This window comes from Rhodococcus sp. BL-253-APC-6A1W, from assembly GCF_012843405.1.
Classification (GTDB): domain Bacteria; phylum Actinomycetota; class Actinomycetes; order Mycobacteriales; family Mycobacteriaceae; genus Rhodococcus.
This window is the reverse complement of sequence record NZ_JABAFB010000009.1, coordinates 55,795-113,465: the sequence shown is the minus strand read 5'-3', so window position 1 is coordinate 113,465 and position 57,671 is coordinate 55,795. Positions and strand designations below refer to the sequence as shown.

Here is a 57,671-nt window from a genome sequence, read left to right as displayed (position 1 = left end):
GAGATGAAGCAACGCGCACTGACCCTGGGTCCGAACCACCAGACCCCACAGTGAAATTCACGAACGCGACGCAGCAGTCAACGGAGAGCGCAGGCGACCGAAAGTGAGCACCTTGCAGACCGTCGGTGTCGGGTACGAACTGTCCGTGACCGATGTCATCGAAGAGACCCCGGATGCGAAGTCGATCGTACTGCGCAAGCCGGAGAACTCTCGTGACCTCTTCGCGTACCGCCCCGGTCAATTCCTGACCGTCCGGATACCGAGCGACCGCACCGGGCATGTCGCCCGGTCGTATTCGCTGTCGAGCACACCCCACGTCGACGACCAGTTGAAGGTCACCGTCAAACGCACTGCGGACGGGTACGGATCGAATTGGTTGTGCGACAACGTGGAACCAGGGAACTCTCTCATCGTCCTGCCACCCTCGGGCCGCTTCACGCCGACGGACTTCACGAACGACTTCCTACTGTTCGCGGCGGGGAGCGGCATCACGCCGATCATCTCGATCCTGAAGACCACCCTGCTCGGGTCCGACCGTTCGGTCATGCTGTTCTACGCCAATCGCGACCGCAACTCGGTGATATTCCACAGCGAACTCGACGAGTACGCCGCGAAGTTCCCCGACCGGCTGACGATCCGATACTGGTTCGACGACGTGCACGGCCTCCCTTCCCAGGAAGGGCTCGCGGCACTGGCGTCCGACCACTTGTCTCGAGAAGTATTTGTCTGCGGCCCTGTACCTTTCATGGACAGCGTGGCGGAAAGCATGCGGTCGGCCGGCGTACCGCCGGAGCGTCATCATCAGGAAGTGTTCGTCTCGATCTCGGGCGATCCCTTCGAAGCTCCCCGGCCGATCGTCGACGACAATCCTGCCTCGGCGGTCGAAACAGTCGTACATCTGGACGGCGAGTCACATCGTTTCGAGTGGGCGAGCAGCAACACGCTCGTCGATGTGTTGCTGGACCGTGGTGTCGACGTCCCGTTCTCCTGCCGATCGGGTGAGTGCGGTTCCTGTGCGTGCACAGTGATTTCGGGCAAGGTGGTGATGGAAAATTCGGACATCCTCGACCCGTCCGATGTCGCCGAAGGCTACGTCCTCGGGTGCCAAGCGCGACCCGTCTCGGGCCCCATCGAGATCGAGTTCTGATCCTCGCTCCCACAGATGTTGACGCTACTGCAGCCGACGGCTACGGTGATCCTCATCGCCGCCCGAAGCGAGTGAATACAACCCCTCTCCAACACTTTTCATTGACGCTTCCGCAGCCTGGATGAAGTCCGGGGCGGTCGCTCGCGCTCTGCGCGGCGGCCCGTGCACAGAGAGTCGCAGACCTTCCCAGAAAAGAGACAGCGATTGATTCGGTTGTTCGATACCCATCGGCTCGGTGAACTCGTCCTCGACAATCGCCTCGTGATGGCGCCCATGACACGGGCTCGGTGCGTCGACACCACCCCGACCGCGGACACGGCGGAGTACTACCGCCAGCGAGCGACCGCCGGATTGATCGTTACCGAGGGCACACCCATTTCTCCGGAAGCGCAAGGCTACGTGCATGTTCCGGGTATCTGGTCTCGAGCGCAGGTCGCCGGGTGGCGCATCGTCACGGATAACGTCCACAGCGTGGGTGGGCGTATCTTCGCGCAGCTCTGGCACGTCGGCCGGTTGTCACACACATCCATTCAACCCGGAGGGCAGCAGCCGGTCGGCGCCGGCGCCCACCCGGCCCCGGAGAGCAAGGTTTTCGCCTTCGCCGACGACGGGAACGTAGGCTTCGTCGACGTAAGCGATCCCCGACCGCTGAGCACTCGCGAAGTCGGCCGTGTCGTCGACGACTTCGCGAGGGCGGCAACCAATGCCCGAGTCGCCGGCTTCGACGGAGTCGAGTTGCACGGTGCCAACGGCTACCTGTTCGAGCAGTTCCTCAACCCCGCGACGAACACCCGCTCCGACCGGTACGGCGGCTCACTCACCGAGCGCGCCCGGGTCCTGCTGGAGACGGTCGACGCCGTGACCGACGCAGTCGGCTCCACCCGAGTCGGGATCCGGCTCTCGCCGTTCAGCGAGCTTTTCGACATGCCTCCATACTCCGAGGCGGCAGACACGTACCTGTACCTGGCCTCGGAACTGTCGCGCCGCGAGGTCGCCTACATCCACCTCGTCGACCAGCGCCCCGCAGGCCGTCGCCTTCTCGACACCGACTTCCTCACGACGTTTCGCGCCCGGTTCCGAGGAACCGTCATCCTCGCAGGCGGGATGACCCGGGAATACGCCGAGGACCTGATCGCGCAGGATCTGATCGACCTCGCCGCCTTCGGACAACCGTTCATCGCCAACCCCGACCTCGTCGCACGTCTGCAGAGCGGGTGGCCCCTGACGGCGCCGGACCCGAACACCTACTACGGCGGGGGCGCCGAGGGATACCTCGACTATCCGCGATTCACCCCGGCGCCGGCATGACTCGACAGACCGACCGCACACGCGCCGGCAACGCCAGAAGGGATCTCCATCGATGACCGAAACGCAGACCCCCACCCGTTGGCGTGGCCACGACCTGGGCGCCCGGGTGGTCGGTTACGACGAGCGCGACGCCATCCTGTACGCGCTGGCGGTCGGTGCCCACGCCACCGACCTCGATCTGGTCTTCGAGAATCGGCTCCGCGTTCTGCCCACCTTCGCCTTGACCCTGGCACAGTGGGCACCCGATGCGCTGGGCGCGCTCGGGGCGTTCGATACGAAGACCGCACTTCACGGTTCGCAGACCCTCGACGTGCTCTCTCCCCTGCCCCGCTCCGGCGAGATCACGCTGTCGGCGCGGGTCGGTGAGGTTTGGGACAAGGGGCGTGCTGCGGTCTTCGAGGTGGTGGTCGAAAGCGATTACTTCGTGGCCGTCTGGTCACTGTTCGCGCCGGGCGCGGGCGGATTCGGCGGCGACCGCGGCCCCTCGGCGGCGACCGCGCCCGAGGGGGACCCCACCGCGGTGGGCACGATGACAACCGACACCGATCAAGCCGCCCTCTACCGGCTCACCGGCGACCGGCATCACATCCACATCGATCCGGACGCCGCTGCGCGCATCGGTCAGCCGCGCCCGATCCTGCACGGGATGTGCACGCTCGCGGCGACCACCTTGCCTCTCGCAGACATGCTCGGCGCCCACCCGGCCGACCTGAAGACCCTGTCCGGCCGCTTTGCGGCACCCGGCTTCCCCGGCGACACCGCGCAGATACGTGCCTGGGGCGGCTCCACCGATGCACGCTTCGACGTCACCACCGACGGCGGTGCCGTCCTGACCGGCGGACACGCAACCTTCGCCTGATCACGAGCACAACCACTAGCACCCACGGTGTCGCCAGGCTGTGCAAGACCCTCGCCAACTCATCCGCTGACCACAAAGGGGCCTCGATGTCCGAACTATCCATCCCGACGTACGACCCGGCTACGACCGTCCGATCCCTCGAGGTCGAGATCGACGCGCCCGCGAGTGTCGTCTGGGAGGTCCTCACCGACCTCGACAGCTACCCGCACTGGAATCCGTTCTGCGTCGCGGCGAAATCGACACTGGAACTCGGTGCGGCCGTGGAGATGACGCTGGCCGACTACTCGGGGGCGACGGAAACGTTCCCGTACACCGAATACGTCTGTGCGGTCGTTCCCGAACGCCTGCTGTCGTGGGAACTGCGTCCCACCGAGGTCTCCGTTCAGGCCGCACGACGCGATCAGGTCATCGAACCGATCACCGACAACCGCTGCCGTTACTACTCCACCGACGCCTTCCTCGGCGAGGAAGCGCTTCAGATCATGGCCGACAGCGGTGAGTGGGTGAAGCGCGCGTTCGACGACACCGCTGTCGCGCTGAAGGAGCGCAGCGAGGCGCTCTTCACCGAGCGCCGTCCCGACCCTCGGTCCGCGTGACGCAGACACAGAGCACGCCACAGCACGACCACCCGAGAGGCCGACAGATGGCACACCGCATGCAGGACAAGATCGTCATCATCACCGGGGCCTCTTCCGGCCTCGGCCGAGCAACCGCCGAACTGATGGTCGCGGAAGGCGCTCGTGTGGTTATGGCGGACGTCAACAGAGAGGCGGGCGAGGCGGCAGCGAACGCAATCGGTGCCGACTTCGTCCGGACCGATGTCGCCGACCCTGCCGAGGTCGAGACTCTGGTCACCGAGACCGCCTCCCGGTACGGACGGCTCGACGTGATGTGCAACAACGCCGGCGTCCACGCCGCCGCCTCGCTTCTCGAGACGACGAACGAAGATTTCGAACGCTTGGTGGCCGTGAACTTCGGAGGGGTTTTCTACGGCACGCGAGCGGCAGGCCGCGTGATGGCGGAACAAGGATCCGGCGTCATCGTCAACACCGCCTCGAACGGCGGTTACCTGCCCACCGAAGGCATGGCCGTCTACTGTGGCACGAAGGCGGCAGTGGTCGCGATGTCCAAAGCATGCGCCCTCGAACTCGCACCCAAAGGCGTTCGAGTAAACACGATTTCACCAGGAACGATGCTGAGCGGCATGGTTCCGGACGTGGCGGGCGTCGTCGAGGTCCTCGACAGACTCCAACCCATCGGATACGCCGCGAATCCGTCCCAGATGGCCACGGGAATCGTGTACCTCGCCTCGGACGACGCCAACTATGTCACCGGGCACGATCTGATCGTGGACGGAGGGGCCACCGCAGGCCGAGTCACTGTCGGAATCTGACATAGCCCAGAAGAAATCTCCGAGAAGAACGCGAGTCGACGAGTCGGATCGAGAACAAGGTGGCATCGGTGACGGCCACCGCTGTCGCGGTCGATCGTGGCCGAAGGCGGTCGCGCCGTAAGTCGGCGCCCGGATTTCTCGTCCGGTGGAATGGGACAGGCGGTCGCCGAGACGGCCGGCACCTTCGCTTCCTCGGAATCCTGGTAGACAATGCGGGAATCGCCAATCCGGATCTGATCCAGGGGCACCGGTGCGGAACTCTTCCTATGGCATCGTCCGGTTCGAGGCCGCCAAGAAAGGGTCCCTCCAGGGTCCTTCAGCGCCACCCCCGTCGCTGCGAATGCACGAAGGACGCCGGGGCCGACTCCGCCCCCGAGTTCTTCGGCCGACTCTTCGGTCGCTGACCGACGTAAAGAAGATGGGGCGGCGGCCCTCGCCTCAACGATGCGGGGCCGCCTCACCCACACCCCGAACACACAACACCACCGATGACAGTCCGTGAACCTTCCGGGCGGTCCGGGGCCCGCGAGCTCTCGCCCGAGGCCCATCCCCTTCGCGCTGCTGACCTCGCGCTGCCGACCCCCACGCCCGCCGGGTACCCCCCGGGGCATCATAATTACCCCTGGGGGTATACCCTCGTACCGGCGCCCCCAGTCGATCACCCGAGGACGTCCGCGTCGACCCCCCTGCGAATTTCCCGGGGTGTAGTGCGCTCGGATAAATACCCCCACCCGTATTAGGAGCTCCACAAGATATGAGTAGCAAGCACGTTGCCGACGGCGATCGGTCGCCGGGGACGACGACGCAGAAGCCGGAAACCGCCCCACCGAAGGGGTCGGGCGGTGTGCTGGCACGCATGGGCGCCGTCATGGCCACGCACGCAAAATGGGTTTTCGGCGCGTGGCTGATCGCTCTGATCGCACTCGGGGCCGCCGCCCCCACCGTGTTCAGTTCACTTGCCGGGGCCGGCTGGCAGGCGAACGGTTCGGAATCCGTGCAGGTGCGCGAGCTCGCCGAAGAGCACTTCGGCGGAAACTCCTCCGCCGCGGTCCAGGTGGTCGTGCACTCGGACACCGAGCAGGTATCCGATCCCGCTGTCCAGCACGTCCTCGACGAGGCCACCGCGGTGTTCGCCGACGACCCCCGGTTCGGCGAGGTCATTCCACCCCGACCCGGGATGTCGATCAGCCCCGACGGGCACACCGGCATCCTGATCGCGGGCGCGAACGCGAGCACCGACGAGATGGTCAAGGCCGTCGACGAATTGAAAGCCGAACTCACCGCCCTGTCCGGGGACGGCATCGAGGTCTACCCGACCGGGGCGTCCGCGCTCTGGAGTGACTTCAACGAGGCCAACCACGACGCGATGATCAAGGCGGAGCTGTTCTCCTGGCCCGTGACGCTCGCGATCATGGTGCTCGCGTTCGGTTCCCTCGTCGCCGCCGGACTGCCGCTACTGCTGACCCTGGCCGGGCTCGTCGCCTCGGCGGGTGGACTGGTCCTGCTCAACACGGTCACTCCGATCTCGGTGTGGGCCATGAACTTCGCGATGATGTTCGCCCTCGCGCTCGGCATCGATTACGCCCTGTTCATCGTCGCGCGGTTCCGGGATGCACTGAGCAAGAGCGGAGACCCGCGCGCAGCGGTGGCCGAGACGATGGACACCGCAGGCAAGGCTGTCGTGTTGTCGGGCCTGACGGTACTGGTGAGCCTGTCCGCAGTGCTCCTCGTACCGGCTCCCGCGGTCCGGACGATGGCCGTAGGGATCATGCTTGCGGTGACGTTCGTCCTTGCCGCGACCCTGACGCTGCTCCCTGCGGTGTTGGGAAAGATCGGTGCGAAGGTCAATGCCGGATCGCTCCCGTACGCCAAGCGCCAGCAGCACCGGTCTCCGAAATTCGAGGCATGGGGAAACCTGCTGCACACGCATCCGTGGCCGTTCGCGATCGGGTCGCTTCTTGTGCTGATCGCACTCTCGATTCCGGTACTGGGACTGAAGGTTGCGATGCCCTCGATCCAGGTCGTTCCCACCGACGCGCCCGTCCGCCAGGGCTACGAACTCGTCCAGGCCCAGATGGGCGACGGCGCACCGGGAATGCTCCAGATCATCAGCCCGGCGGCCGACGCCGACTCGGCAGCGGCCACGGCGCGGGCGACCGAAGGCGTCACGATGGTCACCCCACCGATGCCGGCGTTGGACGGTTCCGACTACGTGATGCTGCAGGCCGTCCCGAACGTCGACCCGTCGGACGACGCAATGGGCTCGATCGTGGATCGATTGCGTTCCGACCTGCCGTCGCAGGCCCTGGTCGGCGGCGCGCCCGCGGAGAACCTCGACTTGCAACAGGCGCTCAACGATTACCTCCCCGTGATCGTCGGGGTCATCCTCGCCCTCGGATTCCTGTTGCTGCTGGTCGCACTCCAGGCCCCGCTGATCGCCATCCTGGGCACGATGGTCAGCCTGCTCTCGACCGCGGCCGCGTTCGGCGTTGCCAAGTTGATCTTCCAGGACGGACACGGATCCGGACTCCTCGGCTTCACCCCGCAAGGCTTCCTCGACGGCTGGGGGCCCGTGTTCTTCTTCGCGATGATCTTCGCCATCGCGATGGACTACACGGTGTTCCTGCTCTCGACCGCCAAGGAGCACTACGAAGAGTCGGGTGACCCGAAGGTCGCCCAGGTCATGGGACTGGCGCATTCTGGCAGGGTCATCGCTGCCGCGGCGGCGGTCATGGTGGCGGTGTTCTTCACGTTCGCCTTCGCCGAACCGCTGCCGCCGAAGGAGATGGGCATCATCCTCGGCGTCGCCGTCCTGCTCGACGCGGTCCTCATCCGCCTCGTGCTGCTCCCGGTGCTGCTGCGCCTGACCGGCCACGCAGCCTGGTGGTCGCCGGCCTGGCTGCGCCGGATCCTGCCTTCCATCAGTTTCTCGCACAGCTGACCCGAGGTATGGGTGGCGGGACCCTGCCACCCATACCCCGTGGGGTATACCGAGTACAATCGAAAGGGTTGCCATGACAGGAAACGACGAGAACACGAAATGGAACTTCCGGTGAAAACGCTTCCACATCACGACGGTTGGACCGTAGAACGCGTCGTTCCGCTCATGGCCGGCGTCATGGTGCTGCTGAGCGTGGCACTGACACTTGCCCTCTCCCCCTGGTGGCTGATTCTCACCGGATTCGTGGGCGTCAACCTTGTCTTCTACTCCGCCGCCGGGTGGTGCCCCGCCAGCCTGATCATGGAGAAGGCCGGACTGGAGCGGGCGAGCTGCCGCCTCTCGCCGACCGCCACCGGAACCCGCTGATACCGCCCTTCGGGGCGAACGCAGACCGATCATGAATCTCGCACTGTCCACCACACTGCAGACCACGTTCGCGGACGCGGTCGAGAAGACCCGAACCGCGTTGCAGGAACAAGGGTTCGGAGTGCTCACCGAAATCGATATGCAGGCCACCCTGAGGGCCGGGCGACCGCGTCACATCAGCCGACGATCCCCGCGTCGCGCAGCCCCCTGATCTGTTCGTCCGTCAGCCCGAGTCCGGCGAGAACCGTGTCGGTGTGCTGCCCGAGTGCGGGGACAGGGCGCATCGGCAGCTCGACATCCCGGAAGTTCATCGGCGGCAGGAGCCCGCGCACCACGCCCGCTTCGGTTTCCACCTCACGCCATCGATCCCGGGCGGTGACCTGCGGGTGTTCGATGAGTCCGCGCAGGTCCCGCAGCTGTGCCGCGGGAATGCCGGCCGCCGCGAGCTTCTCGTCCAGGTCGGCGCTCGCGAAACAGCTCGTCGCGTCGCCGACCAGTTTGTCGACCTCGTTGCGGCGGCGTACACGTTCGACGTTCGTGGAATACCGCGGATCGTGTGCCAGTTCGGGCATTCCCAGCACCTCGGTCACCAACGTCCGCCACCCGCGGTCGTTCTGCACACCGATGAGGATCTCGCCGTCCGACGTGGGGTACTTGTCGTAAGGGGCGATCGACGTGTGCGCCAGACCCATGCGGGGAACCTGCCGGTCCTGGTACATCTGCAGGTACATCGGGTAGCCCAGCCACTCCGCCGTCGCATCGAACATCGACACGTCGATCGTCGCGCCGACCCCGGTGCGATGCCTGCGCAGCAGAGCCGCCTGGATCGCGGTCAACGCGTACATTCCGGCGGCGATGTCCGAGGTCGGGATTCCCGTCTTCACAGCCGTCTCGGGCGTCCCCGTGATCGAGCACAGGCCGGTCTCCGATTGGACCAGCAGGTCATAGGCCTTGCGGTCGCGCATCGGCCCCTCGGCGCCGTACCCGGACATGTTCACCACGACCAGTTCCGGGTGGCCGGCCCGGAGCATGTCGGCGCCGAGTCCGAGACGTTCGGCGGCGCCGGGCGCGAGATTCTGGAGGAACACGTCCGCACCGGCGATCAGTGACGTGACGGCGTCGATACCGGCCGGGGACTTCAGATCCACCGCGAACGACTCCTTGCCGCGGTTGAGCCAGACGAAATGCGCGGCGAGGCCTAGCACCGCACTGTCGTAGTCGCGCGCGAAATCGCCGTCGCCCACCCGTTCGACCTTCACCACCCGGGCGCCCAGATCCGCCAGGTGCCGGGTAGCGAGAGGTGCCGCGACGGCCTGCTCGAGGCTCACCACCGTCAGCCCTTCGAGCGGCAGTTCGGCCGCTGCCCCCGCGTGTGACGGGTCCGGTCGATTCTTCGTCACGGGGACGTCCTTTCGTGGGGCCACGCGTCAGCCGGTGGGACCGTCGGTGACGAGCGGCCAGAGTTCGTCCGAGCCGACCGCAGTGCACAGGATCTCCGCGTCCCAGGACGCCACCGTTCCGAACTCACTGCGCCAGGAGAGGATTCGGTTTGCGTGGCGGTGCAGTTCGTGCTCCATCGTGAAGCCGATCGCGCCCAGAGCCTGATGCGCGTTCCGCACGATCACCGCTGCCGCGTGTCCGCTGCACGACGCCGCGGCAGCAATGGCGAACCGGGTCCGGGCGCTGTCGAATCCGTGGTCGACCACAGCGTCGACAGCGGCATCGGTGGCGGCACGGGCGAGCGCTGATTCCGCGGCGAGGTCGGCGACCAGCGCCTGGACCGCCTGGAACTTTCCGATGGCGCGGCCGAATTGCACGCGCGCGCTGGTGTGCTCGACGACAAGTTCGAGGATTCTGTCCATCGCACCGACCGACGCGAGGACCCGGATGAGTGCGCCTCGATACCGGAACTCCTCGACGAGTGTCCCGGGTACCTCGATACCGGACAACTCGGAGGTCTCCACCTGGATGTGGTCGCGTGGTTCGCTCGCCAGGTTCACCGATTCGGTCAGTTCGAGGTCAGCGCGGGCAACCTCCGCGACCCGCCAGGACGCGTCGGCGTCCGGCCACAGTACGACGACCGTGTCGGCGAACCGTGCCCACGGCACGTGCCGGGCGCTCCCGTTCTCGTCGAGTACGGCTGCCGTGCGGACCGCCGGACCGACACCGAGACCGGCCTGTTCGAGCAACCACCCTGCGAGCAAGTCGTTCTCTCCCACCGGTACCGCGGCCGCGGAAGCACCCGCGGCACCGAGAAGCAGCGCCGCCTCGGCCCAGCCCGCGCCGCTGCCACCGTCGGTTTCGCTCCCGGTCAATCGGTCGAGACCGAGTTCGCCGAGGGTCTGCCACAGCGGGCGGTCGAATTCGACGACCTCTCCGATGCGGTGGTCGTCCCCGGCGGTGAACACCTCGGAGAGCATCTGCGCGAAATCGCGCAATTCGGGGGACTCCGTCATCGCATTCCCAATCCTCGTGCGATGACCCCGCGCAGGATCTCGCTGGTTCCGCCGCGCAGCGTGAAGCCCGGCCGTTGCATGACGCCGGCCCGGACGAGCCGGCGGAGCTGGTCGTCGGATGCGGTGTAGCCCGCGATCTCGTCGGCGAGGTCGGCGAGATCTCCCTCCGTCTTGGTACCCAGCACCTTGACCACCGACGCCGCGAGTTCCGCATTCTCACCACGCTCGAGTGATTCCGACACCGCGGTGGACATGTGGTGCAGGCCCACCATGCGCGCGATCGTGGCACCGATCCTGGTGTCGGGCTCGAGAACACAGTCGGCAACGGACCGTACGAGACCGTCCAGCACACCGAAGGTGGACAGGAACCGTTCCGGCCCGCTCCGTTCGTACCCGAGTTCGCTCGTCACCTGTTCCCAGCCTGCGCCGACCGTCCCGAGCACGAGATCGTCGGGGACGAAGACGTCGTCGAGGAGCACCTCGTTGAAGTGGTGGTCGCCGGACATCGACATGATCGGCCGGATCGTCACGCCGGGGGAGTCGAGCAGGACGATGAACTGGCTCAGACCGTCGTGGCGGTGGGCAGGGTCGAGCGGGGCGGAGCGCGCCAGCGCGAAGAACGCATCGGCGTGGTGGGCGCCCGAGGTCCACAGTTTGGTTCCGCTGAGCTTCCAGCCGCCGTCGACCTGCGTCGCTTTCGTCTTGACACCGGCGAGGTCGGAACCCGAGTCGGGCTCGGACATGCCGATGGCCCAGCAGATCTCACCCGCTGCGATCCCGGGGAGAAACCGCTGCTTCTGTTCCTCCGTGCCGTATTTCAGCAACGACGGCGCCGCCTGGCGGTCGGCCACCCAGTGCGCCGCCACCGGAGCACCGACCGCAAGAAGTTCCTCCGTGACGACGAACCGCTCCATGAACGTCCGGCCGTGGCCCCCGTACTCGCCCGGAATCGTCATGCCGACCCATCCCAGCGCGGCAAGGCTGCGGGAGAACTCGGTGTTCCACCGCGTCAGCCACGTGTCGACACCGGGCGTGATCGTCCCCGCGTCGACCTGTTCCTTCAGGAAGGCCCGGACGCGTGCGCGCAGTTCGGACAGTGCGGCATCCTCGGGTCCGGCTTTCGGCACCAATCGTGTGCTCATCGTCCATCTCTTCCATTGCTCACCGGCACCGGAACACCGCCCGGGCACAGCAGATTCAAGGACAGTTCTGCGTATCGTTCCGCGATCACCTGCGGCGTATCCGGACCTGTGGGGTCGTACCAGTTCGCGATCGCGGACGTCATCGCCAGGATCGACCGGCGGCAGTCGTCGGGGTAGCGGGTCGTGAACACACCCTCCTCGATTCCGGCGTCGATGATGTCCCGGATCCGGCGTCGCCCGGCCCGTCGTCGTTCCTCGTACAGTCGCGCGCCTTCCGGTTCGAGGTTACGCACCTCGGTGGCGATCATCCGGGCATGATCGGGAAACTGCGTACGGAACGCGACGTTACCCCGCACGAAAGCGCGCAGTTGCTCTGTCGCATCGTCACCGGACTCGGCGAGTTCGGCATCGCACACGGCGTCGTACGTGTCCACACCGTCCATCAGCGTGGCGAGAAGCAACTCCTGTTTGTTCTTGTAGTGGTAGTACAGCGCCGACAGGCTGACACCGGCCTCGTGCGCGATCGTGCGAATCGACGACGAGCCGTACCCGTTCCGAACGAACTCCCTCCGGCCGGCTTCGATGAATATCCGTTGCTTCGCCGACGGTGCTCTCACGACGGGACCCCGGAGTCGCCGTACCTCGCGATGAGGTCGCGGAGTTCACCTTTGACCATCTTTCCGGTCGGTGTGCGCGGAAGCCCGCCCACGACGCGAACCTGCCTCGGGCACTTGAAGCGAGACAATCGTTCCCGGCAGAACTCGAGGATCTCGCGCTCCGGATCGTCACTGTCCACCACGTCCGAAAGCTGCACGAACGCCTCGACGCGCTCGCCGAGATCGGCATCGGGCACGCCTACGACCGCGACGTCGTGAACGAGGGGGTGCAGCGCCAGAACGCTCTCGACTTCCTGCGGATAGATATTGACGCCGCCCGAGATGATCGTGAAGTTCTCCCGACCGGTGAGGAACAGGACATCGTCGTCGTCCAGGTATCCGAGATCACCTGTTGTAAACCAGGATTCCCGGAACGGGTGTCGGGCGGACGCGGTCTTGACCGGGTCTTTGTGGTATTCGAAGGAGAAGTCCCGGCGCTCGAAGTACACCGTCCCGATCTCTCCTGCCGGGAGCACCCGACCGGCTTCGTCGCAGATCCGGGCGAGGCCCAGAGTGCCCGGTCCCCCGGTCCGGCCGACACATCCGGGTTTACGGAGCCACTCCTGCGGGGTGACCACCGTACTGCCGATCGCCTCGGTCGCGGAATAGTACTCGTACACGATCTCACCCCACCACCGCATGAGTTCCTGTTTGACCTCGACCGGGCACGGCGCCGCGGAGTGGAGCGCATACCGCATCGACGACAGGTCGTACCGGTCACGCACCTCGCGTGGGAGTTTCAGCAGCCGCACGAAATGAGTGGGAACCCATTGACTGTGGGTGACTCGATAGCGCTCGATGCAGTCGAGTGCGAGTTCCGGTTCGAACCGTTCCATGAGCACTACGGTCCCCCCGAGCGCCTGGGTCGACACGCTGTAGCGCAAGGGTGCCGAGTGGTAGATCGGCGCAGGCGAGAGGTACACCGAGTCTTCGCCGAAGCCGAAGCCGCGCACCGTCTTCAGGAGCGGCGGACCGGGCTCGTCCTCGATCCGGGCGCCGGTGAGCGGAGGCTTGATTCCCTTCGGCCTCCCGGTGGTACCCGAGGAATACAGCATGTCGCTGCCACGCGGCTGATCCGCCGGTGGTTCGGTGGGCAATCCCGCAATTTCGTCCTCGTACACGAGGTGCCCCGTGATCGGACCGGAGAAGGCGAGCCGGTGCGCCACTTTGGGCGTGAGCGCGACGATCTCTTCGGCGAGTGGTGCGAGTGGCGCCGAGACCGCCAGTACCGTTGCGTCACAGTCGTCGACGATGTACCCGGCCTCCGCGGCGGACAGATGCGAGTTGACGAACGTGATGTATGCCCCGGATCGCAATGCTCCCCAGTACAGTTCGAATACCGAGGCGTCGTTGACCGACAACACGGCGATATGATCGCCGGCTCCGACACCGTGGGCGCGGAGCCAATGCGCGAACCGGACCGATGAGTCCTCGAGCTGACGGTAGGTGATCGTCCGGCCCGTCGCGACCTCGTGCACGGCGGGCCGATCCGGTTCCGCGGCTGCGTATCGGCCCGGATACATCCCTAGAGCCCCAGATCCTTCGAGATGATCGTCTTCATCACTTCGCTGGTGCCGCCGTAGATTCGGGTGACGCGGGTGTCCGCGTACAGGCGGGCGATGGGGTACTCGGTGATGTACCCGTAGCCGCCGTGCAATTGGAGACACTTGTCGATCACGCGCCCGGCGACCTCGGTGCAGAACAGTTTTGCACGAGCGGCATCGGCGACGCTCAGTTCCTTGCGGTCGAGAAGTTCGAGACAGTGGTCGACGTAGACGCGGGCGGCCTGGGTCTCCGCGGAGCACTCGGCGAGGACGAATTTGGTGTTCTGGAACGCGGCGACCGGCTTCCCGAAAACTTTGCGGTCCCTGGTGTACGCGAGTGCGTGCGCAATCGCGGCTTCGGCGAATCCGACCTGGTTGAGCGCGATACTCAATCGCTCCTGCGGCAGGTTGTGGGTGAGGTATCCGAAGCCGGCACCCTCCTCGCCGAGAAGGTTTTCGACGGGAACGCGAACGTCGTTGTACGACAGTTCGGCCGTGTCCTGCTGGTGCAGGCCGATCTTGTCGAGTTTGCGCCCGACGGAGAATCCTTCGGTGTCGGTGGGCACGGCGATGATCGACAGTCCCCCTCGACGGTTCTCCGGGTCGAACGGCGAAGTCCGGCACACCGTGAGGATCAGGTCGGCCGTCACCCCGCCCGTGATGAAGGTCTTCGCTCCGTTGACGATGTAGTGCGAGCCGTCGTCCGACAACTTTGCGGTGGTCGCGATGTTGGCGAGGTCGGAACCGGTACCCGGTTCGGTCATTGCGATGGCCGTCATGATCGAGCCGTCCGCGAAGCCCGGAAGCCAGCGCTTCTTCTGCTTTTCGGTGGCGTATTCGAGCAGGTACGGCAGGATCAGGCACGCATGAACGGTGTACGAGCCGAACGAGACTCCGGCGCGGGCCACCTCTTCGAACACGATGGTGTTGTAGACGAAGCTCGATTCTCCGCCCCCACCGAACTCCTCGGGTACCTGGATGCCCAGAACGCCGAGTTCACCGAGCCGGGTGAAGAATTCGCGCGGGGGACGTCCGAGTTCGTCCCACTCCTCGCGGTGCGGAACGACTTCCTTTTCGATGAAGTCCCGCAACATCTTCCGGAATTGCTCGTGCTCTTCGGTCATGATCGTGCGTTGCATGGTGCGTCCTTCGAACGGCGCTGAGGCGGGTCAGTTACCCGTGAAGTTGCCCGGGCGGCGTTCGAGGAACGCGGAGAGGGCCTCACGGTGGTCTTGGGTGTGGTGTGACAGTGCTTGCAGGGAGGCAGAGAGTTCGAGCAGGGTATCGAGGTCCACGCGCTGGCCCTCGCGGAGAAGCTTTTTCGTCATGCGCAGCGCGTTCGGCGGATTGACCGCGACCCGAGCGGCCAGTGCGTTCGCCGCCCCGAGCAGTTCTTCGGGTTCGACGACCTGCGACACCATGCCCCATTCGAGTGCGGTCGCGGCGTCCACGCGATCTCCGGTGAACGCCATTTCGGCGGCGCGGGCAGCACCGACCGCGCGGGGCAGCAGCCACGCGCCGCCGTCACCGGGGATGATGCCGAGCTTGACGAAACTTTCGGCGAAGAACGCCTTCGTGGAGGCAATTCGCATGTCGCACATCATCGCCAGGTCGCACCCCGCGCCGACGGCCGGGCCGTTGACGGCAGCGATGATCGGTACCTCGCAGTGGTAGATCGCTTTGGGCAGCCGCTGGATGCCGCGGCGGTAGCCCTCCCGGAGCGCGTGCGGCGCGCCCGCGAACATTCCGGCGCGCTCGTCCATGTCCTTGACGTTGCCGCCGGCGGAGAAGGCGCTTCCGGCACCGGTGAGGACCACCACGCGGGTCTCGATGTCGTTGTTCGCTTCGTCGACCAGATTCACGAGGCGCTCGACGACGTCGTCGCCCGAGATCGGGTTGCGGGCATCGGGAAGGTTGATCGTCCACGTGACGACGTTTCCGTTGCGCTCACTGAGTACGACGTCCTGCGCTGTCGTCATAAGGGTCGTGGTCCTTCCGTCGCCGAGGTGGCCCGAACCGTGATTTGGTCGAACGATCGTTAAACTACGGACACGGCACGCGACTGTAAAGACCCCGAGCGGTGTCCGGTCAGTCGGGCAGGCTCATGCCCGATTCGGCAATTCGTATGCGAACTTCGTCGGGGAAGACGTTGCGGAACACGAACGGATCCCGGCCCAGGACCCAACCGGGCGCGAGCGCCGTGGCGTACCGCTCGAAGTACCCGAGTTGTTTTCCGAAGAGGACGAGTTCCTCGGGGCTCGAGGTGTTCCATTTGCGGCCCAGCGACACAAGAGCGCCGATCAACTCGCTCAGACGCAACTCCCCCATGTCCCGGCCGAGCAGCGGCCCGAAGGTGTCGGCCACTTGCCGGCCCACCTCCACATCGTCGAGGTCGAGATCCGCCGCCACACCCAGCGCCCGCACACTGCGGGCCACCTCGGTGAAATCTCCCTCGAGCAGTGCGGCCCGGAACAGCGAGCGGAGCAACTCGCGCCATTTCTCGGGCAACTCGCCGACGATCCCGAAGTCGAGCAGTGCGACCCGGCCGTCGTCGAGGAGCCAGAGATTTCCCGCGTGCACGTCCCCGTGGAACGGCCCGTGGCACAGCACCGCCTCGATCCACACCTTCACTCCCCGTCGCACGAGCAGCGCGGTGTCGATACCGTCCTGCCCCGGGACGACACGGTCGAGCGGTCGGCCGCTGAGCCGTTCCATGCAGATCACACGCGGGCCGCACCAGTCCCAGTACACCTCGGGGACCGTCACGAATCTGTTGTCGCCGAAGGCCGCGATGTTGCGCCGGAACCGGTCCTGCCGGTCCGCCTCGACCGTGGCGTTGAGTTCGGTCATGGTCGCGTTGTAGAGGTCGCGGATGATCGCGGGCGTGTTCGCGATGCGAAAGAACTCGAATACCTGCAACATTCGTGCGCCGACATACGCGGCACGGAGGTCGACGAGCATACGATGCGCGATCCCCGGTCGCTGCACCTTCACCACAGCACGTCGTCCGTCGCGCAGCACGCAGCCGTGTACCTGCGCGACGGAAGCCGCGGCGAGCGGCACGTCCTCGAACGACAGGAACATCTCGTCGATCGGGTGGCCGAGATCCGCTTCGATGACCGCGCGCGCTTCGGCGGACGGAAAGGTGGGGACGTCGTCCAGCATCCGCAGGCAGGCATCCGCGAGAGCGACCGGGAACAGCCCCGGCGACGAGGCGACCAGCTGGCCGAGCTTCACGAAGGTGGGCCCGAGGTGCTCGAACGCGTCGACCGTTCCGTGCGCGGCAGCACCGACAACGCCGCGGCCACGCGGACGAACGACCCAGCGCAGTACCGCCCACAGCACGAACGTCACGAGAACGACGCCCACCACCACGGCGCGGCCGAGTTCGGCGAGCCCGAATCGGTCGAGCGGTGGCCGGTCCACCCGCAGGGCCTCGGGTGACGGGCCGCCCGAACACGGCCCCACGGGTCCGCGAGGCGAGGGGTGCGCCTCCCCCACGGTCACCTCCGATGCCTGGTCGCGCAGTGTGTGATCCTGCACCGCGTGCCCCCACTCCTTCACCGACGCGCGCACCCGACGGCGCGGCTGTGAGCACGGTACCCGGAGAGGTGCCCAGGATCGAGAGGCACGAACGCTCGAACGTGAGTTCTCGGGGTATTTCTCAGGGTATTTCTCAGGGTGTTCTGTGTCGGTACCCACGACTACCCTTTGACGGGTAGTCGTTCGGGCCGACGAATCGGAGTGGGTGCGGTATGGCAGAACAACTTCTCCCCGGTCCCCCCGGCGCTGTCGCCGACGAGACCGATTTCATGGGGCTGGCCGAGCCGTTCCGGCGCGAGCTTCTCGCCCATTGTTACCGCATGAGCGGGTCGCTCCACGATGCCGAAGACCTCGTGCAGGAAACGTATCTCCGAGCATGGCGCGGGTACGACAATTTCGGCGGTCGCTCGTCGCTGCGCACATGGTTGCACCGCATCGCGACCAACGTCTGTCTCACTGCGCTCGAGGGTCGGAAACGCCGTCCGCTGCCCACCGGTCTCGGTGCGCCCAGTTCCGACCCCGCAGACGATCTCGTGGTCCGCCAAGAGGTTCCCTGGCTCGAACCCATCCCCGGCACCTACACCGACGACGGGCGGACCGACGATCCGTCCGATCCGGCAACGATCGTCGCGTCGCGCGATTCGATCCGGCTCGCCTTCGTCGCGGCGCTGCAGCATCTGTCCGCACGGCAACGCGCGGTGCTCCTGCTGCGCGATGTCCTGCAGTGGCGCGCGGCCGAGGTTGCCACGGCGCTCGACACGTCGACAGCCGCGGTCAACAGTCTGCTCCAGCGTGCCCGCGCGCAGTTGAAAGATGCTCAGGTCACGTCCGATCGGCCGACCGAACCCGAGAGCGCGGAGGCCAAGGCCCTCGTGGAGCGGTGGGTCGAAGGGTTCGAGAAGTACGACATCGACTCGCTCGTCGACATGCTCACGAAGGACGCGATCTGGGAGATGCCGCCGTTCGACGGCTGGTACCAGGGCGCCGACGCCATCGTCACCCTCATCAAGCTCAATTGTCCGGCGAAGGGCCCCGGCGACCAGGTCATGCTGCCCACAACCGCAAACGGTCAGCCTGCGCTCGGGCTCTACATGCGCGGGGAGGACGGCGTGCACCGCCCTTTTCAGCTCCAGGTTCTCGACATTGTCGGCGGGAAAGTCGCGCATGCCACGGCCTTCTTCGCCGATGACACCACCGCCCTGTTTGCCCGGTTCGGCCTGCCGGCGTTCCCGACGACCCGAAGCTGAGACACATTTCCGCACCGTGCCCCGACCGCGCGCAGCGGCTACCCGAGACACCCGGTGATCGGTGCCCCTGATAGAGAAGGGGACATGATCACCGACGCGGCGCCGTTCCCGCTCGACCGACCCACCACGTTCACAGGCATCGGCCTGTCGATCACAGGCGACAACGAGATAGCGGTATCGCAGCCCGTCGGTCCCCGCTACCTCGACCACCGTGGACAGACGACCATCGGCTCGGTCGGTGTGCTCACCGACGTGTCCGTGGGTGCGGCTGTCGCAGTCGCGCGGTTGCACGCCACCGGTGAACGACCACAGTCCGTGATGTCCCAGATCACCGCGTCGACGGCCCACCCGTTCCCCGTCACGGGGGCAGTCTCGGGACGTGGCCGCAGCGTCTACTTCGACGACACCACCGGACTGGCAGAAGCGACCCTGTTCGACGACGACGGCAACCCCGTGATGCACCTGACCGGACGGTCGATCGTGGTGGGACGCGCACCGTCCGACGCACTTCGCGCGCCGGATGTCACTCACGCCGCTGCCACCGGCACCGAGCCCGGGCCGTGCGCGGACCCCGGCGTACTCGCCGAACTGGGTGGTCTCGAGATCGTCGCCGGTATCGCCGCGGAGACCGTGCCCCGTGGCCCGTTGGCGGAACTACTGGGACTGACCCTCACCGCCGTCGAGCACGGCACGGTGCAGGGCGAGATCGTCCCGCTCGCATGGATGGCCAATCCGATCGCCTCCGTCCACGGCGGCGTGCTCATGTCGATGGCGGAGATCGTGTCCGGTCTGGCCGCACAGACCCTCACCGGCGTCGGCGGCCGATACCGGCTTCTCCAGATCAGTGCCGACTATCTGCGTTCCCCTGCCGCACCGGGCCCTGCCGTGCAGATCAAGTCGGAGGTAACCCGCGCCGGGCGCCGCCTCGCCTCGATCGAGACGGTGATCTGCGGTGCGGACGGCACCGTGTATGTGCGTGCCCGCGCGAACGCTCAGCTCTTCCCCGGCGTCTAGGCGGTACGGCGTCGCCAGGACCGGGACCGTGTGATCACCCGGCTCGGCGTGCCGCCGCCACGGCTGTCGCGCCGAGGCGGGGGAAACGCCCGTCGGAGATTGTCGTGAACGTGTTACCCAGCCGATTCGTGACGAACGCGACCGACAGTCCCGTCTCGGGATCGGCGAAGGCCCCGGACCCGCCGAAGCCGTAGTGACCCACGGATCGGAGCGGCTGATGCCTCGAGGCAACCCAGCCCGGGTGATACCCGAGACGCCAGTTGGCCCGGATTCCGAGTACGTAATCGCGGCCTCGGGTCTGAACCTCGGTCAACTGCCGGACGGTGTCTTCCTCCAGGAAGCGGACATCGTCGATCGCCCCGCCGCAGGCGATGGCCGCGTACATCCGGGCCAGCGCCCGGGCGGTGAAAACGCCGTTCCAGCCCGGCATCACGGAATCGTGCGCCCGGGGGCTTCGCATCAACTCGTCGAATCCCTCGGCCATGCCGGCCTCGGCGATTCCACGCAGACCGGGTGTCCTGGCGAGTACCGCGCCTGCGGTGGCCCACGGGGCGGGCAGAAAATTGATCTTGGGGAAGACTCGCGCGATGCGATGACGCTGGTCCTGCGGCACCCGGTACCAGAACTCATCCATTCCGAGCGGCTCGGCAATTTCGGTGCGGACGAGTTCCTCGAACGATTTCCCGGACGCGCGCGCCGCTACCTCCGCAACGAGGTTTCCGTAGGTGACGGCGTGATAGCCGGGTCCGGCCAATCGACGCGCGTCCGGCGGCGCGGCGGCGAGCGCGGCAGCGACGGCCTCGGAGTCGAGCAACCCGAAGCGCCCCGGAACGAGTCCCCGCGCCTTGTGCAGCCCGGCGCGGTGGGACATCAGCTCACGAACGGTGATGGCGTCCTTGCCTGCGGCGGCGAACTCCGGCCAATACTGCGCCACGGGGCTGTCGTACTTGACGAGCCCTCGCTCGGCGAGGCGGTGGAGAACCGTGCTGGCGACTCCCTTCCCCGTCGAGAAGGACAGCACCACCGTGTCCCGTTTCCACCGCTTGTCGCGGGCGGCCCACCCGGCCCAGATGTCGAGAACGCATTCGCCGTGCAGGTAACACGTCAGTGCACCGCCACCTTGACCGGGCGAAAAGAACATCCGGAAGAACTGATCCGCGACCGGCATGAAGCGCGGGTCGACCACCATCTGCGTGGCCGGTATGTCGTTCTCGGTCATGCCACCCGTGCTCCTAGCGCTACCGTCGCGAACCGCTGTCCCCCGCACGATCGTAGGAGCCGCGCACCACGGGCGTGGAGGTTCTCCGCGTTCGGGTGGGCGTCTGCACCTCCCGGGGAATCGGTGTAAGGATGGAGCCCATGACCATCGCGCCACATTCGGAGATCCGCTCCGGCATCGATCTCGAACATGTCGACGAGCACGTCCGGCCCCAGGACGACCTGTTCGAGCACGTCAGCGGGCGATGGCTCGCCGAACACGAGATTCCGGCCGATCGCGCTCTCGACGGCGCGTTCCGCACGCTCGCCGACAAAGCCGAGGTCGACGTCCGGTCGATCATCGAGGAGGCTGCGGCGTCGAGCGCCGAACCCGGCACCGATGCGCAGAAGATCGGTGACCTGTTTGCGAGTTTCATGGATATCGATTCGATCGAGGCCGCGGGCATGGCTCCGATCTCCGCGGAACTGGCTGCGATCGCGGGCGCGCCCGATCGCGCTGCACTCGCGTCGGTCCTCGGCGAACTTCAGCGAGTCGGTGTCAGCGGGGCGCTCGCGCACTACGTGGACACCGACTCGAAGAACTCGCAGCGTTATCTGATCCACGTCGCGCAGGGCGGACTCGGCCTTCCCGACGAGTCGTACTACCGGGAGGAGCGGTACGCCGCCATCCGCGACTCGTACACCGGGCACATCGGCCGTATGTTCACCCTCGCCGGCCTCGACCACGACCCTGCGCGGGTGGTCGCTCTGGAGACCGCGCTTGCTGCCGGGCACTGGGATGTCGTCACACGCCGCGACGCCGACCTGACCTACAACCTGGTCACGCTCGAATCGTTGATCGCCGATCTGCCCGGGTTCGAGTGGACGGACTGGATCACGGCCACCGGTGCGACCGCCGGGCAATGGTCCGAGATCGTCGTGCGGCAGCCCAGTTTCCTCGAGGTGTTCACACAGTTGTGGACCGACCAGTCGCTCGACGACTGGAAGGCGTGGGCTGCATGGCGGGTGCTGCGGGCACGTGCCCCGTACCTTTTCTCGGCAATCGTCGACGAGAACTTCGCGTTCTACGGACGCGAACTCACCGGCGCTCAGGAGATCCGCGCTCGGTGGAAGCGCGGCGTGTCGCTGGTGCAGGACCTGCTCGGTGAGGCCGTCGGCAAGATCTACGTCGAGCGGCATTTCCCTGCCGAGGCGAAGACCCGGATGCAGGTGCTCGTCGACAACCTCACAGAGGCGTACCGGCAGAGCATCACCGACCTCGAGTGGATGAGCCCGGAGACCCGTGGGGCGGCACTGCGCAAGCTCGACAAGTTCACCCCCAAGGTCGGGTATCCGGACAGGTGGCGGGACTATTCGGCGGTGTCCATCGCTGCCGACGACCTCGTCGGCAACTACCGCAGCGGGTATGCCGCGGAGTACGACCGCGATCTCGCCAAGCTCGGCGGTCCGGTCGATCGTGACGAGTGGTTCATGACCCCGCAGACGGTCAATGCCTACTACAACCCGGGAATGAACGAGATCGTCTTCCCGGCAGCGATTCTGCAGCCCCCGTTCTTCGATCTCCACGCCGACGACGCCGCGAACTACGGCGGGATCGGTGCGGTGATCGGGCACGAGATCGGACACGGATTCGACGACCAGGGTGCCAAGTACGACGGGGACGGAAACCTCGAGAATTGGTGGACCGACTCGGATCGTGAGGAATTCGGTAAGCGCACCGCACAACTGATCGCGCAGTACGACACGTTCGAGCCGAAGGCATTGCCCGGACATCACGTCAACGGGAAGTTCACGATCGGCGAGAACATCGGCGATCTCGGCGGCCTCTCGATCGCCCTGAAGGCGTACGCGATCGCACTCGACGGCCGCCCTGCGCCCGTCATCGACGGGCTGACCGGACTGCAGCGCGTGTTCTTCGGCTGGGCTCAGGTGTGGCGCACCAAGGTCCGCGACGAAGAGGCGCTCCGCCGACTCGCCGTCGATCCGCATTCGCCGCCCGAGTTCCGGTGCAACGGGGTCGTCCGGAACATCGACGAGTTCTACCGGGCGTTCGACGTGCGGGAAGGCGACGGCCTCTACCTCGACCCGTCGGAGCGCGTGAAAATCTGGTGATCGATACGCGAAAGCCCCCATGTTCTTTCCGAACATGGGGGCTTTCGTGGTGTCGTCAGCCGAGGTGCGAGCTGGGCACCGGGACGCCGCGCGCGTGGAACCACGGGATGGGGTCGGTCTTGACGCCGTTGGGCAGCCACACTTCGTAGTGGAGGTGCGGTCCGGTGGACTGGCCGCGGTTACCCATCGTCGCGATCACGTCGCCGGCACGCACGTGCTGACCGACCGAGACCAGGGACTGGTCGATGTGCCCGAACACTCCGATCGTTCCGTCGTCCTGAGCGATGCGAACCCACAGTCCGAATCCCGTGGCCGGGCCGGTCTCGATCACGACACCGTCGGTCACCGACACGATGGGGGTACCGATCGAGTTGGCGATGTCGATGCCGTTGTGGTTGGTGCCCCACCGCGCGCCGAAGCCGGAGGTGAGAGTGCCCGCGGCGGGGAACGCCAGTGCGGGGCGACGCGCGGCCTCTTCGCGTGCGGCCTGTTCGGCTGCCTCGCGGGCGAGCCGATCGGCTTCCTCGTGCGCGATACGATCGGCCTCGGCCTGGAGGGCGGCGGCTTCGTCGGCGATCCGCTGTGCGTCACGCTCCGACGCACGCCGCAACTTCTCGGCGTAGTCGGTGGACTCGAACCCGGGGACAGTGAGGACCTGGGGTGCGGTGGACAGTGCGGTCGTCGCGATGCCCGTCCATGCCGGGCCGGTCTCCAGGCGGGACGGTCCGCCCGCGGCGTTCGCCGCTGTGGTTCCGCCGGCGGTGACGGCACCGGTCACGAGGACCACGGCTGCCCAACGGCCGACACGTGCGGCCGTGGTGAGGCCGTGGGATGCACGGGTGGCGTGGTCGAGGTGTTCCGAAGTGTGTGACAAAGCTGCGATCCCTCTTGGTCGTCCCCTGATAACGAACTGATTACGAGATCATCACGATAGCGCCGATTTTACGGATTTCCGGCGCGGCGTCTTGACACGATCGTTGTAAAAAGTGGCCCAGGTTACGAAAAAGAGATCTCTCCAGTCACACAAACCTCAGTCGGTTCGCGAGGTCTCGGAGGTTTCGGCCGAAAAGTGACCGAGGTCACGCGTCCAAGAGGTTTCAGCGCGCCCGATTCATCACTTTTTCGGCTGCTTCCCAGTGCGCGTCGGCTACCCACAGGCGAGCGAAGGCGTCGACGGCTTCGGCCGGAGTCGCCCCGTTCATCACTCGTTTGATCGACGCGGACGAGTCGTTGGCGAGCGCGCGGCCGAGCGCGCGCCACCCTTCGTCGAACGTCTCGCGCGGGAGGACACGATCGACGAGTCCCACTCGCTCGGCTTCTTCGGCACGGAGGATGGTGCCGGAACCCGCCAGCATCAGAGCTCTGCCCCTGCCCACGAGCGACGCGAGCCGTTCTGCCCCACCCCACGCGGGCATGATCGCGAGCGTGGACTGATTGAACCCGATCCTGATGTCGTCGGCGGCGACCCGGATATCCGCGGCCACCGCGACCTCGGCACCCCCGCCGAGCGCATGCCCGTTCAGTGCCGCAACGACGGGCGCGGGGAACTCCGCGATCCGATCACAGATCGCCCGCATCTGGCGCGCCATCTCGGCGGCCTCCTCATGGGTGCGCAGTTTTGCCAGTTCCTTGAGATCACCGCCCGATACGAAAGCCTTGTCGCCCGCACCTCGAATGACCAGCGCACGCGCGCCGGCAGCGGCGTCGAGAACCTTCTCGAGCTGGTCCATGGTCTCGGGCGCAATCGCGTTGCGGGCGTGGGGGCGATCGATCGTGACAATCGCCAGTCCGTCTTCGAGTTCGAGATCGACCATAGCTCTGTTCTCCAAATTGATATTGGAATTCTGGAAATCGGAGAATAACATGCTCGCATATGACCGAAGCCGACTCCGAGCGCTGCGACGCACGGCAGAGCGGTCTCACCCCTTGACCTTGGAGCTCCCACGATGCGGCAGTTGCCCCCCGAATTGGTCGAACGCTACGAGCACGAAGGGTGGTGGACACGCGAGACCATCGGCGACATGCTGGCTCGTGGCCTGAAGGCCGCCCCGGACATCGAGTTCCGGGTCCACTCCGACGTGCGGCCCTGGTCGGGAACAGTCGGTGAGGTCGAAATCGTCGCGCGTCGTCTCGCTGCAGGCCTGCGCCGGCGCGGCGTCGGCCCCGGTGACGTGGTGGCGTTCCAGTTGCCGAACTGGATGGAAGCGGCCGCCGTCTTCTGGGCGACGTCCTTCCTCGGCGCGACCGTGGTGCCGATCGTGCACTTCTACGGCCGCAAGGAACTCGGGTTCATCCTGCGCGAGTCCTCGCCCAAGGTCTTCGTGTGCGCCGAGCGGTTCGGGTACACCGAGTACCAGCCCGACCTCTGCGCCGACATCCCGATCGTCGGCGTGGTCGGGCGCGATTTCGACGACCTGCTCGACGCCGAACCCTTCGAAGGCGTTCTCCCCACCGACCCCGCGGCGCCGGCACTGCTCGCCTTCACCTCCGGCACCACGAGTGATCCCAAAGGCGTGGTCCACAGCCACCGCACCCTCGGATTCGAGACGCGGCAACTCGCCGCCCGCTATCCCGCCGACCGGGGCACGCAGCTCACAGGCGCACCGGTGGGGCACTTCATCGGCATGGTCAATGCCTTCCTGATCCCTCTGCTCGACAACTCCCCCATCAACCTGCTCGACGTGTGGAACCCCGCTCGCGCAATCGAACTCATGGAGAGCGACGGCCTGGTCATCGGCGGCGGCGCGACCTATTTCGTCACCAGCCTCCTCGATCACCCGGACTTCGATCCCGGCCGGCACCTGAAGTACATGAAGTACGCCGGTCTCGGCGGCTCGACAGTTCCGGCCGCGGTGACCCGCCGGCTCGACTCGCTCGGGATCACCGTGTTCCGGGCGTACGGGAGCACCGAGCATCCGTCGATCACGAGTTCGCTGGTGACCCATCCCGTCGACAAGCGGCTCTTCACCGACGGCTGCGTCTCACCGGGAGTCGAGATCCGCCTCACCGAGGACGGCGAGATCCTGAGCCGCGGACCGGATCTCTGCATGGGCTACACCGACCCCGAACTCACTGCCCGCATGTTCGACGAGGACGGGTGGTACCACACGGGCGACATCGGGGTGCTGGACGACGACGGCTTCCTGACGATCACCGACCGTAAGGCCGACTTCATCATCCGGGGCGGCGAGAACATCAGCGCCCTCGAGGTGGAAGAAGTACTGCTCACGCTTCCGTCGGTTGCGGAGGCCGCGGTCGTCTCCGCCCCCGACGAGCGCCTGGGTGAACATGCTGCGGCCGTACTGAGGCTTCATCCGGGGCACGCGATGCCCACGCTCGACGAGTTGCGCGAACACTTCCGGGCCTCGGGTATCGCGAAGCAGAAGTGGCCCGAGGAACTGCACGAAGTGACGGAGTTCCCCCGCACCGCGAGCGGCAAGATCCAGAAGTTCCGGGTGCGCGGGGATATTGCGGCCTCCCGCGGAAGAGAATAGTATTCTCACAACAGGAGAAGGAGGATCTATGTCACCGAAAGAATTGCCGTATCCGCTGTTCGATGCGGACAACCACCTGTACGAGACCGAGGAAGCCCTCACCAAGTTCCTCCCGGAGAAGTACAAGGGCGCCATCAAGTACGTGCAGGTCGACGGCCGCACGAAGATCGCGATCCGCAATCAGATCAGCGAGTACATCCCCAACCCCACCTTCGAGGTGGTCGCTCGTCCCGGAGCGATGGAGGACTACTTCAAGAACGGCAATCCCGAGGGCAAGAGCAAGCGGGAGATCTTCGGCAAGCCGATGAAGTCGATCGACGCCTTCCGTGAACCCGCTGCGCGTCTCGAGCTCATGGACGAACTCCAGATCGACCGCACTCTGATGTTCCCGACGCTGGCCAGCCTCGTCGAAGAGCGCATGCGCGACAACCCCGAGCTGATCCACGCGGTCGTCCACTCACTCAACCAGTGGCTGTACGAGACCTGGGGATTCAACTACAAGGACCGCATCTTCACCGTCCCGGTCATCAGCCTGCCGATCGTCGACAAGGCGATCGAAGAGCTCGAGTGGTGTGTCGAGCGCGGCGCGAAGGCGATCCTCGTCCGGCCCGCACCGGTTCCCGGCTACAAGGGTCCGCGCTCGTTCGCGCTCCCGGAGTTCGATCCGTTCTGGAAGCGCGTCGTCGAACTCGACGTCCTGGTCACCCAGCACTCGTCCGACAGTGGCTACGCACGGTACAACCAGGAATGGGACGGCACGGGCGAAGAAATGCTCCCGTTCGTCACGAACGCGTTCCGCATGGTCAGCGAATGGCGTCCGATTCAGGATGCCGTGGCGTCGTGGGTCTGCCACGGTGCACTGTTCCGATTCCCCGAGCTGCGGATCGCAGTCATCGAGAACGGCGCGTCCTGGCTGCCGCACGTGCTGCAGACCCTCGCCGACGTCTACAAGAAGGCCCCCGAGGGCTTCGGCATGCAGGACCCGGTCGCAGCGATCAAGAAGAGCATCCACGTCAGCCCGTTCTGGGAAGAGGACTTCAGCAAGCTGACGGCCCTCATCGGTGCCGAGCGCGTGCTCTTCGGGTCCGACTACCCCCACCCCGAGGGACTGGCCGAGCCGACCAGCTACATCGACCACATCCAGCATCTTCCCCTCGAGGATCAGAAGCTGGTCATGGGTGGCAATCTCGCGAGGCTGCTGAAGGTATGACCTGGCGGACCATCCCCGAGATGGTCCTCAGCACGGACGACCGCTTCGGCGATGCCGAAGCGGTCGTCGACGGGGACCTCCGGCTCACCTTCACCGAGCTCACCGCCCGCATCCGCCGGGCCGCAGGAGCATTCGCCGCGGCCGGCATCGACAAGGGTGACCGGGTAGCGATCTGGGCCCCCAACTCCGCAGAATGGATCGTCGCGGCCTTCGGGCTGCTCGCGGCGGGCGGAATCCTCGTCCCCGTCAACACGCGCTACAAAGAGGATGAGGCCGGCGACATCATCCGCCGCAGCGGAGCGAAGGCCGTGCTCGTCCAGAACGGCTTCCTCGGTACCGAATTCCGGACGCCGGCAGGAGTGCCTACGTTCGATATGAGGTCGGGATTCCTGGAGAGCGGAAATCCCTTCGCCCGCAGGCTGAGCGGCAACGATATCGCCGACATCATGTACACCTCGGGAACCACCGGACGTTCCAAGGGCGTCATGATGAACCACACCCAGACTCTCCGGATGTTCTCGGAGTGGTGCGACCTCGCCGATCTCCGCAAGGGCGACAAATATATGGTCGTCAACCCCTTCTTCCACATGTTCGGCTACAAAGCCGGCCTGATCGCGTCGATGATCCGGGGCGCCACCGTACTCCCGGTGCCCGTTCTCGATGTCGACAGAGTTCTCGAACTGGTCGAACGCGAACGGGTCACCGTACTTCCGGGCCCACCGACGCTCTACCAGTCCCTTCTGGCCGCACAGGGCACACGGGACCTCTCGTCGTTGCGTGCAGCGGTGACCGGGTCGGCAGACATCCCCGTCGATCTGATCCGGCGTATCAGCAACGAACTGCCGTTTCGAACCATCATGACCGGGTACGGGCTGAGCGAAGCCGGTACGGCCACGGCGTCCCGGCCCGGCGACACTTTCGAACAAATCGCCACCACGGTCGGGATTCCTTGTGAGGGAATAGAAGTCCGCATTGCGGACGACGGAGAAGTGCTCATCCGTGGCTACAATGTCATGCAGGGCTATTTCGACGATCCGGAGGCAACCTCGGAAGCTGTCGACCTCGAAGGCTGGTTGCATACCGGAGATCTCGGGACGCTGGACGACGACGGCCGCCTGCGGATCGTCGGCCGAAAGAAAGACATGTTCATAGTCGGTGGCTTCAATGCATATCCCGCGGAAATCGAGGGGTTCCTGCTCGAACACCCGGCCGTCGACCAGGTCGCCGTGATCGGTATCCCGGATGAGCGCCTCGGACAGGTCGCAAAGGCATTCGTCGTGTCGGCGAATCCGGTACCGCCGGAGGAGTTGCTCGCCTGGAGCCGGGAGCGAATGGCCGGGTTCAAGGCCCCTCGGGCCATCGAGTATCTCGAAGCCCTGCCACTGAACGCGACGGGCAAAGTCATGAAGGACCAATTGCGTTGATGCGCAGTGCATCCACACCCCTACAATAGAAGGAGACGGCGCGATGACCGATGAAGCTGCACTACTCGCCTTCGCCGTAAAGTGGCGCCACTGGAACGGCGGGCCCGACGAAGACATCTTCGTCACCTTCGGGATATCCCCCGAGGACTATTTCCATCGGCTACGCAGGCTCCTGACCAAACACCGCTGGAACCGGCTCGACCCGCAGGTCCTCACGGACCTCGTCCGGATCTGCGACGACCGCCTCAGCACGATCGATATCCGGTCCGGCGACCGGGCGCGACCGCGTCGCGTGTCGTCGGAGCATCCCCTCAGTAAGCTCTCTGCCTGACACATTCTCTGCCTGACACATTCTCTGCTCGACGCACTCACCGTGCGGACGCTGCCCCCGGGCCGGTGACCGCGGAGCGCGACGAGGCATCAGCCGGCGACTGTGCCGCGATGCCGGGAACCGGGGTCTCCGTACCGCCGGGTTGCGCTCCGCGGATCGCCACGGTGGCGAGCGCCGCGACAAGTGCCGCGGCGCCACCGATCAGCATGCCCACGAGAAATCCGTTCTCTGTGGGAATCGTGTTGCCCGCGAACATGATGCTCATCTGTGCCAGGACGACTCCCGCGACCGCTGCGGACACCGTACTGCCCAGCGAACGCAGCAACGTGTTGACGCTGTTCGCGGACGAGACCTCCGTCAGCGGCACCGCTCCCATGAGCAGAGTCGGAATTGCACCGTAGGCCAGCCCGATTCCCGCAGCGATGCAACAGGTGATCACCAGCAGTCCCCAGGTCGATCCCATCATGAACAGCGACGAACCGTATGCCGCGGCCATCATCAGGCAACCGGTGCAGAGCGTCGTCCGGGGACCACGCGCGGTCGTGAGGCGTGCGCCCAGTGGTGAGATCACCATCATCAGCAGGCCGGCGGGCGCACACCAGAGTCCCATGACGATCATCGATTGCCCCAGGCCGTATCCCGTGGACTCGGGCAGCACCCGGATCTGAGGGACGAGCAAGGCCTGGAAGTACATCGAGAAGCCGATCAGGATGGTGACGATATTGGTCACGAGCACCCGGTTGCCCATCGCCACCCGGAGGTCCACCAGAGGACTGTCGGCTCGAAGCTCCCAACGGCCCCAGCCGAGAAGCACCACGATGGACACCGCGAGCAGCGTCAAGGTCAGTCCCGCGGTCCATCCCCAGTCACCGCCTTTGGACACCGCGAGCAACAGGCATACCAGTGCCACCGACAGACCGAACGCGCCGAATCCGTCGAACTTGCCCCTGTGCTCGTTCGCCGGTGTGTCCCGTACGACCCATGCGATGAGGATCGCCATCACCACGCTGAGGATTCCGACTCCCCAGAACAACATTCGCCAGCTCGTGGTCTGCGCGACGATTGCGGCGACCGGAAGTCCGAGTGCTCCGCCGATGCCCAGCGACGAACTCATCAGTGCGATCGCCGATCCCAGGCGCTCGGGAGGGACCAGCGAGCGCAGTGCGCTGATACCGAGCGGAACGATGCCGAATCCTGCGCCCTGCAGTGCGCGTCCGACGAGCATGGGTGCCAGGCTCGACGACATCGCACACAGGAACGACCCGAGGATCAGCGGCACCGTGCACAGCAGCAGGATCCGTCGTGCGCCGTACATGTCGCCCAGCCGGCCGGTCACGGGGGTGGCGACCGCTCCGGACAACAAGGTCACCGTGACGACCCAGGACGCATTCGCGGGACTTGTTCCGAGTAGTTCCGGCAAGTCGACGAGGAGCGGAATCACCAACGTGGACATCAGCGTGGTGACGATTCCGGCAAAGACCAGCACCCAGATGGTCGGACCGGTCCGGACGGCCGGCACTACGGCATTCACAGGCGCCCGGTGCTCCGGGAACCACCGTCACCCATCGGCGTTCACCAGTTCGGTGTCGCCCGTTTCAGTGTCGCCCCTTTCGGTGTCCCCCGTTTCGATCTCCACGGCTTCCGTCTCGGCCGGTTCGGACTCCACCGTCTCGAAAAGGTTCTTCCGTCCCGTGACCGACGGCAACGGGAAGTGGCACGCCGCAAACTGTCCCGGCCGTACCTCCCGCATCTCGGGTTCTTCCTCGGCGCAACGATCCTGGGCCTTCGGGCAGCGGGTCCTGAACCGGCATCCCGTCGGAGGCGCAAGGGGCGACGGTACGTCGCCCGCCAGAGCCGGCCCTGCAAACGCTTTCTCGGGATCGGTCAGGGGAACCGAATCGAGTAGGGCACGCGTGTACGGATGAGCGGGATCATCGTAGATCTCGATCGAATCACCGAATTCACACACCTTGCCGAGGTACATGACCATCACGTTGTCGCTGACGGTGCGTACCACCCCGAGATCGTGGGCGATGAACACCACCGTCAGAGCGAACTTCGTCTTCAGTTCCTCGATGAGGTTGAGGATCTGCGCTTGCACCGAAACGTCCAGGGCCGACACAGGTTCATCGCAAATGAGGAGCCTCGGCTCGAGCGCGAGCGCCCGCGCGATCGCCACGCGCTGCGCCTGTCCCCCGGACAACTGCCGTGGGAGCACGTTCGCGAATCGGTCGCCCGGGAGACCGACCTGCTCGAGAACCGACGCCGAGGCCTTCTCGCGTGACTCGGACGACGCGCCCGCAATGGTCATCCCCTCGACCACGATGTCCTTGACGGCGCGGCGGGGATTGAGCGAGGACACCGGGTCCTGGAAGATCATCTGCATATCCCGGCGGAGCGAACGCATGTGCTTTTCGCTCGCACCCTCGATCCACTCTTCTCCGAAGCGGATTCGCCCCGACGTCACCCTGTCGAGCCGGAGGACGGCGCGGCCGGTCGTCGACTTGCCGCATCCCGATTCGCCGACGATTCCCAGCGTCTCGCCGGCCAGTACGTCGAAGCTGATCTTCGACACCGCCTGTACGGTGCCGGCATCCGTCGGGTACTCCACCACGAGATCCTGAACACTGAGCAGGGCCTCTTCGCCCCGCAGATGAGCGGTACCACTACCCGCCATGCGATTCACCTCCGGATACAGCGCCGACCGCCGGAACGACGGGACGCAGACATGCGACCTCATGGTCGATACCGACCGATTCGAGATCGATCGGCGCGACGGTGCACTCGTCCGCAACATGGGTGCAGCGCGGCGCGAATCGGCACCCCTGAGGCGGATCGGTGGGATCGGGTAGCGACCCCTCGATCAGGCGCAGCGGTGCGTGCCGCTCGTGATCGATCGTCGGTGTCGCCCCCAGGAGCGCGTGGGTGTAGCGATGCATCGGCGCATCGAACACCTCTCGGGTGGATCCCACCTCCGCGAGCCGTCCCGCGTACATCACCGCCACGCGGTCCGTGCGACCGGCGACGACGGCGAGGTCGTGGCTGATGAGCATCATCGACATGTCCCGGTCGCGTTGGACGCGGCGGAGCAGGTCCAGGATCTGCCGTTGCACGGTGACGTCGAGGGCGGTGGTCGGCTCGTCCGCGATGAGCAGATCCGGTTCACATGCCAGCGCGATCGCGAGCATCACGCGCTGGCGCATACCGCCGGACATCTCGTGGGGATAGTTGCCCAGCCGTCGTTCGGGGTCCGGAACGCCTACTTCTTCGAGAAGCTTCAACGCTCGGGTCCGCGCTTCGGACCGGCTCACCCCGAGATGCCGCCGCATCCCCTCGGTGAGCTGACGCTCGACCTTGACCACCGGGTTGAGCGAACGCCCCGGGTCCTGGAAAACCATGGCGATCTGGTTTCCCCAGATCTCCAGCTTCTCCTTCTTCGTCAGGGACAGCAGGTCACGGCCCCTGAACGTCACGTGGCCGGATCGACCCGAACGCGGAGGCATGAGCCCCATGATCGCGCGGGCCATCACCGATTTGCCGGAGCCGGACTCGCCGACGATACCCAGCGCCTGTCCGGAATCCAGGTCGAGCGACACGTCGTCCACTGCACGGACGGTGCCACGCGGCGTACCGATGTAGGCACGTAGATTTCTCACTTCGAGAAGCGGCTGAGCATTCACGGCGAGCCGGCCCTTTCCTCGTGTCGGCTAGTTACTGATCCAGAACTCTTCGGGAAGAGGAGACCCGAGTGTGTAAATCTGTGCGCCGTGCAGGTTCTTGCCGAAGGTCACCGACGGCAACGCCCGGACGTACCAGAGACCCACCACGGTGTCGGCGATGATCTGCTGTGCCTCGTCGTACGCCGCTTTGCGCTCCTCGGCGGTCTGGCCGAACCGGCCCCGCTCGAGCGCGGCGTCGAGTTCCGGATTGTTCACGCCCATGAAGTTGCCGCTCGACTGCGAGTCGAACGCCATGGTCAGCGCGTAATCCGGATCCTGGGTGATCGTGGACGAGACGAGCATGTCGAAGTCGCGGGCACCCGCACGTGCTGTCACCGCGGGGAAATCGGCCACCTCGACCTTCATCTCCACATTCTGGAATGCACTGAGCTGAGCCTGGATTGCCTCACCCAGCACGCGACTCTCGCTTGTCGGGTAGGACAGGAAGGTGAACGACACCGGCTTGCCCTCCGCGGCGAGCTCATCGAAGAGACGCTGTGCCTCGGCGGCATCCGTCGTGCTCAAGGGGATATCGGCGTAGTACGGGGAATCCTCGGGGAACAAGGTCTTCGGCACTTCGCCCTCACCGTTGTAGACCACGGTGTTCACGGCGTCGAGATCGACAGCGAGCGACACGGCACGTCGTGCCCGGGCGTCGTCGAACGGTGCGCGGCGTTGATTCATACCGGCGAACTGGCCACCACCGGTCGACGCGACCAGGTACTGCAGGCCGGCGGCCTCGGCCTTGTTGATATTGGTCCAGCTCGTCTCCGTGGTGAGGTCGGCCCCACCGGTGGTCATCGCGTTGGAACGCTGGTTGGCGTCGGCCACGGTGCGAATCACAAGCTTGTCGAGATAGGGCTTCGGCGCGTCCCAGTACCCGGCGTTCTTCTCGAGCTCGATCGAGTCCTGACGCGTCCAGCTCACGAGCGTGAAAGGTCCGGCTCCGACGGGATTCTCGTCGAATGCCGCAGCACCCTTCTCGAGTGCGGCCGGGGATGCGATCCAGTTGAGTGCGCCGGCAACGAGCGCCTGGCCGAACTGGGGGTTCGGCTCGACCATCGTCACACGCATCGTCGTCGGGTCGACCACCTCGGTCGATTCGATCTGCACAGCCTGCCGGATCGTTGTGGATCCCAGTGCGGGGTCCTTGAGCCGGTCCCAATTGAACTTCACGGCCGCGGCGTCGAGCGGGCTACCGTCGCTGAACGCGAGGTCGGGCCGCAACGCCAGCGTGAAGGTCTTTCCGCCGTCGGCAGTCGAGAAGTCGGTCGCCATCTTGTACTCGAGTTCGAGCGTGTCGTTGGCCGTGACCATCAATGTGCCGTAGAGGGCATTGCCGAGAGTGGGCTGGTGGGCCCAGGTGTTGGACAGCGCCGCGGGGTCGAGCGAGCGTGGTTCACCCATCTGCAGGATGCGACCGGTACCACCGGCTACGGGGTCGCCCGCGTCCACGGTGCTCTGGGCGGCGTTGGAAGCGGAAGCGGAATCGCCGCTCCCACATGCCCCCAGCACCAGTGCGGCAGAGCATGCGGCCGCGAACGCGGCCACCAGACGTCTGTGTCGTATCATTCTCGACCTCTCATGTGGAAAATGTTCGAATACAACCGGTTCGAGGCCAACTCAGTCGTGCAGCGTCCGGTCGTACTTGGTGCGGAGGTGGTCGCCTACCTGATTGAGAGCGAACACCGTGAAGAAGATGACGAGGGCAGGCACGAAGACGAGGTGCGGGGACGTCGCGATGGCGTCCTTGCCGTCGTTGATCATGCCGCCCCAACTGGGCTGGGGTGGTGGAATGCCCAGCCCGAGGAAGCTCAGAGAACCCTCGGCGACGATCAGGGCAGCGATCACGATCGGCATGTACGACGCCAGCGGGGCGAGAACGTTCGGCATGATCTCTCGAAAGAGAATGCGCCCGTTCCCCGCACCCATGTTCTTTGCCGCTCTGACGAATTCGCGTGAGGACCACGCCAGGGTGTTGGCCCGGGACAACCGGATGAACGACGGAATCGCCAGCAAGCCGAGCCCGAAGAGCATCGTCTGGACGCTCGGAGTCAGGATCGACGCCAGGGCGAGAAGCAGGATGAGCGGCGGAAACGCGAGCATGGCGTCGGCGACGAGCGAGATCACGGCGTCGACACGCTTGCCGAAGTATCCCGCGATCATCCCGAACAGCGAGCCGACGACGAAGCCGACGGTGCCGGCGACGGCACCGATCACGAGCGACACCTGGGCGCCGTAGACGACACGCGAGAGCAGGGACCGTCCGAGCGTGTCGGTTCCGAGGAGCGTGTCCAGCGAACCGAAGCCGGGTGGCGTGCGGGGCGGACCGATCGGGATGTTGTACGGAGCGAGGGGCAGGAGTCCGGCGAAGACCGCCGCACCGATGATGATCACCAGCCACGCGATCGACAGGTACACCAGAATCGACCGGGTCTTCTTGACCGCGGGTACATCCGGAAGTTTCGTGGCTACCTCGTCGACGGGGCGCCCGTCGTCCTTCTTCTCCAACGCGACCTGGGTCATGCTCCGACCACCTTCCTGACCCGCGGGTCGATCACTTGGTAGCTGAGATCGACAAGGGTGTTGATTCCCACGTAGACGACCGCGATGAACACCACGATGCCCTGGACCATGATCACGTCACGCGACGTGATGGACGACGCAACGAGTTGCCCCAGACCCGGGAGCCCGAACAATGTTTCGACGATGACCGTGCCTCCGATGAGGCGGCCGAGGTTGATGCCCGCGACGGTGATCAGCGAGAAGGACGAGGGGCGCAGCGCGTGCCGGAACATCACGTACCAGGACGGCATTCCCTTGGCCCGGGCCGCGGCGACGAAATCCTCACGCAGCGTGCCGATGAGATCGGTGCGGAGCAGACGGTGGAATGCCGCGATCTCCGTGAGCGCGATCGCCAGCGCCGGCAGCAGAGCGCCACGCAGGTTCTCACCGAGTCCTTCCTCGATCCGGGACCATCCCATCACCGGGAAGATGTTGAGCTGAATCGCGAGGAAGTAGATCAGTACCGGGCCGGCGATGAAGGCCGGCACCGACAGGAAGACCGCCGACAGCGCGTTCATCCCGCGGTCCACCTTGCTACCCGGGCGCGACGCCGAAACCACGCCCATGACGAGCGCGACGAGGAGAGCGATGATCAAGCCCATAGCGGCGAGTTGCAGCGTCACCGGAAGTCGCTCACCGATGGCCTCGCTGACCGATTGCCCTGTCAGCGGCGATGTTCCGAGATCACCGCGCACCGCATCGGCGAGCCATCCCGTGTACTGCGCCCAGAACGGCTGGTCGAGGCCGAGCTTGGCGTCCATCGCGGCGACAGCCTCGGGTGTTGCATTCTCGCCCAGGATGACCTGTGCGACAGATCCCGGAGCAAGACCGAGCAGTGCGACAACCGCGATCGTCACCAGAAGGACGACCAGCAGGCTGCGGCCCACTTTCTTCGAAATCGTGAGAATCATCCACACTCAACTTTCATCGTGCTGCCGGAGCCGTGGGACGCGGCGACACAGAACAAGACCCACCCGAGCACTCCATGTGATGACCCACACATTAAGTCTAGTTTGTGAGCACGGCAATACGGATTCACTAGAAAGGTGAATGGTGTGCAAAGAATACAGAACGGCAATCTTGCAGTGCTGCAACATATTCGGCCGACACACGTCGAAGCGAGACAGTCGTGCAACGTCGAACAGCCCACACCCACGTGGCGTGGGCGCGGGCTGTCCGGGTGGCAGAGATTATCGAGTTGCGGGCCCCTCCAGAATCGTCACGGCGGCAACCGCTGTCGGACCTCCGACATTGTGCGCAAGTCCGATTCGCGCTCCATCGACCTGATTGACGGCCTGTCCCCGTAGTTGCTCGAAGAGTTCGACACACTGCGCCACCCCCGACGCGCCGGGTGGGTGACCCTTCGTATTGAGACCCCCACTGGGGTTCACGGGAAGGGAACCGCCGATATCGGTGGCCCCGGACTCCAGCAACTTGAACGCTTCGAATTTCTCCGCGAAACCGAGATCCTCGTAACTGATGAGTTCGATGCCGGTGAAGTAGTCGTGGACCTCCGCGACGTCCACGTCCGCCGGACCGAGCCCGGCCGCGGCGAACGCCTGCTTCGCGGCACGCCGAGTCGCCGGCAGCGTGGTGAGATCCCCTTTGTGCTGGTGCATCACGGAGTCGAGGCCGAGTCCGGTACCGCGGATCCACACAGGACGGTCCGTGAAGCGATCGACCACGTCGTCCGCGACGAGGATGAGCGCGGCGGCACCGTCGCTCTGAGGCGCGCAGTCGTAGACCCCGAACGGCGTGACCGTGGTGTCCGCGGCGAGCACTTCTTCCACCGTCAGTTCGAATCGCCGGCAGGCCTTCGGATTGGTCATTCCGTTGCGATGGTTCTTCACCGCCACCATCGCCATGTGCTCACGGGTGGCAGGGGACTCGTACAGGTAGCGCCGGACGTGGAGTGCGAAGCCCGCTTGGGCGAGACCGAGGGGGTAGTCCCACGCCATGTCCCGGGTCATCGCCTCCCATTCCCACAACATGCCCTTCGACGCCGTCTCCCGGATCTTGTCGGCACCCATGACGAGGGCGATGTCGTACGCCCCCGAGGCGATCCCGAACATCGCGTTGCGGATCGTGTCGTGCCCGGTGGCACAGGAATTCTCGACGCGCGTGACCGGCAGTTCCGGCAACCCGAGCGTGTCCGCCAGGATGCCGGACGGAAATCCGTCCGTGGTGCCCATCGAGCCGAACCACGCGGCCTGCAGGTCGGACTTGTCGATCCCCTTGTCGACGCTCGCGGCGCATTCGGAGTACGCCATCGGGAGCAGATCCCGCATACCCAGCGCAAAGTGCTCGGCGAACGGGGTCATTCCTGCGCCGACGATTGCGACGTTTCTCATGCCGCCTCCTCCGCATCCGTACCGACATCGTCGGGCTCGAACGCATAGCCGTAATCCGGGACGCCCGACCGCACAGCGACCCGGCGCAACACCAGCCTGCCGCGGTCACCGATGTCGGCCGTGCCGGCTTCGGCTCCGGTAACCCGCACCAGCGCGCGGACTCCGACGTCGTCGAGTTCGACGACGACCAGCGAATAGGGCGTACTCAGGCCCGGAACCGGGATGTGCACGGTGACCTCGGTGTACACCGTCCCGGTCCGGGGAAGATCGACGAGTAGATACCCGGTGTTCAGCGTTCCGTCGGCGTCGACGCGGTAGCGGGGCGGAAAGTCGAGAGTCTCACTGTCCGCGAAACGACCTGCCTCCCAGCGGACTTTCGCCTCGAATGCTCGTTCGTACGCGGCCAGGGAGATCGGAATCTCCCCTTCGGCGGTACTGATGGAGGCCGGTCTCGGCCGAGGCGGCCGTTCCCGCCGGTTCACCTGTACCGCCCCGTCGGCGACCGTCAGCCCCGACAGGCTTGCCTGCTCCACGCCGACCAGTGGCCCGGTGATGCCGGCTTCGGCCATGGCCGCGAGGGCGAACAGACCCGAACTCGCCCCTGTGGTGGGCAGGTCCAGCCTCCGCGTCGCCGCGAGACGGCCGGTTTCCGACGACGTCACCCCGGCCACGATCGCGGGGGACTCCACCCACGCCGTCGACAGCGAGGCGAGGTAGCCGCGCTTCGCGAGCAGCCGCGGATCGCCGTAGTCGTGGATGTCGCCGGACGCACTCCGTGTCCGCACCGGCAGGCTGCGCGAGACCCGTGCAGCCGTGCGAACCTGCAGACCGCGATCGGACGTCAGTACCGCTGCGGCCCCGGCAGGTTCGATATCGACGCCGATCACGAGCGTGCGGGGGCGAGCCGATCCCAGAGCGTCGAGTGCGGCCGGTGCGCCACCGAGACGCTCGGTCACCTCGAGCTCGGGGTCGAGTCCGAGCCCCGCGAGCAGGACCGCCGCATTGCTGCTCTCCATCAGCGGCAGGTCCCGGCTCACGACGACCACGTACTCGGCGGATCCGCCCGCTTCGAGTGCGGCACGACCGGCCTCGACGGCGAGGGTGACGGCATCCTCGTCGTCACCGGCGACCCTGCTGTCCGACGATCCCCAGCAGGGCAGATACGTTCCGATCGAAGCGATGTAGGGCATGATCCCTCCTTGCGAACTAGGTGACTGCGCCCGCGGTCTTGAGTTCGATGATGCGTTCCCAGTCCAGCCCGAGTTCGAGGAGAATCTCCTCGGTCTGGGCAGCGAACTCGGGCGCCGGGCCACTTTCGGGAGCGGCGACGTCGAACTGCACGGGATTGGATACGAGTTCGAGTTCCCCTGCCTTGATGAGGTACTCGTTCGCCCGGACCTGGGGGTCGCTCACCACCTGGAGCGAGTCCTGGATCGGCGCCCACGGCCCCGACAGGGTGCCGAAACGCTGAGTCCATTCGCTGAGCGGCTTGCTGCCGATGACCTCACGGAGGATCGCGACCGCCTCGGCGGTGTTCTCACCGATCGCCTCCGCATTCGCGAAGCGCGGATCGTCGATCAGGTCCGGCCGGTCGATGTGCCGGCACACGTCGGCCCAGAAGCGACCGGGCTGGAGCATCACGAACGACACGTACCGGCCGTCGGCCGTCCCGTACACACCGGACAACGGGTTACGCGGCGATCCGTGCCCGCCGGCCTTCGGCGCCTCCATGTGCACGCCGAGGTGCGCCGACAGCGCGATCGTGTGGCCCATGGCCCACACGCCGCTGCTCAGGAGCGAGACGTCGACCACGGACGGCTCACCCGTTCGTTCACGCTTGAACAGCGCTGCGGCGATCCCACCGGCGAGGTTGGTGCCGGAGATGGTGTCGCCGAACGCGGGTCCGGGAGGAGCGATCATCCCTTCCGTTCCGGCCGGGGTGAGGGTCGCGGCGACACCGGCGCGGGCCCAGAAGGCCGTCATGTCGTAGCCACCCTTGTCGGATTCGATACCGCGAGGCCCGAGTGCGCTGCCGCGCGCGTAGACGATCTTCGGGTTCACCGCACGGATGTCGTCGACATCGATGCTCAGCTTGGTACGTACCCTCGGCAGGAAACTCGTGAGGAAGACGTCGGCGCCGCGTACGAGGTCGAGCAGCACTTCGCGGCCTTCGGGAATCGAGATGTCCAGTCCGAGACTGCGCTTGCCTCGATTGGCGTGCTCGACGTTCGGGTTCGGGTCGCCCTCGACGCGCATGGTGCCGGTCTGACGGAGGCCGCGCTGCGGGTCGCCGGTGACCGCATGCTCGATCTTGATGACGTCGGCGCCCCATTCGGCGAGCACCGCGCCCGCCGAGGGGACGAAGCCGTACATCGCGACCTCGACGACACGCACTCCTTCGAGCGGCCTCACTTGACCACCACCGAGAATGCCTTCAGCTGCTGGAACTCGGCCAGGCCCGCGGCGCCCATCTCGCGACCGATACCGGACTGCTTGTAACCGCCGAACGGGACGTCGGGGCTGAAGTAGTTGCCGCCGTTGACACTGAAGGTGCCGGTCCGGATGCGACGCCCGATGGCGATGCCTCGCTCGTCGTCCGCGCTGAGCACGCCACCCGAGAGCCCGTACTTGGAGTTGTTGGCGATCTCGACGGCGTGGTCGTCGTCGTCGAACGGGATGACGGCCAGGACCGGTCCGAAGACCTCTTCCTGCGCGATCTCGCTGTCGGGGTCCACGTTTGCGAGCAGGGTCGGCTTGTAGAACCAGCCCGGATCCACCTTCTCGCCGCCGGTGACGAGGGTCGCGCCCTCGTCGACGGCGCGCTTGACCATGGCGTCGATCTTTTCGCGCTGCTTCTCGCTGATGACCGGGCCCATGTAGATCTTCGGGTCCGACGGATCACCGAACGGCACGTGCTGCATGACACCGGCGACGTGCGCGACGATCTCGTCGTGCTTCGACCGCGGCACGAGCAGGCGAGTGGTGAGGGCACAGCCCTGGCCCGCGTGCGAGCAGATGCTGAAGGCCGCGAACTGGGCGGCGGTGGCGACGTCCGCGTCGTCGAGCACGATGAGTGCCGATTTGCCGCCGAGTTCGAGGAAGACCCGCTTGAGGGAGTCGGCTGCCGCCGCCATGATCTTCTTGCCGACCGGCGTCGAGCCGGTGAAGGTGACCACGTCGACGTCCGGGTGGGTGGTCATCAGTTCGCCGGGAGCGATCTGCGACGACGACAGGATGTTCACCACGCCCGCGGGGATGTCGGTGTGGTTGGCGATGACCTCGGCGAGTGCCTGCGTGACGAGCGGGGTGTCCGGTGCGCCCTTGAGCACCACCGTGCAGCCTGCGGCGAGCGCGGCCGGCAGCTTCGCCATCGCCAGCTGTGTCGGGTAGTTGTAGGCGACGATCGCCGCGACGACGCCGGCGGCTTCCTTCTCGACCCAGCGACGGTGGGGCTGTCCGCGGAACTCGACCTCACCGAGTTCTTCCGTGAACGGTGTGTTCCGGAGGAGTTCGGCGTAGTACTTGACGATCTCGATCGGGGCATCGAGCTGGTTGCCGTGGGTCAGGATGCGCGGCGCACCCACCTCCGCGATGGTCAGCTCGCGCAGCTCCTCGACGTTGTCGCGCAGGGCTTGGTAGAGCTGGTCGAGGCACTTGGCGCGGAATTCGACGTCGGTCGACCACGTGGTCGTGTCGAACGCACGACGTGCCGCCTTGATCGCGGCTTCCGCTTCCTCCACCCCGGCGTCGGGAGCGTGGCCGACGATGTCGCCGGTCGCAGGGTTGTAGGACGCGAACGTGCGATCGGTGGTGACCAGCTCGCCGTCGATGAGCAGGCGCTTCGTCACACCGTTCGAGGTTGCGCCGTCGGCCACAGCGGTCGACCCGTTGTCCTGCACTGACATTCCGTCTCCTCACATGGATGAAAACATCATTCTCTTCAATGAGAATTATTCACTCTGTTAGGGAGAACTCTAGCAACCGGCCAGCCGCGAAGATAGACCGAAAGTGATTTGCGCCACGAGCCCCAACTCGGATTCGCCGTCGTGGCGGCGTTCGTCCGGGTCTTGCGACCTGCAATTGCGCGAGAGTATGGTTCTCGCATCCGGAAGGGAGATTCTTGTGATTCAGACTACAGCCCTCAGTCCGTCGTTGGGCGTAGAAGTGACCGGCTTGGACAGCCTCGACGACGACACCGTCGTTGCGCAGCTGCTCGAAGCACTCAAGTGGAGGGGCGTCCTGCTGGTCCGGGGGCTGAACCTCGACGACGACGCCCAGCTGGCCTTCAGCCGCAAGCTCGGCAAGGTCGTGACACCGGCACCGGGACAGGAGATCTTCACCGTCTCGCTGGACCCGGCCAAGACTCCGTCGGCCGAGTACCTCAAGGGCACGTTCCACTGGCACATCGACGACACCACCAACGAGGTGCCCGCCAAAGCCACCACCCTCACGGCCCGGCACGTGGCGATGGTCGGCGGTGGCACCGAATTCGCCAGCACGTACGCGGCCTACGAGAATCTCCCCGAGCAGGAGAAGAAGCGCTACGAGGGGTTGCGCGTCGTGCACAGCTTCGAAGCCGCTCAGCGTCTCGTCCATCCGGACCCGCCGGAAGAGATGGTCGCCCGGTGGCGCGCACTGAAACCCCACGAGTCCTCACTCGTGTGGGAACGTCGCGACGGCCGGCGGTCGCTGGTCATCGGAGCCACCGCCGATCACATCGTCGGGATGCGCCCCGAAGAAAGCCGCGAACTCCTCGACGAACTGCTCGCGTGGACGACGCAGGAACGCTTCTGCTATTCGCACGAATGGGCCGTCGGTGACCTCGTGGTGTGGGACAACACCGGAATGCTGCACCGCGCCCTTCCCTACGATCCGTCGTCCGAGCGCCTGATGCGCCGCACCACCATCGTCGGGGACGAGGCATGGGCATGAGGACAGCCGTCGTCACCGGAGGCAGTTCCGGAATCGGGCGCGCCATCGCCGAACGCTTGCGCAAGGACGGCCATCGGGTCGCCGTACTCGATCTCAACCCCACCGGGGACGAGTTCGAGTACAAGGTCGACGTGTCCGACCGTGAGCAGGTCGAGGCCGCGTTCGCCGAGATCCGCGCGGAACTCGGACCCGTCACGATCCTCGTCAACGGCGCGGGACTCGAGCTGTACAAGCGCTTTCAGAACATCGACTACGACACCTGGCAGAAGGTCGTCGCGGTGAATCTCGGAGGCGTGTTCCACTGCGTCCAGGCCGCGTTGCCCGACATGATCGAGGCCGGATGGGGACGCATCGTCAACATCTCGTCGTCGAGCGCGCAGTCGGGCCAGCAGTTCATGTCCGCCTACGTCTCGTCCAAGGCAGCGGTCAACGGCCTCACGAAATCCCTCGCGCTCGAATACGGGCCCAGCGGCATCACCGTCAATGCCGTACCGCCGGGCTTCGTGGACACTCCGATGCTGCGCCGCTCCGAGGAGAAGGGGCTGCTCGGCGGAACCATCGAAGACCACATCCAGCGCACACCGGTCCGGCGGGCAGGACGCCCCGAGGACATCGCCGCCGCATGTTCCTTCCTGATCTCGGAAGAGGCCGGCTACATCACCGGGCAGATCCTCGGGGTCAACGGCGGACGCAACACCTAGAACACCCACTCCGGCCCCTCGAGGTGCCGGTTCCGCTCGGCCGGAATCCTCCCGGCCGATACCCCTCCGAAAGGATTCTCCCGTGGGACGTGTTGAAGGCAAGGTCGCGTTTATCACCGGCGCAGCTCGTGGTCAAGGCCGTAGTCACGCAGTCAAACTCGCATCCGAAGGCGCCGACATCATCGCTGTCGACATCTGCCGGAACATCGATTCGATGGGGTACGCCATGGCGACCCCGGAAGATCTCGAAGAGACCGTCCGGCTCGTCGAGAAGGAAGGCCGGCGCATCGTCGCCGTCCAGGCCGACGTGCGTGAGGCCGCGCAGGTGAAAGCCGCCCTGGAGCAGGGGCTGGCCGAGTTCGGCAAGGTCGACATCGTCGTCGCGCAGGCCGGTGTCGCCGGTATGAAGGGCGAGCCGCAGACCCAGGCGTGGGCCGATGTCGTCGACACCAACCTGGTCGGCACGCTCAACGCGATCCACGCCGCGCTTCCGCATCTCGCCGAGGGCGGCTCGGTCATCGCCACCGGTTCCACTGCCGCCCTGATGGACGTGTCCAAGGTCGACGTACCGGGCAAGGACCTCGGCGGCGTCGCCTACGTCTTCTCCAAGCGTGCCATCGCCCAACTGGTTCACGAACTGGCGACCCATCTGGCACCCCGCAAGATCCGCGTCAACGCGCTGCATCCCACGAACTGCAACACCGAGATGCTGCAGAGCGAGCCCATGTACCGGTCGTTCCGCCCGGACCTCGAGCACCCGACCCGCGCGGACGCCGAGCCTGTGTTCGGTGTCCAGCAGGCCATGCCGATTCCGTACATCGAGCCCGAGGACTCCAGCAACATGGTGCTCTTCCTCGCGTCCGACGAGTCGCGCTACGTCACGGGCATGCAGATGCGCGTCGACGGTGGCGGGTACCTGAAGTGGTACGACTTCCACATCTGACCGTCACAGTGCGCGGGACTTTCCCCGGTCGTCGTGGGAATATCCGGGCGCCAACCAATTTCAGCCGCAACCGGGAGGAAATATCGTGAAGGTGAAGGTCGATCCCGAGCGCTGCCAAGGGCACACCCTGTGCGCCATGGCGGCACCGGAGGTATTCGAACTGAGCGAAATCGACGGTCACGCCACAGCCGTCGTCGAGGAAGTGCCCGCCCACCTCGAGGAGAACGTGCGGGAAGCCGCGCGGTCGTGCCCCGAGCAGGCCATCCAGATCTCCTGACCATCAACGTTTCGAACAGTCCGTCCATCGAAGCGTCAGAGAGGAAACCATGAGTGTCGACGACGTCGTTGCCGACAATTCCCACCGGACCCCGGTCTTCAATTTCGACCGGCACGCCGCCGACTACCGCGAGAACTTCCTGCCGATCACGGAGGAAATGCAGTCGAAGTGCCCCATGGCATGGTCGGACACCCACGGAGGCCACTGGGTCGCCGCGGGTAGCGACGAGGTGTTCAACATCGTCCGTTCACCCAATGTCTCGAACGACCACGACATCAAGGGCGTTCGTCGCGGGTACAAGGGCATCATGATCCCGACCGCCGAGCGCGCCTCCGGCGTGCGCGGCGGAATTCTCGAAATGGACGACCCGGAGCACCGCGAATTCCGGGCACTCCTCAACCCGTATCTCTCCCCTGCTGCGATCCAGAAGTGGATCCCGATCATCGACGAGGTCGTGCAGGCCGCCCTCGACGAGAAGATCGAGAGCGGCCGAATCGATTTCGTCGACGACCTCGCGAACGTCGTGCCGGCCGTCATCACGCTGGCGATGCTCGGCATCCCGATCAAGAAGTGGGAGGTCTACTGCGAGCCGGTCCACGCGGCCATCTACACCCCGCCGGATTCCCCCGACATCGCACGCATCGGTGAGCTTCACCGCAACATGGGTATCGACCTGCTCACCAACCTGTTCGAGATCCGGGAGAAGCCTCGCCCGGGCCTGATCAACGCGATCGCCGACGTCGAGGTGCTCGGCGAGAAGCCCGACGACATGGAGTTGCTGGGCATCCTCAGCCTGCTCATCGGCGGCGGCTTCGACACCACCACCGCGCTGACCGCGCACGCACTCGAATGGCTCGGGGAGAACCCCACCGAGCGCACGCGTCTCAGCGACGAACGCGACGCCCTGCTCGACAGCGCCACCGAGGAGTTCCTGCGCTACTTCTCTCCGACGCCCGGTGACGGACGCACCTTCTCTGCGGACTGCGAGTTCAGCGGCGCGCAGGTCAAGGAAGGCGAACGTGTCTGGCTGTCGTGGGCGATGGCCAACCGCGATCCGGCCCTGTTCGACGAGCCCAACTCGGTGGACATCGAGCGTAAGGGCAACCGGCACTTCAGTTTCGGACTGGGTGTGCACCGCTGCATCGGGTCGAACCTGGCACGGACGGTGTTCAAGCGGATGTTGATCGCCGTGTTCGATCGCATGCCGGATTACACATGCGATGCGGAGAACACGGTTCACTACGACTCGATCGGAGTCATCCAGGGCATGCGGCATCTGCCCGCAACGTTCACGCCGGGCAAGCGGATCGGCCCCGGCCTCGACGCGACCCTGGAAAAGTTGCAGGTCCTGATCGATGAACAGGAACTCGCAGCACCCATCACGGCAAAGAAGTAAGGATGCTCGGGTAAGTGGCTGACACAGCGGTGGTCGATCAGGAATCAGGGAACGCAGGGACACAGGACACGCCGGCGAAAGCCTCCGGACGTCCCCTCCCCCAGCTGACCCTGGAAAACAAGTTCTTCTGGAAATCAGGCGCGGACGGCCTGCTGCGGATACAGGAATGCGAGTCGTGCTCGGCTCTCATCCATCCTCCTCAGCCGATCTGCCGCTACTGCCGGGGGAAACAGATGGGGGTGCGCGTCGTCTCGGGTTACGCCACCCTCATCGGATTCACGGTCAACCACCGCTTCGGTCTGCCCGGGCTCCCTACGCCGTTCGTCATCGCGCAGGTCGCACTCGAGGAAGACCCCCGGGTGCGGCTCACGACCAACACGGTGGAATGCGATGCCGAGCAACTCGAGCTCGGCATGCGCATGGAAGTCGTGTTCGAAGCCGACGGCGACGTCTGGCTTCCGTTCTTCCGCCCGGTAGCGGAGCAGGGTCCCCCTGCTCCCCTGCCGACGGACGAGATCGAACCGGACCAGATCCGGTTCCACATCCGTCCCCCTGTCACTCAGGACAAGTTCGAGGACAAAGTCGCCATCAGCGGCGTCGGCATGTCCGACATCGGACGCCGCATGATGGTCAATCCGATCGCCCTCACCATCGAGGCCTGTGAGCGCGCCGTGGCCGACGCCGGCCTGACGATGGACGACATCGACGGCCTGTCGACCTACCCGGGTGCCGGCCCCCTGGTCGGGTTCGGCGAAGGCGGCATCGGCGCGCTCGAGTCCGCGCTCGGCCTGCGCCCCACCTGGTTCAACGGTGGGCTCGAAACCCCCGGTCCCAGCGGCTCGGTGATCGCCGCGATGCTCGCCGTGGCGAGTGGGCTCGCACGCCACGTGCTCTGCTACCGGACACTGTGGGAGTCGACCTACAGCCAAATGATGCGCTCGGGCGACATCACCCCGTCCGGTGGACGCACCACGAGCTGGATGATGCCCTTCGGTGCCAGCTCCGCGGCACACACACTCGCCCAGAACGCCCAGCGGCATTTCCATCGCTACGGGACGACGCGCGAGACCCTCGGCTGGATCGCGTTGAACCAGCGGGCGAACGCAGCACTCAACCCGACCGCGATCTACCGCGACCCGATGGCCATGGACGACTACCTGTCCGCACGCCCGGTCACCACGCCGTTCGGGCTCTACGACTGCGACGTCCCGTGCGACGGTGCCGTCGCGGTCATCGTCTCCGCGGCCGAAACGACACGCGATCTCGCCCGTCCCGCCATCCGCGTCGAAGCGGTCGGGACCCAAATCGTCGAGCGCATCGAGTGGGACCAGAGCACCCTCACGCACGAACCGCAGGTCCTCGGGCCCGCAGCGCACCTGTGGACACGCACCTCGCTCCGTCCGGAGGACGTCGACGTCGCCCAGTTGTACGACGGCTTCAGCTTCAACGCCCTGTCCTGGATCGAAGCACTGGGCTTCTGCGGGATCGGCGAAGCGAAGGACTTCCTCGACGGAGGAAAGAACATCGCGCGCGACGGCATCCTCCCGCTCAACACGCACGGCGGCCAGCTCTCGCACGGCCGCACCCACGGCATGGGCCTCGTCCACGAAGCGGTCACACAGTTGCGCGGCGAAGCGGGCGACCGCCAGGTTCGCGATGCGCGTGTCGCCGTCGTCAGCAGCGGCGGGCTCACCCCGGGCAGCGCGATGCTGCTCCGGAGCGAGTCGTGATGGCCGCTCACCCCCGCACCTCACCGATCGAGGAGGCCCGCGTCGACGGCGCGGGAGGCGTCTCACCCGTCTCTCGCGTCGTCGATGTCGAGGGCATCCCGATGTCCGGCCTCCTGATCGAGGCGGATGCACCCCGTGCCGTGATCGTCGCGCTGCACGGTGGTGCCGCCCGGTCCGTGTACTGGGATTGCCCCGACCATCCGGAACTGTCGCTGATGAGAGAGGCGGTGGCGCAGGGATTCACCGTGCTGGCGCTCGACCGTCCGGGTTACGGGTCTTCCCGCCCGCATCACGAGGGCATGTCCGAACCCGCTCGCCGGGTGGAGCTTGCGTTTGCGGCGATCGACGCTTTCCTCGGCTCGGGATCGCGCGGTGCCGGTGTGTTCCTCTGGGGACATTCCGTCGGCAGCGAGTTGACGATGCGGATGGCAGTCGACGATCGCAACGGCGACATCCTCGGCCTCGAACTGTCGGGCACCGGACGCGAGCATCACGCGCTCGCGGCCGACATCTTCGGCACCAAGGATCGGTACGCGAACGCCCGCGGCGTCGGCGAACTGCTCTGGACCCCGGCCGATCTCTACCCGGCCGACATCATCGGCGGCGCGAAGATCGCGTCGTCCACCCCGGCGTACGAGGGCGTCGTGACGGCGTCCTGGCCCCAGGAGAACTTCCCTGCACTCGCCGCAGAGGTCCGGGTACCGGTGCACTTCACCGCGGCCGAGTACGAAAAGGTCTGGCGCAACGACCCGTCCGCTCTCGACGACGTTGCGGCGATGTTCACGGAGGCACCCCGCGTGCAGGTGCAGGTAGAGCCGTCGGGTGGGCACAACCTGAGCATCGGTTACGCCGCGCCCGCCTACCACCGTCGCGTGATCTCGTTCCTCGAGGAGTGCATCGAGGGCCGCACCCGGCCGGCGGATTTCAGGTCATGACCACCACGAACGGTAAGGAGGTTCGGTGATGCGTGTCGGATTCATCGGGCTCGGAAGTCAGGGCGGGCCGATGGCCCGCCGTATCGTCGAAGCAGGCTTCGAGACCACACTGTGGGCTCGCCGGCCCGCGTCCCTCGAACCGTACGCCGACACTGCCGCCACCTACGCCGAGTCACCGGCGAAGCTCGCGGCGGTGAGCGACCTGGTGTGCCTGTGCGTGGTCGGTGACGACGACGTCCGGCAGATCGTCGCCGGGGAGAACGGGCTCCTCGAAGGACTCCGTGAAGGCGCCGTGATCGCGATCCACAGCACGATCCACCCGGATACCTGCAGGGAACTCGCCGAGATCGCCGGCACACGCGGTGTTTCGGTCGTCGACGCGCCGGTCAGTGGCGGCGGAATGGGCGCGGCCGCAGGCACTTTGCTCGTCATGGTCGGAGGCGATGCCGAGACCGTCGAGAAGTGCCGTCCGGTGTTCTCGACCTACGGCAACCCTGTCGTGCATCTCGGCGATGTGGGAGCGGGCCAGGTCACCAAGCTCCTCAACAACCTGTTGTTCACCGCGAACCTGTCCGCCGCGGCAAGCACCCTCGAACTCGGTGCGGCCCTCGGGATCGATTCGGCGCGCCTGGGTGAGGTCGTCGCGAACGGCACCGCGAACAGCTTCGCCCTCGGACGCGTGGTGTCGGCCGGCGGGACACTCGACCGTATCGCGCAGCACGCGGGTGAACTTCTGCGCAAGGATGTGCGGCACATCGCGGAGATCGCCGACACAGCCGGCGTCACCCCCGGCGCCGCGCTGACCGCAGCCGACGCCACCCTCGAGATGATGGAGTATCCGCGGTGACCACAGTGCATTTCGTCGGCGCGGGCCGCATGGGCCTGCCCATGGTGGGGCGTCTCGTCTCGAACGGCCACGACGTGCGGGCTCTGGCGCGCAACGAGGAGACCCGATCGGCTCTCGAGTCGGCCGGGGCCCGGCCGGTGGCGGACATCTCCGACATCGGCGACGGCGCCGACATCGTCGCGGTCTGCGTCTTCACCGACGCCCAAGTCCGGCAGGTATGTCTCGACGACGGAGTGCTCGCTCGTATGCCACAGGGCTCGACCCTGATCGTCCACACGACGATCAGCCCTCGTTCCATCGAGACGTTGACCGCCGAGGCGGCCCCGTACGGGGTATCGGTCGTCGACGCTGCGGTCAGCGGTGGACCGCACGACATCGCGGCGGGTGCGCTGACCTTGTTCGTCGGTGGCCCGGACGAGGCCGTCTCTGCCGTGACGCCGGTGCTGAAGAGTTATGGTGACCCGGTCATCCACGTCGGACCCAGCGGCAGTGGCCAGCGGGTCAAGCTGGTCAACAATGCCTTGTTCGCGGCGGAGATCGGCCTGATGGCGGAGGCGGCAGAACTCGGCCGCCGGCTCGGCCTCGACGAGAAATCGCTCTTCGAGGCACTTCCGCACGCGAGTTCGTCGTGCAAAGTCATGGGCAACATCGCGATGCGCGGTTCCGTCGCGGAGTTCCGCAGCGCTGTCGGCGAGTTCCTGTCGAAAGACATTGCCGTCGTGCGTGCGACCGTCGCCGAACTCGGAGCCGACCTGGGCGTGCTCGATACCGCGATCGACGCGCGTACGTAAGTTGCGGCCCGGACGCCGGGGCGACGCACTCGGTGCGTAGCCCCGGCGTCCGTCTTCCGTTCAGAACACGTGAGATTCGCGATCCACCCAGTACCCGTCGCGCAGTCGGCGCTTGTACAACTTGCCGTTGGGGTCGCGTGGAAGCTCCGTGACGAAGTCCACCGTGCGAGGGCATTTGAAGGAAGCCAGCTCGTTACGGCAGAAGTCGATGAGCTCGGACTCGAGTTCCGGGCTTGCCGACGCCGGATCTGCCAACTGGACCACGGCTTTGACGGCTTCTCCCATTTCGTCGTCCGGAACGCCGATCACGGCGGCGTCGACCACCGCGGGGTGACCGACGAGGAGGTTCTCGGTCTCCTGCGGATAGATGTTCACTCCTCCCGAGATGATCATGAATGCCTGGCGATCGGTGAGATAGAGGTAGCCCTCGGCGTCGAGATATCCCATGTCGCCCAATGTCCGCCACCCCTGCTCGTTGGTGATGGACGCGGTTTTCTCGGGATCGTTGTGGTACTCGAACGCTCGACCGCCCGCGAAATACACCACGCCTACCTCCCCCGGGGGAAGCTCTCGACCGTCGTCGCCCACGATGTGGCACTCCTGCATCGGCCGGCCCACCGAACCGGGATGCGACAGCCACTCTTCGGGAGAGATCGCGGACGCGCCCACATCCTCTGTACCCGAGTAGTACTCGTGGATAATCGGTCCCCACCAGTGCATCATCTGCTGCTTGACGGCGACGGGGCAGGGGGCAGCACCGTGGACGACCTCCCGCAGGCTCGACGTGTCATACCGAGCGCGGATGTCGTCGGGCAGTTTGAGCAACCGCACGAACATGGTGGGGACGAACTGCGCGTCGGTGACCCGGTACTTCTCGATCAACTCGAGACACGTGCGCGCGTCGAAGTTCTCCATCACGACGACAGTGCCGCCGAGCCGATGCCAGGACATCGAGAAGACCAGTGGCGACGCATGATACAGCGGAGCGGGCGAGAGATAGACGACGTCCTGACGCGGACCGTGGCGCAGAAGACCACGGGCGATGAGAACGGGTGCGCACGAGGGATCACCGAGTGGCGTGCCCGGCCACGGTTTGCGCACGCCCTTCGGAAAGCCCGTGGTGCCACCCGAGTACAGCATCTCCCGGCCCTCGATTTCGGCCTCGAGGGGTTCGGCCGACTCGCTGCGAAGCACGTCGCCGTAGTGTTCGAATCCCGGGATCGACCCGCTCGCCGACACGAGCACCCGAATGGCACCGAGGTCGAGATTCTCGATCACCTCGGCCATTCCCTCGCTGCTGACGAGGGCGACCGCACCGCAGTCGCTCAGCACGTGCTGGACCTCACCGGCCCTGAAATGCCGGTTGATCGCCGTGTAGTACAGGCCTGATCTTTGTGCTGCCCAGCAGATCTCGAGGAACGGGCGGTTGTTCTCCATGAGGATCGCGATGTGGTCGCCGGGGCGCAGTCCCCGGGATCGGAGTGCTCGCGCGAACCGGATCGAACGCTCCTCGAGTTGCGCGTAGGTCACGGTCTCTCCGCTGGACGCCATGACGATCGCGGGCCGGTCCGGGTGGGCGCGCGCGTGGGTGCTCGGTATCAACAGTTCCTGGGTTTCGGTCACGGACTCTCGCCTTCTTCGTCGACCGCCGGCCCCCGCCGACGAAACGGAAACATTGTTCTCACACACTAGAACTTTGTTCTTGCTCTAGGTAGGTTCGGATTCACGGGTTTCCGGTTTTCTGGACCGACGCGAAAAGCAGGGATGTTCATATGGACGGATTGAAAGACAAAGTCGTACTGATCGCGGGTGCCGCAACCGGACTCGGCGCCGACTCCGCGCATCGCCTCGCCAGGGAAGGCGCCCGGGTCGTCGTCGGCGACATCGATGCGGAGGGAGCCGAGCGCACCGCCGCCTCCATCCGCGCAACAGGCGGTGAGGCGACCGCGGCGCAGTTCGACATCTCCGACGACGATTCCGTGCGGGCCCTCGTAGCGTCGACGGTGGACGGTTACGGCGGACTCGACGCGGTCCACATCAACGCCGGCGACATGTCCGCCGTCACCAAGGATTCCGACGTGGTGAGCATCGACCTCGACGTGTGGGACCGCACGGTCGCCGTCAATCTACGCGGCCACATGCTCGTCACGCGGCACACCGTTCCCCTGCTGCTCGAACGCGGAGGCGGTGCCATCGTCTACACCTCGTCGATCGCCTCGTTCACCGGTGATCCGCAACGGCCCGCATACTCTGCGACGAAGGCGGGGATCAACGCTCTCGCACGCCATGTCGCGTCGCGGTGGGGACGCGAAGGCATCCGCGCCAACGCGGTGACACCGGGCCTGATCCTGACCGACGAGATCCGGGAAGGCGCGCCGCCCGACCTGCTCGCCGGAATGCTCGCGCGCACGCGCAGCACCCGCCTCGGGGAAGCTGCCGATGTGTCGAGCATGGTCGCGTATCTGATGTCCGACGACGGGTCCTGGATCAACGGGCAGGTCGTCAACGTGGACGGCGGAACCGTCCTGCGTTGACGACCTACTCCGTCTCCGTGGCGCGCTGGTTCTGCTCGGCCGCGGCGTCTCCCAGCGAAACGCCGTGTGCCTGTTCGAGGTAGCGCACCACCGCGGTCTGGTCTGCCCCCGGTTCGAGGGCGTCGACCGCGGCATTCCAGACTCGGCCGATGGCCTCTCCCAGCACCGGCTCGATCCCCTGGTCGTGCGCCAGGTCGAGCGCGATGCCGATGTCCTTGCGCATCAACGCGGCGGCGAATCCGGAATCGAAGGTCCGCGACAGCACGAACTTCTCGTACTTCGTCTCGGTGGCCTGATTGCGGCCGCTCCCCGCGTTGAGCACCGCGAGAAGGGTTTCCGGCGCGATGCCGAACTTCCTGCCCACGAGCAAGGCTTCGGCCGCGACGAGGACATTGTTCGCGGCCAGCAGGTTGTTGAGCGCCTTGGCCGCGTGTCCCGAACCGACCGCACCGACGTGGATGATCTCCTGTCCGGTCTCCTGCAACAACGGGCGGACCCTGTCGACAACAGCGGTGTCACCACCGACCATCACGGCGAGGGCCGCCTGTTCGGCCTTCGCCACCCCGCCGCTGACCGGCGCGTCGACGACCGAAATCCCCTTCTCTCCGGCGATCCGGGCGAGGCGTTGTGTGCGCGTGGGCACGCTCGAGCCCATATCGATCAGCACGGCGCCCGGACGGAGATGCGCGAGCAGGCCGTCCTCACCCAGCACCACGGCGTCCACGATGTCGCTGGTCGGCAGGACCAGGATCACGGCATCACAGTCGGAGAAGTCGGCGAATCCCGCGGCACCGCTGACTCCGGAATGCTCGTCGACGAAACGCTGCTGAGAGTCGATGTCGGCATCGCGTACCACCAGTGGCCGGACGCTGCGCGCGAAGTTGCGCGCGATCGGGCGGCCCATAGCACCGAGACCGACGTGCCCCAGGCGGCGTACCGACGTCGCACTCATGCTGTCGCCTCCTCGGCGGAGGAGGTGCCGGACTCCGCTGCGTCGAGCGGTCCCAGTTGTTCCACGAGTGTCGCCTGGACGACCCGCATCGCGGCGAGTCCCGCCGGCGCGCCGACGTACGCGGTGGCGTGGAGTACCGCCTCGGATATCTCCCTGCGGGTCAGCCCGTTCCGGAGTCCCGCGCGCACATGGGTCGCAAGTTCGGTGTGCTGCCCGAGCGCGATGAGCAGTGACACCGTGACGAGGGACCGGTCGCGCCGTCCCAAGCCGTCGCGAGTCCACACACCGCCCCAGACGAACTCGCTGACGTAGCCCTGGAGGGCTTCCCCGTCCGTGCCCGCGTTGCGGGTCAGCGCCGCATCGACATACTCGTCGCCCAGCACATCCCTGCGTTCGGTGAGTCCGGCGTTGTAGACCGTCTCGTGTGCTGCGGCGACGCCGCTCCGCACGGTGGTGCCCTCTGGAGACATCGGTGATCCCTTCGTGGCCGGCGGCTTCAGAGCCGGGCCGAATCGAGTTTGACTGTGACGCATTTGACCTGGCCGTAGTGGTGGAGCGCTTCCACACCCTTTTCGCGGCCGTACCCGCTGTGCTTCCAGCCTCCGAACGGTGTCTGCACCGACCCGGTCGACCAGGTGTTGACGAAGACCTGGCCGGTGCGCAGGCGCCCGCTGACGGTGAGGGCACGCGAAATGTCCCTCGTCCATACGCCCGCGACCAACCCGTAGTCGGAGTCGTCGGCGATCGCGATCGCCTCGTCCGCCGTGTCGAACGGGATGACCACGACCACCGGACCGAAGATCTCCTCCCGGGCGATGCGCATCGCGTTGTCTACTCCGCTGTACACGGTGGGGTCGATGTAGAAGCCGCCGGACTCGGCGGCGAATGCCGACACCGTGCCGCCGGTTTCTACACGCGCACCTTCCGATTCGGCGATCTTGAAGTATTCCTGCACCTTCTCGAACTGGTCTCGAGTGATGAGGGGGCCCATGTCGTGGCCGACGCGGATGCGGGACACCGCGTCCACCAGTCGGGTCACCACCTCGTCGTGCACGTCGCGCTGCACGAGAAGGCGGGTTCCGGCCGAGCACACCTGCCCCGCATTCGCGGTGAAACCCTGCACCGCTCCCGCCACCGCCGCATCGATGTCGGCGTCGGCGAACACGATGTTCGCGGATTTGCCGCCCAGTTCGAGGGTGGCCGGGATGACCCGGTCGGCCGCGATACCGGCGATCACGCGTCCGGTGGGCACCGAACCGGTGAAGGCAACCTTGGCGACATCCGGATGATGGACGAGCGCCGCCCCGGCTTCGGCTCCCGTACCGAGCACCACGGTGAAGGCGCCCTCGGGGAAGCCCACTTCGGTGGCCAACTGCGCGAGCCGCACGCTGGAGGCGGAAGTGTTCTCGGAAGGCTTGACGACCACCGTGTTTCCCGCCGCCAGGGCGGGAGCGCACGCGCGTGCGGACTGGTTGAGGGGAAGGTTCCACGGGGTGATCACGCCGATCACACCGAACGGCTCACGAATGGTGAACACGTGCTGGTCGGGCGCCACATCCAGGGTTTCGCCCGCGGGCATGCCGACAAGCCCGCCGTAGAACTCGAAATAAGTCGCGGAATTCTCCACCTCCGCGAGCGCGACCTTCTCCGGCTTTCCGGTTTCGCTGATCTCGAGTGCCGCGAGGACCGATGCGTCGGCCCGCATCGCGCGGGCGAGATCGACGAGAAGCCGCCCACGAGAGAGCGCAGGAATGGCCAGCCATCGGGCGGTCGCCTTCACCGCGGCCCGCACGGCTGCGTCCACGTCGGCGGCATCACCTCGCGCGACCTGCCGTACGGTCCGGCCGGTCGCGGGATCGGTGACCGCGAGGTACTCACCGCCGGCGGGTGGTACTGCCGCGCCGCCGATCCAATGGTCGAGCGTCTCCATGATGTTGCCTTCCGGGAGTTGTCGAAGAACGCAGTCGTCTTCGAGTGCCGCGGCTATCGCGCCGCCGATGCTGTCTGCTGTCCGCCCGGGCGGGTACCGCTGTGCCGCCGTCGCGCAGAGCCCTCCGAATCTTGCCTCGTTGCACCCAACGGCGGCAAGGCATCCGGGGCGAGCAACGCACGGCGCTCATGGAGGAAGTCGTGCGGGTAGCCCAACGTTATCCCTGACGCGTCGTCGAGTTGCGCGAGGTGCGCGTCGTTCAGCACCACCGAGGCGGCACCGAGATTGTCCCGGAGTTGCGCAACGGTCCGGGCTCCGATCGAGACCATCGGTCCCCGGTGCCTCACCCATGCAAGCGCCACCTGCGCAGGCGAGTGCCCGAGTTCCTGTCCGATCGAGCGCGTCACCTCGAGCACGCGTCGCACACGGCCCGACAGCCGAGCCAGGCTCTCGTCGGTGTGCTCGCGTGCCAGGGCGCCGCGGGCGAGGGGACTCCAGGCACTCACCGCGAGCCCGAGTTCGTCCGCCATGGGCAGTAGTTCCCGCTCCGGCGTCCGCGCGACGAGCGAGTACTCGATCTGCATCGCGCAGAACGACGTCCACCCTCTGAGTTCCGCGATCGCGTCCGACCGGGAGACAACCCATGCCGGCGTGTTGGAAATGCCGAGGGCCAGGACTTTTCCCGAACGCACCAGATCGTCGAGTGCGCGGAGAGTTTCCTCCGCCGGTGTGCAGCGGTCCCATGCGTGCACCCACAGCATGTCTACGTAGTCGGTGCCCAGCCTCCTCAAGCTCGTCTCGACACTGCGCCGCAGACTCTTGCGGTTGCTCCCGCCGGAGTTCGCGTCGTGCGGGTCGGTCGGCAGTGTGTACTTGGTGCTCACGACCACGGCATCGCGCTCGGGGGCGATCAACCGGCCGAGGATCTCTTCGCTCGCACCGTTGGTGTAATTGTTGGCGGTGTCGACGAAATTTCCGCCGGCTGCCCGATATTCGTCGTAGACCTCGCGACTGGTCGCCTCATCGGCACCGAATCCCCATTCCGTTCCGAAGGTCATGGTCCCCAGGCACCACTCGCTCACACGGATACCCGAGGATCCGAGAACCCGTTGCGCCATCCCGCTCGACCGCTGTTCAGGCATCGTCGTCCACCACCCAGTTGACGAAACGGTGCAGCGGATACATGCCGTCGTGGGGTCCACCCATGCTGCCCTTCAGGGCGCTGCCCAGTCGCACGATGCGCTGGACCCCGGCAGTGGCGAGGAGGTCGCGGATCTCGGCCTTCCGTGACGCGGGGTAGACGCCGACGGTCTGCGTCGCGACTGTGGCGTAGGACGCGGCCTCGCGCATCGCCGCGACCGGGATGACGTTGACCGTCTTGTCGGTCGGGTGGAAGTCCACCATCTCCGGGGAGCGCACCACGAGACCACTACCGTCGAACGTCCCCCATACCCGGTATTCGGGTTCGAGGAATCGCATGCCCTCGACCGCGTCCCGGATTTCGGCGCCGGGCTTCGGCCCGAATGCTTCCGCGAAATCGCGGTCCACGCCCAGTCGCTCGTGCAGCAGCGCACAGAACCGGTCCACCTGCTCGTCGTCGCCTTCGACACAGATGTGGCGGGCCGCGAGACACGCATCCTGGTTGAAGATCGTGGCGTCGAGG

Annotated in this window: 52 protein-coding genes and 1 pseudogene (2 of these 53 only partly in view); 26 read left to right on the top strand and 27 right to left on the bottom strand. The window is 66.0% G+C overall.

The window, feature by feature from the left end:
• From HF877_RS15500 to HF877_RS15460, 9 genes and pseudogenes are all read left to right on the top strand, one after another.
• A protein-coding gene (locus HF877_RS15500) for an NAD(P)/FAD-dependent oxidoreductase (RefSeq protein WP_169622079.1) crosses the window boundary here: on the top strand, positions 1-54 show its 3' end. Its footprint begins 1,620 nt before the window's first position; only the last 54 of its 1,674 coding nucleotides appear in the window; its start codon lies beyond the left edge, outside the window; it ends in the stop codon at positions 52-54.
• Between the two features lie 49 nt (positions 55-103).
• Positions 104-1,147, top strand: a complete 1,044-nt coding sequence (locus tag HF877_RS15495; protein ID WP_169622078.1) for a ferredoxin--NADP reductase — start codon at positions 104-106, stop codon at positions 1,145-1,147.
• Positions 1,148-1,351: 204 nt separating this feature from the next.
• Positions 1,352-2,455 (top strand): alkene reductase, encoded by a 1,104-nt coding sequence (locus HF877_RS15490; RefSeq protein WP_240952509.1) that lies wholly within the window; start codon positions 1,352-1,354, stop codon positions 2,453-2,455.
• A 52-nt stretch (positions 2,456-2,507) separates the two neighbouring features.
• Complete coding sequence (locus tag HF877_RS15485; RefSeq protein WP_169622077.1) at positions 2,508-3,314, top strand: MaoC/PaaZ C-terminal domain-containing protein; 807 nt, start codon at positions 2,508-2,510, stop codon at positions 3,312-3,314.
• Between the two features lie 86 nt (positions 3,315-3,400).
• Positions 3,401-3,910 (top strand): SRPBCC domain-containing protein, encoded by a 510-nt coding sequence (locus tag HF877_RS15480; RefSeq protein ID WP_169622076.1) that lies wholly within the window; start codon positions 3,401-3,403, stop codon positions 3,908-3,910.
• A 47-nt stretch (positions 3,911-3,957) separates the two neighbouring features.
• Positions 3,958-4,707, top strand: a complete 750-nt coding sequence (locus tag HF877_RS15475; protein WP_240952505.1) for a glucose 1-dehydrogenase — start codon at positions 3,958-3,960, stop codon at positions 4,705-4,707.
• An 856-nt stretch (positions 4,708-5,563) separates the two neighbouring features.
• Positions 5,564-7,648: an MMPL family transporter gene (locus HF877_RS15470; protein ID WP_240952544.1), complete on the top strand. Its 2,085-nt coding sequence runs from the start codon at positions 5,564-5,566 to the stop codon at positions 7,646-7,648.
• Positions 7,649-7,759: 111 nt separating this feature from the next.
• Positions 7,760-8,014: a DUF2892 domain-containing protein gene (locus HF877_RS15465; protein WP_346765185.1), complete on the top strand. Its 255-nt coding sequence runs from the start codon at positions 7,760-7,762 to the stop codon at positions 8,012-8,014.
• 31 nt (positions 8,015-8,045) lie between these two features.
• Positions 8,046-8,174 (top strand): annotated as a pseudogene (locus HF877_RS15460) (ABC transporter); the annotation flags it as partial.
• A gap of 16 nt (positions 8,175-8,190) precedes the next feature.
• Here the strand turns inward: HF877_RS15460 and HF877_RS15455 are convergent.
• From HF877_RS15455 to HF877_RS15420, 8 genes are all read right to left on the bottom strand, one after another.
• Complete coding sequence (locus tag HF877_RS15455; protein ID WP_169622073.1) at positions 8,191-9,414, bottom strand: CaiB/BaiF CoA-transferase family protein; 1,224 nt, start codon at positions 9,412-9,414, stop codon at positions 8,191-8,193.
• A 27-nt stretch (positions 9,415-9,441) separates the two neighbouring features.
• Positions 9,442-10,470 (bottom strand): acyl-CoA dehydrogenase family protein, encoded by a 1,029-nt coding sequence (locus HF877_RS15450; RefSeq protein WP_169622072.1) that lies wholly within the window; start codon positions 10,468-10,470, stop codon positions 9,442-9,444.
• Positions 10,467-11,612, bottom strand: a complete 1,146-nt coding sequence (locus tag HF877_RS15445) for an acyl-CoA dehydrogenase family protein (protein ID WP_169622071.1) — start codon at positions 11,610-11,612, stop codon at positions 10,467-10,469. The genes HF877_RS15450 and HF877_RS15445 overlap by 4 nt, the downstream gene beginning before the upstream one ends.
• Complete coding sequence (locus HF877_RS15440; RefSeq protein WP_169622070.1) at positions 11,609-12,229, bottom strand: TetR family transcriptional regulator; 621 nt, start codon at positions 12,227-12,229, stop codon at positions 11,609-11,611. The genes HF877_RS15445 and HF877_RS15440 overlap by 4 nt, the downstream gene beginning before the upstream one ends.
• Positions 12,226-13,791, bottom strand: coding sequence for an AMP-binding protein (locus HF877_RS15435; protein ID WP_169622069.1), 1,566 nt, complete (start codon positions 13,789-13,791; stop codon positions 12,226-12,228). The genes HF877_RS15440 and HF877_RS15435 overlap by 4 nt, the downstream gene beginning before the upstream one ends.
• 2 nt (positions 13,792-13,793) lie before the next feature.
• Positions 13,794-14,951, bottom strand: coding sequence for an acyl-CoA dehydrogenase family protein (locus HF877_RS15430; RefSeq protein WP_169622068.1), 1,158 nt, complete (start codon positions 14,949-14,951; stop codon positions 13,794-13,796).
• Between the two features lie 30 nt (positions 14,952-14,981).
• Positions 14,982-15,791, bottom strand: coding sequence for a crotonase/enoyl-CoA hydratase family protein (locus HF877_RS15425; RefSeq protein ID WP_169622067.1), 810 nt, complete (start codon positions 15,789-15,791; stop codon positions 14,982-14,984).
• Between the two features lie 109 nt (positions 15,792-15,900).
• On the bottom strand, positions 15,901-17,319 hold the full coding sequence (locus tag HF877_RS15420) for an AarF/ABC1/UbiB kinase family protein (RefSeq protein WP_346765193.1): 1,419 nt from the start codon (positions 17,317-17,319) through the stop codon (positions 15,901-15,903).
• Positions 17,320-17,567: 248 nt separating this feature from the next.
• Here HF877_RS15420 and HF877_RS15415 point away from each other — a divergent pair, with 248 nt between their 5' ends.
• Both HF877_RS15415 and HF877_RS15410 read left to right on the top strand, forming a co-directional pair.
• Entirely contained in the window at positions 17,568-18,602 is a 1,035-nt protein-coding gene (locus HF877_RS15415; protein ID WP_169622065.1) for a sigma-70 family RNA polymerase sigma factor, read from the top strand.
• 84 nt (positions 18,603-18,686) lie between these two features.
• Positions 18,687-19,616 carry a PaaI family thioesterase gene (locus HF877_RS15410; RefSeq protein WP_169622064.1) on the top strand — a complete coding sequence of 310 codons (930 nt, stop codon included), beginning with the start codon at positions 18,687-18,689 and terminating at the stop codon, positions 19,614-19,616.
• 34 nt (positions 19,617-19,650) lie between these two features.
• On the opposite strand, the gene HF877_RS15405 is transcribed toward HF877_RS15410, so the two are convergent.
• A complete protein-coding gene (locus HF877_RS15405) occupies positions 19,651-20,835 on the bottom strand; it encodes a serine hydrolase domain-containing protein (protein ID WP_169622063.1) in 1,185 nt (394 codons plus the stop codon).
• A gap of 140 nt (positions 20,836-20,975) precedes the next feature.
• Between HF877_RS15405 and HF877_RS15400 the strand changes: the two genes are divergently transcribed.
• Entirely contained in the window at positions 20,976-22,946 is a 1,971-nt protein-coding gene (locus HF877_RS15400; protein ID WP_169622062.1) for a M13 family metallopeptidase, read from the top strand.
• Between the two features lie 55 nt (positions 22,947-23,001).
• Here the strand turns inward: HF877_RS15400 and HF877_RS15395 are convergent, their stop codons facing one another.
• Complete coding sequence (locus tag HF877_RS15395) at positions 23,002-23,733, bottom strand: M23 family metallopeptidase (protein WP_296550747.1); 732 nt, start codon at positions 23,731-23,733, stop codon at positions 23,002-23,004.
• 310 nt (positions 23,734-24,043) lie between these two features.
• A complete protein-coding gene (locus tag HF877_RS15390) occupies positions 24,044-24,760 on the bottom strand; it encodes an enoyl-CoA hydratase/isomerase family protein (protein WP_169622060.1) in 717 nt (238 codons plus the stop codon).
• A 132-nt stretch (positions 24,761-24,892) separates the two neighbouring features.
• Between HF877_RS15390 and HF877_RS15385 the strand changes: the two genes are divergently transcribed.
• The 4 genes from HF877_RS15385 to HF877_RS15370 are packed head-to-tail and all read left to right on the top strand — an operon-like array spanning position 24,893 to position 29,405.
• Positions 24,893-26,440, top strand: coding sequence for an AMP-binding protein (locus HF877_RS15385; RefSeq protein ID WP_169622059.1), 1,548 nt, complete (start codon positions 24,893-24,895; stop codon positions 26,438-26,440).
• Between the two features lie 28 nt (positions 26,441-26,468).
• The gene (locus HF877_RS15380) at positions 26,469-27,650 is read left to right on the top strand and encodes an amidohydrolase family protein (RefSeq protein WP_169622058.1); all 1,182 of its coding nucleotides are present in this window, start codon (positions 26,469-26,471) and stop codon (positions 27,648-27,650) included.
• Positions 27,647-29,074 (top strand): FadD3 family acyl-CoA ligase, encoded by a 1,428-nt coding sequence (locus HF877_RS15375; protein ID WP_169622057.1) that lies wholly within the window; start codon positions 27,647-27,649, stop codon positions 29,072-29,074. Before HF877_RS15380 ends, HF877_RS15375 begins: the two co-directional genes overlap by 4 nt.
• A gap of 43 nt (positions 29,075-29,117) precedes the next feature.
• Positions 29,118-29,405: a DUF3263 domain-containing protein gene (locus HF877_RS15370; protein WP_169622056.1), complete on the top strand. Its 288-nt coding sequence runs from the start codon at positions 29,118-29,120 to the stop codon at positions 29,403-29,405.
• A 37-nt stretch (positions 29,406-29,442) separates the two neighbouring features.
• Here the strand turns inward: HF877_RS15370 and HF877_RS15365 are convergent, their stop codons facing one another.
• From HF877_RS15365 to HF877_RS15320, 10 genes are all read right to left on the bottom strand, one after another.
• The gene (locus tag HF877_RS15365; RefSeq protein WP_169622055.1) at positions 29,443-30,936 is read right to left on the bottom strand and encodes an MFS transporter; all 1,494 of its coding nucleotides are present in this window, start codon (positions 30,934-30,936) and stop codon (positions 29,443-29,445) included.
• Between the two features lie 27 nt (positions 30,937-30,963).
• Complete coding sequence (locus tag HF877_RS15360; RefSeq protein WP_169622054.1) at positions 30,964-32,082, bottom strand: ABC transporter ATP-binding protein; 1,119 nt, start codon at positions 32,080-32,082, stop codon at positions 30,964-30,966.
• Entirely contained in the window at positions 32,072-33,010 is a 939-nt protein-coding gene (locus HF877_RS21655) for an ABC transporter ATP-binding protein (RefSeq protein WP_346765184.1), read from the bottom strand. The genes HF877_RS15360 and HF877_RS21655 overlap by 11 nt, the downstream gene beginning before the upstream one ends.
• A gap of 102 nt (positions 33,011-33,112) precedes the next feature.
• Positions 33,113-34,696, bottom strand: a complete 1,584-nt coding sequence (locus HF877_RS15350; protein ID WP_169622052.1) for an ABC transporter substrate-binding protein — start codon at positions 34,694-34,696, stop codon at positions 33,113-33,115.
• A 51-nt stretch (positions 34,697-34,747) separates the two neighbouring features.
• Positions 34,748-35,650: an ABC transporter permease gene (locus HF877_RS15345; RefSeq protein WP_169622051.1), complete on the bottom strand. Its 903-nt coding sequence runs from the start codon at positions 35,648-35,650 to the stop codon at positions 34,748-34,750.
• Positions 35,647-36,600: an ABC transporter permease gene (locus HF877_RS15340; RefSeq protein ID WP_169622050.1), complete on the bottom strand. Its 954-nt coding sequence runs from the start codon at positions 36,598-36,600 to the stop codon at positions 35,647-35,649. The genes HF877_RS15345 and HF877_RS15340 overlap by 4 nt, the downstream gene beginning before the upstream one ends.
• Positions 36,601-36,879: 279 nt before the next feature.
• Complete coding sequence (locus tag HF877_RS15335; protein WP_169622049.1) at positions 36,880-38,040, bottom strand: thiolase family protein; 1,161 nt, start codon at positions 38,038-38,040, stop codon at positions 36,880-36,882.
• Complete coding sequence (locus tag HF877_RS15330; RefSeq protein ID WP_169622048.1) at positions 38,037-39,230, bottom strand: OB-fold domain-containing protein; 1,194 nt, start codon at positions 39,228-39,230, stop codon at positions 38,037-38,039. Before HF877_RS15330 ends, HF877_RS15335 begins: the two co-directional genes overlap by 4 nt.
• Positions 39,231-39,246: 16 nt before the next feature.
• Complete coding sequence (locus HF877_RS15325; RefSeq protein WP_169622047.1) at positions 39,247-40,452, bottom strand: CoA transferase; 1,206 nt, start codon at positions 40,450-40,452, stop codon at positions 39,247-39,249.
• Positions 40,449-41,945, bottom strand: a complete 1,497-nt coding sequence (locus tag HF877_RS15320; RefSeq protein ID WP_169622046.1) for an aldehyde dehydrogenase family protein — start codon at positions 41,943-41,945, stop codon at positions 40,449-40,451. The genes HF877_RS15325 and HF877_RS15320 overlap by 4 nt, the downstream gene beginning before the upstream one ends.
• Before the next feature lie 217 nt (positions 41,946-42,162).
• Here HF877_RS15320 and HF877_RS15315 point away from each other — a divergent pair, with 217 nt between their 5' ends.
• From HF877_RS15315 to HF877_RS15275, 9 genes are all read left to right on the top strand, one after another.
• Positions 42,163-42,972 (top strand): TauD/TfdA family dioxygenase, encoded by an 810-nt coding sequence (locus tag HF877_RS15315; protein WP_169622045.1) that lies wholly within the window; start codon positions 42,163-42,165, stop codon positions 42,970-42,972.
• The gene (gene fabG / locus HF877_RS15310) at positions 42,969-43,673 is read left to right on the top strand and encodes a 3-oxoacyl-ACP reductase FabG (protein ID WP_169622191.1); all 705 of its coding nucleotides are present in this window, start codon (positions 42,969-42,971) and stop codon (positions 43,671-43,673) included. The genes HF877_RS15315 and fabG overlap by 4 nt, the downstream gene beginning before the upstream one ends.
• Before the next feature lie 82 nt (positions 43,674-43,755).
• Entirely contained in the window at positions 43,756-44,616 is an 861-nt protein-coding gene (locus tag HF877_RS15305) for a mycofactocin-coupled SDR family oxidoreductase (RefSeq protein WP_169622044.1), read from the top strand.
• Between the two features lie 85 nt (positions 44,617-44,701).
• Complete coding sequence (locus tag HF877_RS15300; RefSeq protein ID WP_169622043.1) at positions 44,702-44,893, top strand: ferredoxin; 192 nt, start codon at positions 44,702-44,704, stop codon at positions 44,891-44,893.
• A 49-nt stretch (positions 44,894-44,942) separates the two neighbouring features.
• The gene (locus HF877_RS15295) at positions 44,943-46,289 is read left to right on the top strand and encodes a cytochrome P450 (protein ID WP_169622042.1); all 1,347 of its coding nucleotides are present in this window, start codon (positions 44,943-44,945) and stop codon (positions 46,287-46,289) included.
• A gap of 29 nt (positions 46,290-46,318) precedes the next feature.
• Positions 46,319-48,019 (top strand): OB-fold domain-containing protein, encoded by a 1,701-nt coding sequence (locus HF877_RS15290; RefSeq protein WP_169622190.1) that lies wholly within the window; start codon positions 46,319-46,321, stop codon positions 48,017-48,019.
• Positions 48,019-48,954 carry an alpha/beta hydrolase gene (locus HF877_RS15285; RefSeq protein ID WP_169622041.1) on the top strand — a complete coding sequence of 312 codons (936 nt, stop codon included), beginning with the start codon at positions 48,019-48,021 and terminating at the stop codon, positions 48,952-48,954. Before HF877_RS15290 ends, HF877_RS15285 begins: the two co-directional genes overlap by 1 nt.
• A gap of 28 nt (positions 48,955-48,982) precedes the next feature.
• The gene (locus tag HF877_RS15280) at positions 48,983-49,801 is read left to right on the top strand and encodes an NAD(P)-dependent oxidoreductase (RefSeq protein WP_169622040.1); all 819 of its coding nucleotides are present in this window, start codon (positions 48,983-48,985) and stop codon (positions 49,799-49,801) included.
• The gene (locus HF877_RS15275; RefSeq protein ID WP_169622039.1) at positions 49,798-50,592 is read left to right on the top strand and encodes an NAD(P)-dependent oxidoreductase; all 795 of its coding nucleotides are present in this window, start codon (positions 49,798-49,800) and stop codon (positions 50,590-50,592) included. The genes HF877_RS15280 and HF877_RS15275 overlap by 4 nt, the downstream gene beginning before the upstream one ends.
• 60 nt (positions 50,593-50,652) lie before the next feature.
• On the opposite strand, the gene HF877_RS15270 is transcribed toward HF877_RS15275, so the two are convergent.
• On the bottom strand, positions 50,653-52,194 hold the full coding sequence (locus tag HF877_RS15270; RefSeq protein ID WP_206037195.1) for an acyl-CoA synthetase: 1,542 nt from the start codon (positions 52,192-52,194) through the stop codon (positions 50,653-50,655).
• A 170-nt stretch (positions 52,195-52,364) separates the two neighbouring features.
• Here HF877_RS15270 and HF877_RS15265 point away from each other — a divergent pair, with 170 nt between their 5' ends.
• Positions 52,365-53,126 (top strand): SDR family NAD(P)-dependent oxidoreductase, encoded by a 762-nt coding sequence (locus HF877_RS15265; RefSeq protein ID WP_169622038.1) that lies wholly within the window; start codon positions 52,365-52,367, stop codon positions 53,124-53,126.
• Positions 53,127-53,130: 4 nt separating this feature from the next.
• Here the strand turns inward: HF877_RS15265 and HF877_RS15260 are convergent, their stop codons facing one another.
• The 5 genes in view from HF877_RS15260 to HF877_RS15240 are tightly spaced (at most 53 nt apart) and all read right to left on the bottom strand, a layout consistent with a single transcriptional unit that may run on beyond the window.
• On the bottom strand, positions 53,131-54,078 hold the full coding sequence (locus HF877_RS15260) for an NAD(P)-dependent oxidoreductase (RefSeq protein ID WP_169622037.1): 948 nt from the start codon (positions 54,076-54,078) through the stop codon (positions 53,131-53,133).
• On the bottom strand, positions 54,075-54,548 hold the full coding sequence (locus tag HF877_RS15255; RefSeq protein ID WP_169622036.1) for a carboxymuconolactone decarboxylase family protein: 474 nt from the start codon (positions 54,546-54,548) through the stop codon (positions 54,075-54,077). Before HF877_RS15255 ends, HF877_RS15260 begins: the two co-directional genes overlap by 4 nt.
• Before the next feature lie 26 nt (positions 54,549-54,574).
• Entirely contained in the window at positions 54,575-56,008 is a 1,434-nt protein-coding gene (locus tag HF877_RS15250; RefSeq protein WP_169622035.1) for an aldehyde dehydrogenase family protein, read from the bottom strand.
• Between the two features lie 53 nt (positions 56,009-56,061).
• Entirely contained in the window at positions 56,062-57,150 is a 1,089-nt protein-coding gene (locus HF877_RS15245) for an aldo/keto reductase (RefSeq protein WP_240952501.1), read from the bottom strand.
• Positions 57,143-57,671, bottom strand: the end of a protein-coding gene (locus tag HF877_RS15240; protein WP_169622034.1) for an acyl-CoA reductase. 881 nt of this gene lie beyond the right edge of the window; the window shows 529 of its 1,410 coding nt (coding positions 882-1,410); the start codon falls outside the window, past its right edge; its stop codon occupies positions 57,143-57,145. The genes HF877_RS15245 and HF877_RS15240 overlap by 8 nt, the downstream gene beginning before the upstream one ends.

Excerpts from the sequence above, each read along its gene's own strand:
- HF877_RS15370 (WP_169622056.1), top strand. The coding sequence starts at position 29,118 with ATGACCGATGAAGCTGCACTACTCGCCTTCGCCGTAAAGTGGCGCCAC.
- HF877_RS15415 (WP_169622065.1), top strand. The coding sequence starts at position 17,568 with ATGGCAGAACAACTTCTCCCCGGTCCCCCCGGCGCTGTCGCCGACGAG.
- HF877_RS15245 (WP_240952501.1), bottom strand. The coding sequence starts at position 57,150 with ATGCCTGAACAGCGGTCGAGCGGGATGGCGCAACGGGTTCTCGGATCC.
- HF877_RS15350 (WP_169622052.1), bottom strand. The coding sequence starts at position 34,696 with ATGATACGACACAGACGTCTGGTGGCCGCGTTCGCGGCCGCATGCTCT.
- HF877_RS15375 (WP_169622057.1), top strand. The coding sequence starts at position 27,647 with ATGACCTGGCGGACCATCCCCGAGATGGTCCTCAGCACGGACGACCGC.
- HF877_RS15250 (WP_169622035.1), bottom strand. The coding sequence starts at position 56,008 with ATGGAGACGCTCGACCATTGGATCGGCGGCGCGGCAGTACCACCCGCC.
- HF877_RS15450 (WP_169622072.1), bottom strand. The coding sequence starts at position 10,470 with ATGACGGAGTCCCCCGAATTGCGCGATTTCGCGCAGATGCTCTCCGAG.
- HF877_RS15425 (WP_169622067.1), bottom strand. The coding sequence starts at position 15,791 with ATGACGACAGCGCAGGACGTCGTACTCAGTGAGCGCAACGGAAACGTC.
- HF877_RS15445 (WP_169622071.1), bottom strand. The coding sequence starts at position 11,612 with ATGAGCACACGATTGGTGCCGAAAGCCGGACCCGAGGATGCCGCACTG.
- HF877_RS15385 (WP_169622059.1), top strand. The coding sequence starts at position 24,893 with ATGCGGCAGTTGCCCCCCGAATTGGTCGAACGCTACGAGCACGAAGGG.
- HF877_RS15485 (WP_169622077.1), top strand. The coding sequence starts at position 2,508 with ATGACCGAAACGCAGACCCCCACCCGTTGGCGTGGCCACGACCTGGGC.
- HF877_RS15360 (WP_169622054.1), bottom strand. The coding sequence starts at position 32,082 with ATGGCGGGTAGTGGTACCGCTCATCTGCGGGGCGAAGAGGCCCTGCTC.
- HF877_RS15280 (WP_169622040.1), top strand. The coding sequence starts at position 48,983 with ATGCGTGTCGGATTCATCGGGCTCGGAAGTCAGGGCGGGCCGATGGCC.
- HF877_RS15320 (WP_169622046.1), bottom strand. The coding sequence starts at position 41,945 with ATGTCAGTGCAGGACAACGGGTCGACCGCTGTGGCCGACGGCGCAACC.
- HF877_RS15380 (WP_169622058.1), top strand. The coding sequence starts at position 26,469 with ATGTCACCGAAAGAATTGCCGTATCCGCTGTTCGATGCGGACAACCAC.
- HF877_RS15405 (WP_169622063.1), bottom strand. The coding sequence starts at position 20,835 with ATGACCGAGAACGACATACCGGCCACGCAGATGGTGGTCGACCCGCGC.
- HF877_RS15335 (WP_169622049.1), bottom strand. The coding sequence starts at position 38,040 with ATGAGAAACGTCGCAATCGTCGGCGCAGGAATGACCCCGTTCGCCGAG.
- HF877_RS15260 (WP_169622037.1), bottom strand. The coding sequence starts at position 54,078 with ATGAGTGCGACGTCGGTACGCCGCCTGGGGCACGTCGGTCTCGGTGCT.
- HF877_RS15470 (WP_240952544.1), top strand. The coding sequence starts at position 5,564 with ATGGGCGCCGTCATGGCCACGCACGCAAAATGGGTTTTCGGCGCGTGG.
- HF877_RS15345 (WP_169622051.1), bottom strand. The coding sequence starts at position 35,650 with ATGACCCAGGTCGCGTTGGAGAAGAAGGACGACGGGCGCCCCGTCGAC.
- fabG (WP_169622191.1), top strand. The coding sequence starts at position 42,969 with ATGAGGACAGCCGTCGTCACCGGAGGCAGTTCCGGAATCGGGCGCGCC.
- HF877_RS15410 (WP_169622064.1), top strand. The coding sequence starts at position 18,687 with ATGATCACCGACGCGGCGCCGTTCCCGCTCGACCGACCCACCACGTTC.
- HF877_RS15265 (WP_169622038.1), top strand. The coding sequence starts at position 52,365 with ATGGACGGATTGAAAGACAAAGTCGTACTGATCGCGGGTGCCGCAACC.
- HF877_RS15475 (WP_240952505.1), top strand. The coding sequence starts at position 3,958 with ATGGCACACCGCATGCAGGACAAGATCGTCATCATCACCGGGGCCTCT.
- HF877_RS15285 (WP_169622041.1), top strand. The coding sequence starts at position 48,019 with ATGGCCGCTCACCCCCGCACCTCACCGATCGAGGAGGCCCGCGTCGAC.
- HF877_RS15390 (WP_169622060.1), bottom strand. The coding sequence starts at position 24,760 with ATGGTCGATCTCGAACTCGAAGACGGACTGGCGATTGTCACGATCGAT.
- HF877_RS15255 (WP_169622036.1), bottom strand. The coding sequence starts at position 54,548 with ATGTCTCCAGAGGGCACCACCGTGCGGAGCGGCGTCGCCGCAGCACAC.
- HF877_RS15295 (WP_169622042.1), top strand. The coding sequence starts at position 44,943 with ATGAGTGTCGACGACGTCGTTGCCGACAATTCCCACCGGACCCCGGTC.
- HF877_RS15430 (WP_169622068.1), bottom strand. The coding sequence starts at position 14,951 with ATGCAACGCACGATCATGACCGAAGAGCACGAGCAATTCCGGAAGATG.
- HF877_RS15340 (WP_169622050.1), bottom strand. The coding sequence starts at position 36,600 with ATGATTCTCACGATTTCGAAGAAAGTGGGCCGCAGCCTGCTGGTCGTC.
- HF877_RS15400 (WP_169622062.1), top strand. The coding sequence starts at position 20,976 with ATGACCATCGCGCCACATTCGGAGATCCGCTCCGGCATCGATCTCGAA.
- HF877_RS15330 (WP_169622048.1), bottom strand. The coding sequence starts at position 39,230 with ATGCCCTACATCGCTTCGATCGGAACGTATCTGCCCTGCTGGGGATCG.
- HF877_RS15480 (WP_169622076.1), top strand. The coding sequence starts at position 3,401 with ATGTCCGAACTATCCATCCCGACGTACGACCCGGCTACGACCGTCCGA.
- HF877_RS15435 (WP_169622069.1), bottom strand. The coding sequence starts at position 13,791 with ATGTATCCGGGCCGATACGCAGCCGCGGAACCGGATCGGCCCGCCGTG.